Genomic DNA, 56983 nt, shown 5'->3' with positions numbered 1-56983 from the left:
CCTGCGATTGCTATACCTGCACCAACTTCTCCCGCGCTTATCTGCATCACCTGGACAAGTGCGGCGAAATGTTGAGCAGCATGCTGAATACCATCCACAACTTGCGCCATTACCAGCGCTTGATGGCCGGTTTACGCGAGGCTATTCAACAGGGTAAATTGGCCGCCTTTGTCGACGCCTTCTACGCCAAGCGCGGGCTTCCTGTGCCGCCCTTGGACTGACTGTTCGCATCCATTATTAGAAAACATTCATTAGGAGTGCCCAATGAGCTTCTTGATTCCCGCCGCCTACGCGGACGCAGCAGCCCCAGCCGCCGGCCCAGCCGGTACCGGTTTCGAGTGGATCTTCCTGGTCGGTTTCCTGGTCATCTTCTACCTGATGATCTGGCGCCCGCAGGCCAAACGTGCCAAAGAGCAGAAAAACCTGCTGAGCAACCTGCAAAAAGGTGACGAAGTGGTCACCAACGGCGGCATTGCCGGCAAGATCGTCAAGGTCGCCGACGACTTCGTGGTCCTGGAAGTGTCCGACAACGTCGAACTGAAGTTCCAGAAGGGCGCCATTGCCGCGACCCTGCCGAAAGGTACGCTCAAGGCTATCTGAGTTACCGGTTTCATTTTTCCAGTCGGGGCGCGCAAAGCGCCCCGCGTCTTGAACGGGCGGCGTGATGCTGAACAAATACCCTCTGTGGAAATACCTGCTGATCGTGGTGGTACTGGCGGTCGGCTTCATTTATTCCGCACCCAACCTCTACCCGGATGATCCGGCGGTGCAGATCAGCGGCGCCAGTTCCGCCCTGCATGTCAGCCAGGCCGACCTCGATCGCGTGACCAAGGCGCTGACCGATGCCGGCATCGCCGTCAAAGGCAGCAACCTGGGCGAGAAGGGCAGTGCGCTGGTGCGCCTGACCAACCAGGAAGCACAGCTGCCAGCCAAGGATGTGGCGCGCAAGGCCCTCGGCGACGACTATGTCGTGGCCCTGAACCTGGCCCAGACCACCCCGCAGTGGCTGCGCAACCTGGGTGCCAGCCCGATGAAGCTGGGCCTGGACCTGTCCGGTGGTGTGCACTTCCTGCTGGAAGTGGACATGGACAAGGCCATGACCGCTCGCATGAAAGTCTACGAAGGCGAGGTCAAGACCTTGCTGCGCAAAGAGCGCGTCCGCTACCGCAGCCTGCCCCAGCAGGACGGCGGCATCATGCTGGGCTTCGCCGACGATGCTACCCGCGAACAGGCCCGCAGCCTGATCCGCAAGAATTTCAATGACTTCGACCTGACCACCACCGAGCGCAACGAGCTCGCCGTGCTGCGTCTGGCGCTGACCCAGGCGAAAGTCGCCGAGATCCGCGAATACTCGATCAAGCAGAACCTGACCACCGTGCGCAACCGGGTCAACGAGCTGGGTGTGGCCGAGCCGCTGGTCCAGCGCCAGGGCGCCAACCGCATCGTGGTCGAGCTGCCGGGCGTGCAGGACACCGCCGAAGCCAAGCGTATCCTCGGCAAGACCGCCAACCTGGAGTTCCGCTTCGGCGCCGAGCCGGGTGCGTCCAAGGCTACCACCGAGGTGTTCGAGTTCCGCGAAGGCGGCCGCTCCGCCCCGGTCGAGCGCGGCCTGATCATCACCGGTGACCAGGTCACCGACGCCCAGGCCAGCTTCGACGAGCACGGTCGCCCGCAGGTGAACATCCGCCTCGACGGCCACGGTGGCGAGCTGATGAGCCGCGCCACCCGCACCAACGTCGGGCGCAGCATGGCGGTGATCTTCATCGAGCAGAAGCCGGTCACCCGCTACCAGAAGCAGATGGTCGATGGCGTCGAGAAAGAAGTCGCGGTGCAGACCTTCCAGGAAGAGAAGAAGATCATCAGCCTGGCGACCATCCAGTCGCCGCTGGGCAGCCAGTTCCGCATCACCGGCCTGAACGGCCAGGGCGAGTCGTCCGAGCTGGCCCTGCTGCTGCGTGCCGGTGGTCTGGCCGCGCCGATGTACTTCGCCGAAGAACGTACTATCGGCCCAAGCCTGGGTGCCGACAACATCACCAAGGGTATCGACGCGTCCCTGTGGGGCATGCTGTTCGTCTCGCTGTTCATCATCGCCATCTACCGCGCCTTCGGTGTGCTGGCGACCATCGCCCTGGCGGGCAACATGGTGCTGCTGCTGGCGTTGATGTCGCTGCTGGGCGCCACCCTGACCCTGCCAGGTATCGCTGGTATCGTGCTGACCATGGGCATGGCGGTGGACGCCAACGTGCTGATCTTCTCGCGTATCCGCGAAGAGATCGCCGCCGGCATGTCGGTGCAGCGCGCCATCCACGAAGGTTTCAACCGCGCCTACTCGGCGATCGTCGACGCCAACCTGACCACTCTGCTGGTCGGCGGCATCCTGTTCGCCATGGGTACCGGCCCGGTCAAGGGCTTCGCGGTCACCATGTCCCTCGGGATTTTCACCTCGATGTTCACCGCCGTCATGGTGACCCGCGCACTGGTCAACCTGACCTGCGGCGGGCGTGACATCAAGAAGCTGTGGGTTTGAGGGAGCTGCGATGAAAACCATCAACTTCATGGGCGTGCGCAATGTCGCGTTCGCCATCACCGTGCTCCTCACCGTGCTGGCGCTGTTCAGCTGGTGGCACAAGGGTCTGAACTTCGGCCTGGACTTCACCGGTGGCACGCTGATCGAGCTCACCTACGAGCGTCCGGCGGACCTGGAAAAGGTCCGTACCGAACTGGTCGGTTCCGGCTTCCACGACGCCGTGGTGCAGAGCTTCGGCGCCACTACCGACCTGCTGGTGCGCATGCCGGGCGATGACCCGCAGCTGGGCAACCGCGTGGCCGAGGCGCTGCAGAAGATCGGCGGCGACAACCCGGCCACGGTCAAGCGCGTTGAGTTCGTTGGCCCGCAGGTGGGCGAGGAGCTGCGTGACCAGGGCGGCCTCGGCATGCTCCTGGCCCTGGGCGGCATCCTCATCTACCTGGCCTTCCGCTTCCAGTGGAAGTTCGCCGTGGGCGCGATCATCTCGCTGATCCACGACGTGGTGGTCACCCTGGGCATCCTGTCGTTCTTCCAGATCACCTTCGACCTGACGGTGCTGGCGGCGGTGCTGGCGATCATCGGCTACTCGCTCAACGACACCATCGTCGTGTTCGACCGGGTGCGCGAGAACTTCCGCGTGCTGCGCAAGGCCTCGCTGATCGAGAACATCAACATCTCGACCACCCAGACCCTACTGCGGACCGTCGCCACCTCGGTGTCGACCTTGCTGGCCATCGCGGCGCTGCTGTTTTTCGGCGGCGACAACCTGTTCGGCTTCTCCCTGGCGCTGTTCATCGGTGTCATGGCGGGTACCTACTCGTCGATCTACATCGCCAACGTGGTGCTGATCTGGCTGAACCTGAGCAGCGAAGACCTGATCCCGCCGGTCAAGACCGAGGGTGTGGACGAGCGTCCGTAAGGCTTGTTCCGCGCCATTTGGCGTAAAGAGAGGCGCGAGTGTTGAACTCGCGCCTTTTTTTTTGCTCCAAGGCAAGGAGAAGGCGGGCCGGAGCCCGCGGGTACGATCAGGAGGTTCACGTGAACAAATCAATGCTGGTGGGTGCGGTTCTGGGTGCTGTCGGTGTGACTGCCGGAGGTGCTGTGGCGACCTACAGCTTGGTGAACAAAGGGCCTGAGTACGCCCAGGTCACCGACGTGCAGCCGATCAAGCAGCAAGTGAAGACGCCGCGTGAGGTCTGCAAGGATGTCACCGTGACGCGCCAGGCGCCGGTCAAGGACCAGCACCAGATTGCCGGTACGGTGGTCGGTGCCATCGCTGGTGGCCTGCTGGGCAACCAGATTGGCGGCGGTACCGGCAAGAAGATCGCCACCGTGGCCGGTGCGGTCGGTGGCGGCTATGCCGGCAACAAGGTGCAGGAAGGCATGCAGGAGCGTGATACCTACACCACCACGCAAACCCGCTGCAACACGGTCAATGACATCAGCGACAAGGTGGTGGGTTACAACGTGACCTATTCCATCGGTGACCAGGTGGGCAAGGTGAAGATGGATCACGAGCCGGGCTCGACCATCCCGCTGGACAAGAATGGCAAGTTGGTCCTGGGGCAGAACCAGCCGGGGCAGTAAGCGGCAAGTGCCCCCCCCCTGTAGGAGCGGCCTTGTGCCGCGAAAGGGGCGCGAAGCGGCCCCGGGATCTTCGGCATATATCAAGATTGCCGGGGCTGCTTCGCAGCCCTTTCGCGGCACAAGGCCGCTCCTGCAGGTCATCGTGCAGGCACAAAAAAAGCACCTCGAGAGGTGCTTTTTTTTGTGCTCGGCAATCGGCGCTTAGCGCTTCATGTGCTCCGGCAGGTGCGGCTGGATAGCAGTCAGCACAGCCTTGAAGCACTTGATGTTGCCCGCGACGATGTGGCCCTTCTCGAGGAAGTCGTGGCCACCGTTGAAGTCGCTCACCAGGCCACCGGCTTCCTGGATCAGCAGTACGCCTGCGGCCATGTCCCACTCGGACAGGCCCGACTCCCAGAAGGCGTCGAAGCGGCCAGCGGCTACATAAGCGAGGTCCAGGCTGGCGGAGCCGGCACGGCGGATGCCGGCGGTCTGGCCGGTCAGGGCGCGGAACATGCCCAGGTAGTTGTCCAGGTCGGCCATCTGGTTGTCACGGAACGGGAAGCCGGTACCCAGCAGCGCGCCTTCCAGGCTGGTGCGCGAGCTGACGCGCAGGCGGCGGCCGTTGATCTGGGCGCCACGGCCACGGCTGGCGGTGAATTCTTCCTGGCGAACCGGGTCGACGATCACGGCGTGCTCGAGGCGACCGCGGTATTTACAGGCGATGCTGACGGCGAAGTGCGGAATGCCGCGCAGGAAGTTGGTGGTGCCGTCCAGCGGATCGATGATCCACAGGTAATCCTTGCCTTCTTCACCGCTGCCTGCATGCAGGCCGGTCTCTTCGCCCTGGATCGAGTGGTTCGGGTAGGCCTTGCGCAGGGCCTCGACGATGACCTTCTCGGCGGCGCGATCAACCTCGGACACGTAGTCCTTGGACTGCTTTTCGTCGACTTTGATGCTATCCAGGCGTTCGATGGAGCGGAAAATCAGTTCACTGGCGCTGCGAGCGGCGCGCAGGGCGATATTCAGCATAGGCTGCATGGGAAGGTCACCTGGAGATGTTAAAGAGGAAAGCCGATCATTCTAGCAGAAATCTTTGACGACAGAAGTGTCACATTTGCTTTCATGGCGTTACGCTGGTCGGTTCTGTAAGATCGAACCCTCCTGTTTCCGCATCCGAGAGCACGACACCTTGCTGCAAAATATTCGTGTTGTTCTGGTCAATACCAGCCACCCCGGCAACATCGGCGGCGCTGCGCGTGCCATGAAAAACATGGGCCTGTCGCGCCTGGTGCTGGTGCAGCCAAAAGAGTTTCCGGCCGCGGACGCCAGCGCCCGCGCCTCGGGCGCCGACGACGTGCTGGACAACGCCCAGGTGGTCGACAGCCTCGAGCAGGCGCTGGTCGGCTGCAGCCTGGTCATGGGCACCAGCGCCCGTGAGCGCAGCATCCCCTGGCCGTTGATCGACCCGCGCGAGTGCGGGGCGAAGGCCGTGGCCCAGGCCATGGGCGGCGAAGAGATCGCCCTGGTGTTCGGGCGCGAGCACGCCGGCCTGACCAACGAAGAACTGCAGCGATGTCACTTCCACGTGCACATTCCCTCGAACCCCGACTTCAGCTCGCTGAATCTGGCCGCCGCCGTCCAGGTGCTCTCCTATGAGGTGCGCATGGCCTGGCTGGCAGGGCAGGGCGCGGCGGCGAAGGTCGAGAAGGTCGAAGCCAGCGAGCTGGCGACCATGGACGAAATGGAGCTGTTCTACGACCACCTGGAAAAGACCCTGGTGGACATCGGCTTCCTCGATCCCGAGAAACCCAAGCACTTGATGGCGCGCCTGCGCCGGCTGTATGGGCGAAGCTCGGTCGAGCGTCCGGAAATGAGCATTTTGCGCGGCATTCTTACCGAGACCCAGAAGGTCGCACGGGGCGAGCCGCATAAAAGGAAGGACTGACAGATGTTCGAGCGTCTGCGTGAAGATATCCAGAGCGTTTTCCATCGTGACCCGGCGGCGCGCAACGCCTTCGAGGTCCTGACCTGCTACCCGGGGATGCATGCCATCTGGCTGCACCGCCTGGGCAATGCCCTGTGGCGGCGCGATTTCAAATGGCTGGCGCGGCTGGTGTCGAACTTCGGTCGCTGGATGACTGGCATCGAGATCCACCCGGGGGCGACCATCGGCCGGCGTTTCTTTATCGACCACGGCATGGGCATCGTCATCGGCGAGACCGCCGAGATCGGTGACGACGTGACCCTGTACCAGGGCGTCACCCTCGGTGGCACCAGCTGGAACAAGGGCAAGCGTCACCCGACCCTGGAAAACGGCGTGGTGGTCGGTGCCGGGGCCAAGGTGCTGGGCCCGTTCACCGTCGGCGCCGGGGCCAAGATCGGCTCCAATGCCGTGGTCACCAAGGCGGTGCCGGCCGGCGCCACGGCGGTGGGGATTCCGGGACGGATCATCGTCAAGACCGAGGATGACGCCGTCGAGGCCAAGCGCAAGGCCATGGCCGAGAAGATCGGTTTCGACGCCTATGGCGTCAGCGGCGACATGCCCGACCCGGTGGCCCGCGCCATCGGCCAGATGCTCGACCACCTGCAGGCCGTCGACGAGCGCCTGGAGGGGATGTGCGGCGCGCTGACCCGGATGGGCAGTGACTACTGTGCCAAGGAGCTGCCGGCGCTGCCCGACGACGACTTCGCCGCGGCCTGCGCCGAGCTGAAGCAGGGCGACACTCAGTCGCATTGATTGCGCCGGGCCGACACAAGGGGCGTGTGCTTGCGCCCCTTGTCTGCTACACTCGCGCCCGCCTCCCGCATGCATACCCGACTAAAGCACTAGGTCTAATAGTTGACTTAAATGCTCGGGAATCGCATACTCGCACACATCCTGTAACTCCCGTGGTACCCATACGCCATGCGACTGACTACCAAAGGCCGATACGCCGTGACCGCCATGCTTGACCTGGCGTTGCACGCGCAGCATGGGCCGGTGTCTTTGGCCGATATTTCCGAGCGCCAGGGCATCTCCCTCTCTTATCTGGAACAGCTGTTCGCCAAGCTGCGCCGCAGCAGCCTGGTTTCCAGCGTTCGCGGTCCGGGCGGCGGCTACCAGCTGTCGCGGGGCATGGAAACCATCCAGGTGGCCCAGGTCATCGACGCGGTCAACGAATCGGTCGATGCCACCCGTTGCCAGGGCCTGGGGGACTGCCACGCCGGTGATACCTGCCTGACTCACCACCTGTGGTGCGACCTGAGCCAGCAGATCCATGAATTCCTCAGTGGCATCAGCCTGGCCGACCTCGTCATGCGCCGCGAGGTGCAGGAAGTCGCCCAGCGCCAGGACCTGCGCCGTGTCGCAGGCCGAGTTGCCCAGCTGGACAAGATTGAGACGTCCGCCGTCGACTGAAACCGCAGCGACGAGCGACGCCACCGCCTGATAGGAGATACTCAATGAAGTTGCCGATCTACCTCGATTACTCCGCGACCACGCCGGTCGATCCCCGTGTCGCCCAGAAGATGGCCGAGTGCCTGCTGGTCGACGGGAACTTCGGCAACCCGGCCTCGCGCTCCCACGTGTTCGGCTGGAAGGCCGAGGAAGCAGTCGAGAACGGCCGCCGCCAGGTCGCCGAGCTGATCAACGCCGACCCGCGCGAGATCGTCTGGACCAGCGGTGCCACCGAGTCCGACAACCTCGCCCTGAAGGGCGTGGCGCACTTCTATCAGACCAAGGGCAAGCACATCATCACCTCCAAGATCGAGCACAAGGCGGTCCTGGACACCGCTCGCCAGCTCGAGCGTGAAGGTTTCGAAGTCACCTACCTCGAGCCTGGCGAAGACGGCATCGTCACCCCGGCCATGGTCGAGGCTGTCCTGCGCGACGACACCATCCTGGTCTCGCTGATGCACGTGAACAACGAAGTCGGCTCGATCAACGACATCGCCGCCATCGGTGAACTGACCCGTTCGCGTGGCGTGCTGTTCCACGTCGATGCCGCCCAGTCGGCCGGCCGCGTCGAGATCGACCTGCAGAAGCTCAAGGTCGACCTGATGTCGTTCTCCGCGCACAAGGTCTACGGCCCGAAAGGCATCGGCGCGCTGTACGTCAGCCGCAAGCCGCGCGTGCGCCTGGAAGCCATCATTCACGGCGGTGGCCATGAGCGCGGCATGCGTTCGGGCACCCTGCCGACCCACCAGATCGTCGGCATGGGCGAAGCCTTCGCCATCGCCAAGCAGGAAATGGCCACTGAAAACGTGCGCATCAAGGCCCTGAGCGACCGCTTCTTCAAGCAGGTCTCGGACCTCGAGGAGCTGTACGTCAACGGCAGCCAGACCCAGCGCGTGCCGCACAACCTGAACCTGAGCTTCAACTACGTCGAGGGCGAGTCGCTGCTGATGTCGCTGAAGGACATCGCCGTTTCGTCCGGTTCGGCCTGCACCTCCGCTTCGCTCGAGCCGTCCTACGTCCTGCGCGCCCTGGGCCGCAACGACGAACTGGCGCACAGCTCGATCCGCTTCTCCTTCGGCCGCTTCACCACCGAAGAAGAAGTCGACTACGCCGCGCAGGAAGTCTGCAAGGCCGTGAACAAGCTGCGTGAATTGTCGCCGCTGTGGGACATGTACAAAGACGGCGTCGACATCTCCAAGATCGAGTGGGCCGCCCACTAAGCAGTCGCCGGCAAGAGCGGCTCCCTGATGAGGAAGGAATTGCACCATGGCATACAGTGAAAAGGTCATCGACCACTACGAAAACCCACGCAACGTCGGCAAGATGAATGCCGAGGATCCGGATGTCGGTACCGGCATGGTCGGCGCTCCAGCGTGCGGCGACGTGATGCGTCTGCAGATCAAGGTCAACGAGCAAGGCATCATCGAAGACGCCAAGTTCAAGACCTACGGCTGCGGTTCGGCCATCGCCTCCAGCTCCCTCGCCACCGAGTGGATGAAGGGCAAGACCCTGGACGAAGCCGAAACCATCAAGAACACCCAGCTGGCTGAAGAGCTGGCACTGCCGCCGGTCAAGATCCACTGCTCCGTGCTCGCCGAAGATGCCATCAAGGCCGCTGTTCGCGATTACAAGCAGAAGAAAGGCTTGATCTAAGTCGACTGTCGCGAGGTAAGGAGTTCCGATGGCTATCAGCATGACAGAAGCCGCCGCCAACCACATTCGCCGCTCCCTTGACGGGCGCGGCAAGGGTGAGGGCATTCGCCTGGGCGTGCGCACCACCGGCTGCTCGGGCCTGGCCTACGTGCTGGAGTTCGTCGACGAGCTCGCCGCCGAAGACCAGGTGTTCGAGAACCATGGCGTGAAGGTCATCATCGACCCGAAAAGCCTGGTCTACCTCGACGGCACCGAGCTGGACTTCGTCAAGGAAGGGTTGAACGAAGGCTTCAAGTTCAACAACCCCAACGTGCGCGGTGAGTGTGGCTGCGGCGAAAGCTTCAACGTCTGAGGCTGGCCGTGGGTACTCCTTGTCATTTCGCCCTGTTTGAGCTGCAACCCGGTTTTCGCCTGGACCTCGACAAACTGGCTGTTCGCTACCGCGAGCTGGCCCGCGAGGTCCATCCGGACCGTTTCGCCGACGCTTCCGAGCGCGAGCAGCGCGTAGCCCTGGAAAAGTCGGCGGCCCTCAACGACGCCTACCAGACCTTGCGCAGCGCGCCGCGCCGGGCCCGCTACCTGCTGGCCATCGGCGGCCACGAGGTGCCCCAGGAAGTCACCGTGCACGACCCGGACTTCCTGTTGCAGCAGATGCAGTGGCGCGAAGAGCTCGAAGAGCTGCAGGACGAAGCCGACCTCGACGGCGTCGCCGTGTTCAAGAAGCGCCTCAAGGTCGCCCAGGACACGCTGAACGAGGATTTCGCCGCCTGCTGGGATGTTGCTGCAGAGCGTGAGCAGGCCGAGCGCCTGATGCGCCGCATGCAGTTCCTCGACAAGCTCGCCCAAGAAGTGCGCCAACTCGAAGAGCGCCTCGACGATTAACCCCGGCGTTGCCCGTGATGACGCCTAAGGTACTCAGATAAGCATGGCCCTACTGCAGATCGCCGAACCCGGTCAGAGCCCCCAGCCGCACCAGCGCCGCCTGGCGGTGGGCATCGACCTGGGCACCACCAATTCTCTCGTCGCCGCCGTGCGCAGCGGGCGCAGCGAGCCGCTGCCCGATGCCCAGGGTAGTGTCATCCTGCCGTCCGCCGTGCGTTATCTCGACAACGCTGTCGAAGTCGGCCTGGCCGCGCGCGAGGCTGCCCCCAGCGACCCGCTCAACAGCATCCTGTCGGTCAAGCGCCTGATGGGGCGCGGCCTGGCGGACGTCAAGCAGCTGGGCGAGCAACTGCCGTACCGTTTTGTCGGCGGTGAATCGCACATGCCGTTCATCGACACGGTCCAGGGCCCGAAAAGCCCGGTGCAAGTGTCGGCCGATATTCTCAAGGTGCTGCGTCAGCGCGCCGAGCAAACCCTAGGTGGCGAGCTGGTCGGCGCGGTGATCACTGTCCCGGCCTATTTCGACGACGCCCAGCGCCAGGCCACCAAGGATGCGGCCAAGCTGGCCGGCCTCAATGTCCTGCGCTTGCTCAACGAACCGACCGCTGCTGCCGTGGCCTATGGCCTGGACCAGGATGCCGAAGGCGTCGTGGCGATTTTCGACCTGGGCGGCGGCACCTTCGATATCTCCATCCTGCGCCTGACTGCCGGTGTCTTCGAGGTGCTGGCCACCGGTGGTGACACCGCCCTGGGTGGCGATGACTTCGACCATGCGATCGCTGGCTGGATCATCGAGCAGGCCGATTTGTCCGCCGACCTCGATCCGGCCACCCAGCGCCTGCTGCTGCAGACCGCTTGCGCGGCCAAGGAAGCCTTGACCGACAGTGACGCCGTCGGCGTCCAGCATGGTGCCTGGCAGGGCGAGCTGACCCGTGCCGCCTTCGAAGCCATGATCGAACCGATGATCGCCCGCAGCCTCAAGGCCTGCCGCCGCGCCGTGCGCGACAGCGGCATCGAGCTGGAGGAAGTCGGCGCGGTGGTCATGGTCGGTGGTTCGACCCGTGTGCCGCGTGTGCGCGAGGCGGTCGGCGCGCTGTTCGGCCGTACTCCGCTGACCTCGATCGACCCGGACCAGGTGGTGGCCATCGGTGCCGCCATCCAGGCCGACACCCTCGCCGGCAACCGTCGCGAAGGCGGTGAGCTGCTGCTGCTCGACGTCATCCCGCTGTCGCTGGGTCTTGAGACCATGGGCGGGCTGATGGAGAAGGTGATCCCGCGCAACACCACCATTCCGGTGGCCCGCGCCCAGGAGTTCACGACTTACAAAGATGGCCAGTCGGCCATGATGATCCACGTGCTGCAGGGCGAGCGCGAGCTGATCAGCGACTGCCGTTCCCTGGCGCGCTTCGAGCTGCGCGGCATCCCGGCCATGGTCGCGGGCGCGGCGAAGATCCGCGTGACCTTCCAGGTCGACGCCGACGGCCTGCTCAGCGTCGCGGCCCGCGAACTGGGTTCGGGGGTGGAATCGAGCATTCAGGTCAAGCCGTCCTACGGTCTGACCGACGGCGAGATCGCCCGCATGCTCAAGGACTCCTTCGAGCACGCCGGCTCCGACAAGCATGCGCGCCAGTTGCGCGAGCACCAGGTCGACGCCGAGCGCCTGCTCGAGGCGGTGCAGGGCGCCCTGGACGCCGATGGCGAGCGCCTGCTCAGCAGTGACGAGCGCGACGCGATCGAATTCCAGATGCAAGAACTACGTGATTTGCTGACCGGCACCGATGGCGCCGCCATCGAGCAACAGACCAAGCGTCTGTCGCAGGTGACCGATGCATTTGCCGCCCGTCGCCTTGATTCGACGGTCAAAGCCGCACTGGCCGGGCGCAACCTGAATGAGATCGAGGAGTAACCGATGCCGCTGGTGACATTCCTGCCGCATGAGAAGTTCTGCCCCGAGGGCTTGACCGTGGAAGTGCCGACCGGGACCAACATCCTGGAACTGGCCCACGACCATCACATCGAGATGGAAAGCGCCTGCGGCGGCGTCAAGGCCTGCACCACCTGCCATTGCATCATCCGCAAGGGCTTCGACTCCCTTGAAGAAGCGGACGAGCTCGAAGAGGACATGCTGGACAAGGCCTGGGGCCTGGAGGCGCAGTCGCGCCTGGGCTGCCAGGTGGTCGTCGGCGATGAGGACCTCACCATCGAGATCCCCAAATATTCGCTCAACCACGCCGCCGAAGCGCCGCACTGAGGGCCTGTACATGAGTCTGAAATGGGTTGATGTACTTGAGATCGCCATCCAGCTTGCGGAAAGCAAGCCCGAGGTCGATCCTCATTACGTGAATTTCGTCGATCTGCGCGCGTGGGTCATGGCTCTGCCGGACTTCGATGACGATCCGTCGCGTTGCGGCGAGAAGGTTCTCGAGGCCATCCAGGCGGCCTGGATCGAAGAAGCCGACTGAGCGCACGCCGCAGGTTAGGCAATCCCCTGGAACCCGCGTATAATTCGCGGGTTTAATTTTTCGCAACACTCATATTTCTGGAGTTTTCCATGGCTGTTCAACGTACTTTCTCGATCATCAAGCCTGACGCCGTCGCTAAAAACGTCATCGGCAAGATCACCACTCGCTTCGAAGAAGCCGGCCTGAAAATCGTCGCTTCGAAAATCAAGCAACTGTCCAAGGCCGAAGCCGAAGGCTTCTACGCCGAGCACAGCGCTCGTGGCTTCTTCGGTGACCTGGTTGCCTTCATGACTTCGGGCCCTGTCGTTGTTCAGGTTCTGGAAGGCGAAAACGCCATCGCTCTGAACCGTGAGCTGATGGGCGCCACCAACCCTAAAGAAGCTGCTCCAGGCACCATCCGTGCTGACTTCGCCGAGTCGATCGACGCCAACGCCGTTCACGGTTCGGACTCCGAAGCTGCCGCTGCTCGCGAAATCGCTTACTTCTTCGCTGCTACCGAGGTAACCACTCGCTAAGCGAAAGCTTACGGGTGAGGGTGAATCCATGACGACATCGACTGACAAGATCAACCTGCTGGGGCTGACCCTGGCGGAAATGGAACAGTTCTTCGACTCAATCGGGGAGAAGCGCTTCCGTGCCGGTCAGGTGATGAAATGGATTCACCATTTTGGCGTCGATGATTTCGCCGCCATGACCAATGTCGGCAAGGTCTTGCGCGAAAAGCTCGAGGCCGTTGCCGAGATTCGCGGTCCGGAGGTGGTCAGTGAAGACATTTCCGCCGACGGTACCCGCAAGTGGGTGGTCCGCGTTGCCTCCGGCAGCTGCGTCGAGACCGTCTACATCCCCACCGACGATCGCGGCACCCTGTGCGTGTCGTCGCAAGCCGGCTGTGCCCTGGACTGCAGCTTCTGCTCCACCGGCAAGCAAGGCTTCAACAGCAACCTCACCGCCGCCGAAGTGATCGGCCAGGTGTGGCTTGCCAACAAATCCTTCGGGACCGTCCCGGCCAAGATCGACCGCGCCATCACCAACGTGGTCATGATGGGCATGGGCGAACCCCTGCTGAATTTCGACAATGTCATCGCCGCCATGAAGATCATGATGGAAGATCTGGGCTATGGCATTTCCAAGCGTCGCGTCACCCTGTCCACTTCGGGCGTGGTGCCGATGATCGACGAGCTGGCCAAGCACATCGACGTGTCGCTGGCCCTGTCGCTGCACGCGCCGAACGACGAGCTGCGCAACAAGCTGGTGCCGATCAACAAGAAGTACCCGCTGAAGATGCTGCTGGAGTCGTGCATGGGCTACATGTCCACCCTCGGCGGCAAGCGCGTGCTGACCATCGAGTACACCCTGCTCAAGGACGTCAACGACCAGCCCGAGCACGCCGCGCAGATGATCGAACTGCTGCGTGATGTGCCGTGCAAGATCAACCTGATCCCGTTCAACCCGTTCCCGCACTCGGGCTACGAGCGACCGAGCAACAATGCCATCCGTCGCTTCCAGGACCTGCTGCACCACGGCGGCTTCAACGTGACCACGCGCACCACCCGCGGTGACGACATCGACGCCGCCTGCGGTCAGCTGGTAGGTCAGGTCAACGACCGTACCCGCCGCAGCGAGCGCTACATCGCCGTGCGCCAGCTGGCTGCCGACGAGCCGCAAGACAGCGCCGCGCGCCCCTGACGAGCACCTGCCCCATGAGCCTGCGCGCCGCGCTGTCGATCCTGACGCTTTCGCTGCTGGCCGGCTGCGTGTCCGGCGGCGCGGGCGACCCCCTGGCCAGCCGCCAGGGGCGTGAGGCGGCGGGGCAGGCCTACGTGCAGTTGGGGCTGGGGTATTTGCAACAAGGTTTGACCGAGCGCGCCAAGGCACCGCTGGGCAAGGCCCTGGCCCTGGACGCCCGTGACGCCGAGGCTCATGCAGCACTGGCCCTGGTGTTCCAGGCCGAGGATGAGCCCGCATTCGCCGGCGAGCACTTCGCCAAGGCCTTGGCCATCCGCCCGGATGACACACGAATCCGCAACAATTACGGCAGTTTCCTATATGCTCAGGGCCGTTTCGACGAAGCCCGGGCGATGTTCCTCCAGGCTGGGGCCGATACCCTGTATCCTGAGCGTTCCCGCGTGTACGAGAACCTGGGGCTCACCGCCCTGAAGCAGGGGCAGGGTGATCAGGCGCGTGCCTACCTGGAAAAAGCCCTTCGGCTCAATCCGCGGCAACCGAAGGCATTGCTCGAAATGGCTGAGTTGTCCTACGAAAACAGGCATTATGTGCCGGCCCGGGATTACTACGATCGATTCAGCCAGCTGAGTGACCAGGATGCCCGCAGCCTGCTGCTCGGCCATCGCCTGGCACTCGCCCTCGACGAACAGGGCACCGCGACCCGTTTGGGCCAGCAATTACAACGACTTTATCCCGGTACGCCGGAATATCAGCAATACCTGTCGGAGCAACGATGAAAGCCGCGCACACTGAAGTAGCAGCAGCGACTCGCCAGAACCCCGGTGATGTCTTGCGCCAGGCCCGCGAAAAACGCGAATGGAGCCAGGCCGAGGTCGCTCGCAAGCTCAACCTCACGGTATCTTCGCTGAACAACCTGGAAAACGGCGCCTTCGACAAGCTGCCCGGGCACACCTTCGCCCGTGGCTACATCCGCGCCTACGCCAAGCTGATGGACATGGACCAGGCGCCTCTGGTCGAGGCCTTCGACCAGATCACCGGCACCCACGCCCAGGGCAGCGAAGTGCACGCCCTCGGCCGCATCGAAGAGCCGGTGCGCCTGTCGCACAACATCCTGCGGGTGGTCAGCCTGTTGCTGCTGGTCGCGGTGGTCGGCGGTGGTTTCTTCTGGTGGCAGGACCAGAGCAGCCTGCGCGGCAAGGACCTGGCCAAGATCGCCCTGGAGCACGTCGAGGTCGAGAGCGCCGACGGCACCACGCAGATTCATCCGCTGGACGAGCCGGAAGACCAGGCCGTGAGCGAAGGCCAGCAGCCCGAGGGCCAGGCCCTGCCACTGGAGCCGAACGCTACCGAGCAGGCGCCGGTCACCGAGGCCCAGGCGCCAGTTGCGCCTGTGGCACCCGCCGCGCCAGCCACCAGCGCGGCACCGGCACCGACGGCCGCCGCACCTGTGGCACCGGTTGTCGCGCCAGCCGCTCCTGCAGTGGCCGCGCCTGTCGCCGCCGCGCCAGCCGCCCCCGTCGCTTCGAGCGCACCGGCTGCGCCCGCTGAAGTCGCCCCGGCCGGCACCGCCAAGGTCCATATCCAATTCACCGCCGATTGCTGGACCCAGGTCACCGACGGCAACGGCAAGGTGCTGTTCAGCGCCATCAAGCGCAAGGGCGACAACCTGGAACTGACCGGCAAGCCACCGTTCGCGGTGCGCCTGGGCTTCGCCCGCGGCGCCCAGGTGAGCTACAACGGCCAGGCGGTCGATGTCGCCCCGTTCACCAGTGGCGAAACCGCTCGCCTGAAGTTGGGACAGTAAGTCATGCACGGCGAATCTCCGATCAAACGTCGCGAATCCCGCAAAATCTGGGTCGGCAATGTGCCTGTGGGTGGCGATGCGCCCATCGCGGTGCAGAGCATGACCAACACCGACACCAACGATGTCGCCGCCACCGTGGCGCAGATCCAGCGCCTGGTCGATGCCGGCGTGGACATCGTGCGGGTCTCGGTGCCGGACATGGACGCCGCCGAGGCGTTCGGCAAGATCAAGAAGCTGGTCAGCGTGCCGCTGGTCGCCGACATCCACTTCGACTACAAGATCGCCCTGCGCGTGGCCGAACTGGGCGTCGACTGCCTGCGCATCAACCCGGGCAACATCGGCCGTGAAGACCGTGTGCGCGCCGTGGTCGACGCGGCACGCGACCGCGGCATCCCGATCCGCATCGGCGTCAACGCCGGTTCCCTGGAAAAGGACCTGCAGAAGAAGTACGGCGAGCCCACCCCGGCGGCGCTGGTCGAGTCGGCGCTGCGCCATGTCGAGCACCTCGACCGCCTGGACTTCCAGGACTTCAAGGTCAGCGTCAAGGCCTCCGACGTGTTCATGGCCGTCGAGGCCTACCGCCTGCTGGCCAAGCAGATCATCCAGCCGCTGCACCTGGGGATCACCGAAGCCGGCGGCCTGCGCTCGGGGACGGTGAAATCCGCCGTCGGCCTAGGTATGCTGCTGGCCGAAGGCATCGGTGACACCATCCGCATCTCCCTGGCCGCCGATCCGGTCGAGGAAGTGAAGGTCGGCTACGACATCCTCAAGTCGCTGCACCTGCGTTCCCGTGGCATCAACTTCATCGCCTGCCCGAGCTGCTCGCGGCAGAACTTCGATGTGGTCAAGACCATGAACGAACTGGAAGGGCGCCTGGAAGACCTGCTGGTACCGCTGGACGTGGCGGTGATCGGCTGCGTGGTCAACGGCCCGGGCGAGGCCAAGGAATCGCACGTGGGCCTGACCGGCGGCACGCCGAACCTGGTCTACATCGATGGCAAGCCATCGCAGAAGCTGAACAACGACAACCTGGTCGACGAGCTGGAAAAGCTCATCCGCCAGAAAGCGGCCGAGAAGGCCGAGGCCGACGCGGCGCTGATCGCCCGCGGCTGAGACACAGATTCGTAAGGACTACTCGTGAGCAAATCGCTGCAAGCCATTCGTGGCATGAACGACATCCTGCCCGACCAGTCGCCGCTGTGGCGCTATTTCGAGGGCACCGTGGCCGGCTTGCTGGACAGCTACGGCTACAGCCAGATCCGCACGCCGATCGTCGAGTTCACCGAGCTGTTCAAGCGCTCGATCGGTGAAGTCACCGATATCGTCGAGAAGGAGATGTACACCTTCGAGGACCGCAACGGCGACTCGCTCACCCTGCGCCCCGAAGGCACCGCGGCCTGCGTGCGTGCCGTGCTTGAGCACGGCATCACCGGCAACGGCCAGGTGCAGAAACTCTGGTACATCGGCCAGATGTTCCGTCACGAGCGTCCGCAGAAGGGCCGCTACCGCCAGTTCCACCAGATCGGCGTTGAGGTGTTCAACCTCGATGGTCCGGACGTCGATGCCGAGCTGATCATGCTGACCTGGCGCCTGTGGGGCCTGCTGGGCATCCAGGACGCGGTCGAGCTGCAGCTCAACAGCCTGGGCACCAGCGAAGCCCGCGCCCGCTATCGCGACGCGCTGGTCGAGTTCCTCTCGGCTCGCCTCGAGCAACTGGACGAGGACAGCCAGCGCCGCCTGAAAAGCAACCCGCTGCGCATTCTCGACAGCAAGGACCCGAACACCCAGGCGGTGCTGGTCGGCGCGCCGAAGCTGGAAGACTACCTGGACGAAGAATCCCGCGTGCACTTCGAGGGCCTGAAGGCCCGCCTCGACGCCGCCGGCATTCCGTTCGTGATCAATACCAAGCTGGTGCGCGGCCTGGACTACTACAGCAAGACCGTGTTCGAGTGGGTCACCGACAAGCTCGGCGCCCAGGGCACCGTCTGCGCCGGTGGCCGCTATGACGGCCTGGTCGAGCAGATGGGCGGCAAGCCGACCCCGGGCGTTGGTTTCGCCATGGGCATCGAGCGCCTGATCCTGCTGCTGGAGACCCTGGGCAAGGTGCCCGAGTCGATCAGCCGCACCATCGACGTCTACCTGTGCGCCTTCGGCGAGCCGGCAGAACTGGCCGGCCTGCGCCTGAGCGAAAGCCTGCGCGATCGCCTGCCGGGCCTGCGCCTGGCAGTCAATGCCGGTGGCGGCAACTTCAAGAACCAGTTCAAGAAAGCCGACAAGAGCGGCGCGCTGTTCGCGCTGATTCTGGGCGACGACGAGCTCGAGAAACAGCAGATCGGCCTGAAGCCCCTGCGTGGCCAGGGCGAACAACAGAACATTGCCTGGGATGCGCTTGCCGCGCACCTGGAAACCGCGATCGCCCAGGCGTGACGCGGTCTGACAACGAATAGGCGAATAGGAGTATTGGGGTGTCGAGTACCGATGATGAGAGCCTGGCAGCAGCCAAGGACTGGTGGAACCGCAACGGCAAGCCGCTGCTGACCGGCGCCCTGCTGGCCGGCGTGGTGGTGTTGGGCTGGCAGACCTGGCACAAGTACCAGGCCAACCAGTCCCAGGGCGCCTCGGTGCTGTACCAGGCGCTGCTGGAAACCTCGTTGACGCCTGACGGCAAGCCCGACGCGAGCAAGGTCGCCGAGCTGTCCGGCAAGCTCAAGAGCGAGTTCGGCGGTACCGCCTACGCCCAGTACGGCAGCCTGTTCGTGGCCAAGGTCGCGGTCGAGAGCGGCAAGCTTGACGATGCGGCCAGCGAGCTGAAGGGCGTGCTGGACAAGCCGGCCGACGCCACCCTCGGCGAGATCTCGCGCCAGCGCCTGGCCCGCGTGCTCGCGGCCCAGGACAAGGCCGAGGACGCGCTCAAGCTGCTCGACGGCGACACCGACAAGGCCTTCCTGGCCAGCCGCGAAGAACTCAAGGGCGACCTGCTGGTACAGCTGGGCCGCGCCGACGACGCGCACAGCGCCTACGAAAAAGCCAAGGCCGCGCTGTCCGACGACGCCGCGATCGGTGGCCTGCAACTGAAGCTGGATGACCTGGCCAAAGGGGACGCCTGAAGTGAAGGGTTGGAAACAAGCAGCAGTGCTCACCCTCGCCGTGCTGGCGGCGGGTTGCAGCAGCAACAGCAAGAAGGAACTGCCCCCGGCCGAGCTGACCAAGTTCACCGAGGAAGTGGTGCTGAAGAAGCAGTGGAGCCGTTCGATCGGTGACGGCCAGGGTGAGACCTACAACACCCTGGTACCGGCCATCGAGAACGACCGCATCTACGCCTCCGACGTCAACGGCGAGGTCTTTGCGCTGAACCGCATCACCGGCGACGTGGTGTGGAAGAAGGACCTCGAGCTGCCGGTTTCCGGCGCCGTGGGCGTGGGCTACGGCCTGGTCATGCTGGGAACCCTCAAAGGCGAGGTCATCGCCCTGGATTCCAGCACCGGCGAGGAGCGCTGGCGCTCGCGCGTCAGCAGCGAAGTGCTGGCGCCGCCGGCCAACAACGGCGACGTGGTGGTGGTACAGACCCAGGACGACCGCCTGGTCGGCTTCGACGCCGCCACCGGCGACCGTCGCTGGATCTACGAGAACAGCCCGGCCGTGCTGACCCTGCGCGGCACCGGCGCGCCGGTGGTGACCAACCGCCTGGCCGTGGCCGGCCTGTCCACCGGCAAGGTGGTGGCGGTCGACATCAGCAACGGCGTGCCGGTGTGGGAGAGCCGCGTGGCGATTCCGCAGGGCCGTTCCGAGCTGGACCGGGTGGTGGACATCGACGGCGGCCTGCTGCTGTCCGGTGGTACCCTGTACGTCGGCACCTACCAGGGTCGCGTCGCCGGCCTGGAGCTGGAAAGCGGTCGCGTGCTGTGGCAGCGCGATGCCTCCAGCTACGTGGGTGTCGCCCAGGGCTTCGGCAACGTCTACGTAAGCGAAGCGTCGGGTACCGTGCAAAGCGTCGACGAGCGTTCCTCCAGCTCGCTGTGGAGCAACGACTCGATGGCTCGCCGTCAGCTGTCGGCGCCGGAAGTGTTCTCCAGCTATGTGGCGGTGGGCGACTTCGAAGGTTACCTGCACCTGCTCAGCCAGGTCGATGGCCGCTTCGTCGGCCGTGAGCGTATCGACAGCGATGGCCTGCGCGCCCGACCCCTGGTGGTCGGCGACACCATCTACGTCTTCGGCAACAGCGGCAAGCTCGAGGCACTGACCATCCGCTGAAGCTATGCTTGAGCTCGCTCGCGGGCTCAGGCCGCGGCGCATGAAGCGTCGCTCGAACTCCGGCCGCTGCCTTGCAGCGGCCTTTGCATTTTCAAGAATTCAAGAGTGGAGAGCCGCATGGTTCCCGTAATCGCCCTGGTGGGCCGGCCGAACGTCGGTAAATCCACCATGTTCAACCGCCTGACCAAGACCCGCGACGCCATCGTCGGTGACCTGTCGGGCCTGACCCGTGACCGCCAGTACGGCGATGCCAGCTGGCAGGGTCGTTCGTACATCCTCATCGACACCGGCGGTATCACCGGTGACGAAGTGGGCATGGACGAGAAGATGGCCGAGCAGTCGCTGATGGCCATCGAGGAAGCCGACTACGTGCTGTTCCTGGTCGATGCCCGTGCCGGCATGACCGCCGCCGACCAGATGATCGCCGATCACCTGCGCAAGCGGAACAAGGAAGCGATCCTGGTCGCCAACAAGATCGACAACATCGACCCCGATATCGCCCGCGCCGAGTTCTCGCCGCTGGGCATGGGCAACGCCATTCCGGTGGCGGGCTCCCAGGGCCGTGGTATCAACGCCCTGATGGAGTCGCTGCTCGGCCATATTCCCCGTGATCCCGAGGAAGAAGCCCTCGACGAGGATGTCGCCGAAGGCGAGGAAGCCACGCGCATCCCCGGCCCGAGCGAGAAAGACGGTATCAAGATCGCCATCATCGGCCGCCCCAACGTGGGCAAGTCGACCCTGGTCAACCGCATGCTCGGCGAAGAGCGCGTGGTGGTGTACGACCAGCCGGGCACCACCCGCGACAGTATCTACATCCCGTTCGAGCGTGATGGCGAGAAGTACACCTTCATCGACACCGCCGGCGTGCGCAAGCGCGGCAAGATCCACGAGGAAGTCGAGAAGTTCTCGGTGGTGAAGACCCTGCAGGCGATCAAGGACGCCAACGTGGTGATCTTCGTCATGGACGCCCGCGAAGGCGTGGTCGACCACGACCTCAACCTGCTGGGCTTCGCCCTGGACGCCGGCCGCGCCGTGGTCATCGCCCTGAACAAGTGGGACGGCATGGAGTCGGGTGAGCGCGACTACGTGAAGACCGAGCTGGAACGCCGGCTGTTCTTCGTCGACTTCGCCGACATCCACTTCATCTCGGCGCTGCACGGCACCGGCGTGGGCCACCTGTACAAGTCGGTGCAGGCCGCGTTCAAGTCGGCGGTCACCCGCTGGCCGACCAGCCGCCTGACACAGATCCTCGAAGACGCCATCAGCGTGCACCAGCCGCCGCTGGTCAACGGTCGCCGGATCAAGCTGCGCTATGCCCACCTCGGTGGCGCCAACCCGCCGCTGATCGTGATCCACGGCAACCAGACCGACAAGATCCCCAACTCCTACTCGCGTTACCTGGAGAACACCTACCGCCGGGTGCTCAAGCTGGTCGGCACGCCGATCCGCATCGAGTACAAGGGCGGTGACAACCCGTTCGAGGGCAAGAAAAACACCCTCACCGATCGCCAGGTCAACAAGAAGCGTCGCCTGATGTCGCACCACAAGAAGGCCGAGAAGAAGCGCCGCGACAAGCGTTAACAACCGCTTGGCGTGCCTTCCCAGGCCGTGCGCCCCCTGTAGGAGCGGCCTTGTGCCGCGAAAGGGCTGCGTAGCAGCCCCAGGGTTCAGAATGCGCTGCAAGGAAGCCGGGGCTGCTTTGCAGCCCTTTCGCGGCACAAGGCCGCTCCTACAGGGATGTGCGTAAATCCTGATCTCCCCCTACACGTTGACCCACCGCAATCCCCCTATTGTTTCAACCTTTTTCCTGACTGCTCGATCCGCTATGCTCGGACCCAACCCCGTGCCGGACAAACCCCAGGAAAGAGGGCTCCATGATCCGCAGCAAACTGCCGAACGTCGGCACGACCATCTTCACCACCATGTCGCAACTGGCCATGCAGACCGGTGCGCTCAACCTCTCCCAGGGCTTCCCTGACTTCAACGGCCCCCAGGCCTTGCTCGATGCCGTCGGTCGTCATGTGGCCGCCGGGCACAACCAGTACTCGCCCATGACCGGCCTGCCGGCACTGCGCCAGCAGGTGGCGGCGAAGATCGCCCGGCTGTACGGCGCGAATGTCGATGCCGACCAGGAGGTGACCATCACCCCCGGTGCCACCGAGGCGATCTTCTGCGCCATCCAGGCGGTCATCCATGCCGGCGACGAGGTGATCGTCTTCGACCCCAGCTACGACAGCTACGAGCCGTCCGTGGAACTGGCCGGCGGGCGCTGCGTGCATGTGCCGCTGACCGACGGCAGCTTCAGCATCGATTGGCAGAAATTCAGCGATGCCCTGAGCCCGCGCACGCGCATGGTCATCCTCAACTCGCCGCACAATCCCAGCGGCGCGCTGATCAGCCGCGAAGACCTGGACCAACTGGCCAGGCTGATCGGTGACCGCGATATCTACCTGATCAGCGACGAGGTCTACGAGCACCTGATCTATGACGGCGTGCACCATGCCAGCGTGCTGGCCCACCCGCAGCTCTATTCGCGGGCGTTCGTGGTCAGCTCGTTCGGCAAAACCTACCACGTCACCGGCTGGAAGACCGGCTATGTGGTCGCTCCGCCGGCACTGGGCGCGGAACTGCGCAAGGTACACCAGTACGTCAACTTCTGTGGCGTGACCCCCTTGCAGTGCGCCCTGGCCGACTTCATGGCCGAGCACCCCGAGCATATCGACGAGCTGCCGGCCTTCTACCAGGCCAAGCGCGACCTGTTCTGCGACCTGCTGCAGGCCTCGCGTTTCACCTTCACCCGTACGCCGGGCACCTATTTCCAACTGGTGGACTATTCGCAGATCCGGCCCGACCTGAACGATGTCGACATGGCCCTGTGGCTGACCCGTGAGCATGGCGTGGCCAGCATCCCGGTGTCGGTGTTCTACCAGCAACCCATCCCCGAGCAACGCCTGGTGCGCCTGTGCTTTGCCAAACGCGAGGAGACGCTGCGCCAGGCAGCGGAGAAACTATGCGCGATCTGAGCCAACTGCCGAACCTGAAAATCGCCCTGGTGCAGACCACCCTGGCCTGGCACGACCGCGAGGCCAACTACGCGCACTTCGAGGAACTGATCGGGCAGGCCGGCGAGGTGGACCTGGTGGTCCTGCCGGAAATGTTCACCACCGGTTTCTCGATGGAGTCCGAAAGCCTGGCGGAGCCGGAGAACGGCCCGACCTACAAGTGGCTCAAGGCCCAGGCGAAAAAAGCCAACGCGGTGATCACCGGCAGCGTGATCATCCAGGCCGCCGACGGCAGCCACCGTAACCGGCTGCTGTGGGCACGGCCCGACGGTGAGATCCTGCACTACGACAAGCGTCACCTGTTCCGCATGGCCGGCGAGCACAAGCACTACACCCCGGGCGAGCGCCAGGTGCAGTTCGAGCTCAAGGGTTGGCGGATCCGCCCGCTGATCTGCTACGACCTGCGCTTCCCGGTGTGGAGCCGCGACGCCCAGGACACCGACTTGCTGCTGTACACCGCCAACTGGCCGGCGGCGCGGCGCCTGCACTGGAACCGCCTGCTGCCGGCGCGGGGCATCGAGAACCTGTGCTTCGTCGCGGCGGTGAACCGGGTGGGCACCGATGGCAAGGGCTTCGCCTATTCCGGCGACAGCCAGGTGCTGGACTTCCAGGGCGAGAGCCTGCTGAGCGCGGGTGAGGCCGACGGGGTGTTCACCGTGGTGCTGCGGGCTGCGGAGCTGGCAGCGTACCGGGCGCGGTTCCCGGCGAACCTGGATGCCGATACCTTCGAATTGCATTGAAGGTCATGAGGCGCTTTCGCGGCACAAGGCCGCTCCTACAGGAGATCGCAACCCCATGTAGGAGCGGCCTTGTGCCGCGAAAGGGGCGCAACGCGCCCCCAGGGATGTGACTGTTCAATACACGTCTCGCCGATATCGCCCATCCTCGATCAACTGCTGCACGACAGCTTCACCCAGCATCCCCTGCAACGCCGCATCCACCCCGGCAGCCATCCCTTGCAGGCTCCCACAGACATACACGCAAGCGCCGTCATCCACCCAGCGCTTGAACTCGGCGGCCTGCTGCAACAGCACGTCCTGCACATAGATTTTCTCGGCCTGGTCCCGCGAAAACGCCAGGTCCAGTCGTTGCAGATCGCCGCTTTCCACCCAGCCTTGCAGTTCCTCACCGCACAGCAGATCGTGCGCCCGGTTGCGTTCGCCGAACAGTAGCCAGTTGCGTTGTTCGCCCCCGGCAATCCGGGCCTTGAGCAGGCTGCGCAGACCGGCCAGGCCGGTGCCATTGCCGATCATTACCAAGGGCGCCGACTCGGCGGGCAAATGGAAACCGCTATTGCGACGCAGGCGCGCGCTGACGCTGCCTTGCAGCGGCAGGTATTCGGTCAGCCAGCCGGAGCCCAGGCCGAGGTTGCCATCGGCGTGGCGTTCCTGTCGCACGATCAGCTCCAGCACGCCATCGCTGGCGATGGAGGCAATCGAGTATTCACGGGCGGTGAGCGGGATCAGGGCATCGACCAGTGCCTGGGCATGCAGTCCGACCAGATGTTCGCGGCTGACCGGCAACTGGCGGGTGGCCAGGGCCTGCACCAGGGTTTCCTGCAGGTCGTCGAGCTGCACCGGGCTGCCTGGGTCGAGGCCCAGGCCGGCAAGGAAGGCATCGACACGAGGCTGGCCGTTGCGCGGCAGGATCTCGATCAGGTCGCCGGCTTCCCAGGTCGTCGGCGCTACTGCCTGAAGGCCCAACAGGTAGACCGGCGCGCCCTGGCTGCCCGGGTTGATCCGTTCGCGGCGCAACAGTTGCCAGTTGCCGAAGCTCGGCGGCTGCCAGGCGGCGACCGGGCGGGCGCCAGTGAATTGCGTCAGTTCCTGTTGCCACAGCTGCAGCGCGGCGGGGTCGGCGTTGTCCACCTCCACCGGGCTGAAGGCGCAGGTGGCGCCGCGTTCGCCGAGCCAGGCCTGGAGCCGGCGGGCGAAGCCGCAGAAGTGCGGGTACTGGCGGTCGCCCAGGGCCAGCAGGGCGAAGTCCAGGTGATCCAGCGGCCAAGGTTGGCCGAGCACCTTGCGCTCGAATCCACGGGCGCTGTCCGGGGCCTCGCCGTCGCCGAAGGTGCTGACCACGAACAGCGCGCGGTTGGCCTGGCGCAATTCGGCCTCGCCCAGTTCGGCCAGCGGGCGTACCTGCACCGGCAAGCCGGCGGCTTGAAGTTGGCCGGCGCTCTGCCAGGCGAGCTGCTCGGCAAAGCCGCTCTGGCTGGCGAAACCGATCAGCCAGCTGTCGCCGTCGTTCGCCTGAGCGGCCACCGCGCCACGGGCGGCGCGGACCTGGCGCTTCTTGCGCCGGCGGTCGAGGTACAGCAGCCAGCCGGTGACGAAGAACAGCGGCATGGTCAGGCTGGCGAGGGTGACGATGATCCGCCCCGGCAGGCCGAAGTAGCTGCCCACGTGCAGGGCATAGACGCTCTGCAGCAACTGGGCCTTGAACGACTTGTCGGTGTAGCGCTCGTGACGCTTGACCTGGCCGGTGGCCGGGTCGAGGGTGAGGGTGTTGAGGGCGCGCTCGTGGTCGGCGCCCTGCAGCAGGTAGAACAGGGTCGCCGGTTGCCCGCCGGCCGGCGGCAGGCGCAGGTTGTAGGTGGACAGGCCAGGGCCTGCGGCGGCCTTGAGGTTGGTCCAGATGGCCTCGTAATCGACAACAAGAGGCGGAGCGTTCTTGTCGGCCTTGGGCGGCCCATGGCGACCGCCACGGCCTTCGCCACGCTTCTGCTCGCCCGCCGCAGGCTGGTCGGCCAGCAGGCGATTGAGGCCTTCGCGGTACCACTCGTAGGACCAGAACAGCCCGGTCAGGGCGAACAGCAGGTAGAACACCAGGCACCAGGTGCCGAACACCGCGTGCAGGTCCCAGTTGAAGGCACGGCCTTTCTTCGCCCAGTCCAGCGTCAGCCAGGTCCGCCAGTTCAGTGCCTTGCGCGGCCAGCGCAGGTACAGCCCGGAGAGGCAGAAGAAGATCAGCATCAGGGTGCAGGCACCGGTGATCTGCCGGCCTGTGTCGCCCATGGCCAGGAACCGGTGCAGGTTGAGCATGAGGTTGAAGAAGCCCAGGCCGGCGACGTCACCCTTGAGCTCGCCGGTGTACGGATCGGCGTAGCGCAGCGCACCGCGTCGCTCCCCGGGTGCGGGGGTGAAGAAGATCCGTGCGGCGTTGCCTTCGCGGATATCGACCCAGAGCATGGAGACCTTGTCGCCTTGCGCGGCCTCGACCCGGCGCACCAGCTCGGCCGGCGGCAGCACGCCTTCCTGGCGTACCTCGACCTTGAGCACCTCGGCGTTGAACGCGCGCAGCAGTTCTTCCTGGAACGACCAGATCGCGCCGGTCACGCCCATCAGCGCCAGCACCAGGCCGGCGGTGATGCCAAAGAACCAGTGCAATTGGAACAGCGTCTTCTTCACCACATCGATCACCTTGTATTGCCGCCAGGAACTGCGCGGCGTGCATTATGCCTTGGTACGCAAACGCCCCGTTCACGGGAATGAACGGGGCGGGGTGTCCTGTGCCGGCCTCTTCGCGGGCAAGCCCGCCCCCACAGGTACAGCACTGACCTTCGGAGCGGTGGCGAACCTGTGGGGGCGGGTTTACCCGCGAAGAGGCCAGTGCAGACGCCGCTTACATCAGAAGTGCACGCTGGTGGTCAGCAACGCCGTGCGCCCTGCCGCCTGGTTGGCGAAGTGGGTGGAGTAGGCCTTGTCGTAGTAGACCTCGTTGGTGAGGTTCTGCACGTTCAGCTGCAGGTCGATGTTCTTGGTCAGCTTGTAGGCGGCCATGGCGTCGTAGCGTACGTAGCTGTCGACCATGGTGGTGTTGGCCACGCTGCCGTAGACGTCATCCACATAGAAGGCGCCGCCGCCGACAGTCAGCTTCGGCGTCAGCTGGTAGGTGGTCCACAGGCTGGCGCTGTTGTTCGGCGTGTTGGGCAACTGGTTGCCGTCGTTCGCCTTGCCCAGCGGGCCACCGTCGATCTGGCGGGCCTGCATGTAGGTGTAGCCGGCGAACACCTGCCACTTGTCGGTCAGCTTGCCGCTGGCCGACAGCTCGATGCCTTGCACACGGGTTTCACCGACGTTCTCGTAAGTGTTGGTGTTGACCTGGACCCGGGCGTTCTCCTTCTCGGTGCGGAACAGCGCCGCAGCCAGGGACAGGCGCTGGTCGAGCAGGTCCCACTTGGTGCCGAGCTCGTAGTTGGTGGTTTCTTCCGGCTCCATGTCACTGCCCAGCAGGTTGCCGGAACGGTCGGTGGTGTTGCCCAGCGGGTTGCCTTCGGTGCCCTCGCCGAGCATGGCGCCAGGCGGCGTGGCGGAGGTGGCGTAGGACACATAGATGCTGCCGTTGTCCGCCGGTTTCCACACCAGGCCCAGCTGGCCGGTGATGAACTCGCTGGTGTCCGAGCCTTTGGCGGGTACGCCCTTGCTGCTCACCGCGGTGCTGCCGTCGGCATTGTAGCCACGGTAATCGGTGTCGAAGTGGTCATAGCGCAGGCCCATGTTCAGCAGCCACTGCGGGGTCAGCTCCAGGGTGTCGAACACATAGAGTGCGCGAGTCTTGCTGTTGGTCCTGGTGCCGGCGTAGTTGCGCTCGACCGTGCCGACCCAGTTGTCGTCCGGGTTCGGGTTGTCCAGCGAGGTGCAGCTGCCGCCGCTGCCCGGGCCGGTGCAGGTGAGCTTGCTGTTGGGGGTAACGGTGTAGCTCTGGCGGTCGGACTCTTCCTTGGTGAACTCGACGCCGGTGGAGAAGCTGTTCTTCAGGCCGCCCAGGTAGAACTCGCCGAACAGGTCGGTCTGGTTGGTGGTGGTGGCGGTGTTGCCCACACGGCTGTTGGCGCGACGCCAGACACCGTTGTTGTTGACGTTGCCGGCGCTGTCGTCGGGCTGGGTCAGCACGTAGTCCTGCATGCTGTTGCCGTGGCGCAGGGTGTTCTTGATGGTCAGCGTGTCGGTCAGGTCGTGCTCGATGGCGAAGGTCGCGATATCGACACGGGTCTTACGGAAGTCGCGTCCGGTCAGGCCGTAGAAGTTGTCGCTGTCGCCACCGTCGACTGGTTTGTCCGGATGCGCCGAAGTCCGTGCGGTGCTGCCTGCACGGGGCACGCTGTAGGGGATGCCGGAGTCCGGCAGGTCGTCGCTTTCCAGGTGGTAGTAGTCGAGGTTGACGCGGGTCGGCGTGCCCAGGCCGAAGGCCAGCGAGGGGGCGATGCCCCAGCGGTCGTAGTTGACCTTGTCGCGACCGGCGACATTGCTTTCGTGGGTCATCAGGTTCAGGCGCCCGGCAACGCTGTCGCTGAACTGGTAGTTGCCGTCGAAGGTGTAGCGTTGAGTCTGGTCGCTGCCCCAGGTCCAGGCGCCGTCCAGCGAGTTGCCCAGGTGCGCGCGCTTGCTCACCAGGTTGATGGTGCCGCCTGCGGCGCCACGGCCACCGACCGCCGAGTTCGGCCCCTTGGCCACTTCGACAGACTCGATGGCGAAGATTTCGCGGGTCTGGGCACCCGTGTCGCGCACGCCGTCCAGGTAGGTGTCGCCCTGGGCGTCGAAGCCACGGATGAAGGGACGGTCGCCTTGCGGGTTACCGCCTTCACCGGCACCGAAGGTGATACCCGGCACGGTGCGCAGAGCATCCTGCAGGGACATGGCGTTGGTGTCCTTGATCACCTGCTGCGGGATCACGGTGACCGACCGTGGGGTGTCCACCAGCGGCGCGGTGTACTTCTGCGACGAGGCCTTGTCGACCTTGTACTCGGTGCTTGCCTGTTCGGCCTTGCCATTGACGCTGGTGGCGTCCAGGGTGATGGCGGTATTGGCGGCCGGGTCGGCGGCATAGGCCGAGGTGGCGGTGATCGCCATGCCGATGGCGGAGGCGAGCAGACGTGGTGAACTCACAGCAGATGGCACGTGACGCATTGTTGTAGACCTTCCCCAAGGTATGAAGGCCGCGGAGCATAATGTAAGTGATTGTAACGAACAATTGAGAAGCGTTTACATTCACCATAAATTTACATTCTTTACAATTTCGCCTTACGGTTTTTACGGTCTCATCCGTCGTGCCATGGATAAAGGGCTTGTGGTAGGTAAAAGGGAATCAATATCATTGGCGCTCCTTCAGTCATACCTGGTGCCGCCGCCATGCTGCTTCATATTCCCGGGCTGTTCGACGCCGACGAGATCTCGCGCATTCGCGAGGCCCTGGAGCAGGCCGACTGGGCAGACGGCAAGATCACCGCGGGGTACCAGTCGGCCAAGGCCAAGCACAACCTGCAGTTGCCCGAGGGCCATGCGCTGGCCAAGGAGATCGGCAATGCGCTGATCGAGCGGCTGTGGCGCAATCCGTTGTTCATGTCGGCGGCCCTGCCGCACAAGGTGTTCCCGCCGCTGATCAACTGCTACCGCGAAGGGGGCAATTTTGATTTCCACATCGACAACGCCCTGCGCCAGCCCAAGGGCAGCCCGGAGCGGGTGCGCACCGACCTGTCCTCGACGCTGTTCCTCAGCGATCCGGACAGCTACGACGGCGGCGAGCTGGTGATCCAGGACACCTTTGGCGTGCGCGAGGTCAAGCTGGCCGCCGGCGACCTGGTGCTGTACCCCGGCACCAGCCTGCACAAGGTCAACCCGGTCACTCGCGGGGCGCGCTATGCGGCGTTCTTCTGGACCCAGAGCCTGGTGCGCGAGGACAGCCAGCGCACCTTGCTGTTCGAGATGGACAACGCGATCCGCCAGCTCACCGCCGATGTGCCCGAGCATCCGTCGCTGCTGCAACTGACCGGTACCTATCACAATCTGTTGCGCCGCTGGGCCGAGGTCTGAGCCGTGTCCTATCAGTTGCGTCGTGAAGAGGTGGTGGATGTTGCCGGGTTGCAGGCGATGCTCGAACACAGTCCGGGCCAGGCCGCCCAGGCGATCCTGGCGGCGGCGGGGCAGGGGGTGGTCGAGGCGCAATTGTTGCTTGGGCAGATCCTGCTCGATGGGCGCGGTATCGAAGAGGATGCCGGCGTGGCCCGCCGTTGGTTCGCCATCGCCGCCCAGGGTGGCAGCGCCATGGCGCACAACATGCTCGGCCGTTGCCTGGAGCACGGCTGGGGTGGCGAGGTGGAGCTCGCGCAGGCGGCCATTCACTATGCCCGTGCGGCCGACGCCGGCCTGGACTGGGGGATGTACAACCTGGCCAACCTGTTGGCCACCGGGCGCGGGGTGCCGGCCGACCAGGCCCAGGCGTTGATGTGCTACGAGAAGGCCGCGCAGCTGGGGCATGCCAAGTCGATGAACCTGTATGGGCGCTACCTGGAGCAAGGTATTGCCACTGCGCCAAGCCCTGCCCGGGCCGTGCGCTGGTATCGGCGCTCGGCCGAGGCCGGGGATTTTCGCGGGATGTTCAGCCTGGCGCTGGTGCTGGTCGAGCGCGGGGAAATCGGCGAGGCCGGGCCATGGCTGGAGCGGGCCAGGGTCGAGGGCAACCTGAATTTCCTGCGCAGTGCGTTGGTGACGTTGCAGGGGGCGGGGCCGGCGCTGATGGTCCATGCGGCGCGCTATGCCGAGGAGATCGAACGAAGGCCGGCGCCACCCCTGTAGGAGCGGCCTTGTGCCGCGAAAGGGCCGCGCAGCGGCCCCAGGTTTTCAGCGTTGACGCATCAATCGCCGGGGCCGCTGCGCAGCCCTTTCGCGGCACAAGGCCGCTCCTACAGAGCGGGGCAGGGCGGCAAATGAAAACGGGGCCTTGCGGCCCCGTTGTGCATTACAGGTAGTAGGCCTTCAGCGGCGGGAAGCCGTTGAACTCCACCGCGCTGTAGCTGGTGGTGTAGGCGCCGGTGGACAGCCAGTACAGGCGGTCGCCGATGGCCAGGTTCAGCGGCAGGCCGTACTTGTAGTTCTCGTACATGATATCGGCGCTGTCGCAGGTCGGGCCGGCGATCACCACTTCCTCGGTCTCGCCTTTCTTCTCGGTCCAGATCGGGAACTTGATCGCCTCGTCCATGGTTTCGATCAGGCCGGAGAACTTGCCCACGTCGGTGTAGATCCAGCGCTCGACGGCGGTACGCGACTTGCGCGCCACCAGCACCACTTCACTGACCAGGATGCCGGCGTTGGCGATCAGCGAACGGCCTGGCTCGAGGATGATTTCCGGCAGGTCGTCGCCGAAGTCTTCCTTGAGGAAGCGGATGATTTCTTCGGCATAGGTCTCGAGGCTGTTGGTGCGGGTGATGTAGTTGGCCGGGAAGCCGCCGCCCATGTTGATCAGCTTCAGTTCGATGCCGTCTTCTTCCTTCAGGCGCTCGAAGATCACCTTGACCTTGGCGATGGCCGCGTCCCACACGCTGATGTCGCGCTGCTGGGAGCCTACGTGGAAGGAGATGCCGTAGGGCACCAGGCCCAGGTCGCGGGCGAGGATCAGCAGGTCCATGGCCATGTCGGTCTGGCAGCCGAACTTGCGCGACAGCGGCCAGTCGGCGGTGGTGGAGCCTTCGGTGAGGATGCGCACATAGACTTTCGAACCCGGCGCGGCCTTGGCGATGTTGCGCAGGTCCGCTTCGGAGTCGGTGGCGTACAGGCGCACGCCCTTCTCGAAGAAGTAGCGGATGTCCTTGGACTTCTTGATGGTGTTGCCGTAGCTGATGCGATCGGCGCTGACGCCACGGCCCAGCACCTTGTCCAGCTCGTAGATCGAGGCGATGTCGAAGCTCGAGCCTTTTTCCTTGAGCAGGTCGATGATCTCGACCGCCGGGTTGGCCTTGACCGCGTAGTAGACCTTGGCGAACTCGAAACCGGCGCGCAGGTCGTCATAGGCCTGGCTGATCATCTGGGTATCGATGAGTACGAACGGGGTTTCCTGCTTGTCGGCGAACGCCTTCATTTTCTGGAAGGTGTCACGCGCAAAGTAGTCTTCGACCTGGATCGACATGCTCAAGGGCTCCATGGGCAAACTGAAAAGATAAGTGGCAGCAAACTGAACGTCCTCCGTATCCCCACTTTGGTTCGCCTACTTCCCAAGGCATGTCGCCGAAAGCAAAAAGGTCAACCGTGCCAGGGAAGGGCGGCGGGTGACCTTGCTGTCTCGTCGTCAGTACTTGAGCCGGATGGATCGTTTCCAGCATGGACGTTCGGCGCGCACTTTAGGACGTGAAAACCGCAAGATCAACAGGCAGGTCCGGGGTGTTCGTCGTGTATCGATGCCCCACCGCTGCAATAACCGACCGATGCGTGGCGTGGATGTTCCGGAAAAGGCCACAAGCGTTAAAAATTGTGGAATAGGTGGCGATCTGGTCGCGAACGGCTGATAGCTGGGTTCTTTGCATGTTGGCTGGCTTTCGCCGCGAAAGAGCCGAAGAATCGGCAGAAGACCGTTTGTCGGGGTTGTGTGGTGAACGGGGTTTTTCCGGAGAGTGTTCATATTTATGGCCACGGCGCGACGCCCGTCATTTTTTTCGAAATCGCCATAAATTTTTTGTTACCGACACCGGAAACCACCCTTGGTCGGCTCAAGAATGGGCCGATTGCCGTCCTTGATGAGAAACATTACTATTCGCGACCTCATCTGCCTCCCTGACGACCCCGAACGTGTCCGGACACAAAGGCTTCCTCGACCACTACCATGAGCTGATCGGCACCTGGACGCGCAAGTTGCGCAGTCGTCAGCAGGCCGAGGACCTCGCTCACGACGCCTTTGTCCGGGTTCTGGAAAACCCCAACGAGCAGGTCGAGCAGCCGCGTGCCTACCTGCACCAGACCGCCCGCAACATCGCCGTCGATGGCTTTCGCCGCGAGGACCGTCGCCAGGCGCTGGAACTTGAGGCGTTCGCCGACGGCGCCGCCAATGGCAGCGACCCGGAGGCCTACGTGCATGCCCTGGAACTGGCCGACAGCGTCGAGCGGGCGCTGGCCGAACTGCCGCTGAACTGCCGCCGGGTGTTCATCTGGCAGAAGCTCGAGGGCCTGACCCAGGCAGAGATCGCCGAGCGCATGGGTTTGACCAAGAACATGGTCGAAAAGTATATGATCCGCACGCTCCGACATCTGCGTGAGCACTTGGATGTGTCGGCCAGATGAGTCAGGAGAGCCCATTGATCAGACAGCATGCGCCCGATCCCGTGGGCGAGCAGGCGGCCAGCTGGTTTGCCCGGGCCCAGGAAACGCCGCATGACAGCGCCGTGCAGCAGGCCTTGCAGGCATGGCTGGCGCAGCACCCACGCCATCGCGAGGAATACCAGCGCCTGGTGCAGCTGTGGCGCGCCGCCGATTTCATCCCCCGACAACGCCTCGAAGCGCTGTGCCAGCCCGAGCCGGTGCGCCAGCTCCCACGCCGCCGCCTGCTGCGCCAGGCATTGGCGGCCGGCGTGGCGGTGGTCGCGCTGGGGCTGGGCTGGACGGGTTGGCAGTATCAGCAGCTCAACCATCAGGACACCTTGACTACAGCCCTGGGCGAGCGGCGTCAGGTCGAATTGCCGGACGGATCACGGCTGGAACTCAACAGTGCCACCCAGGTGCAGGTGATGTTCTCTTCGGGGCGTCGCCATGTGCGCCTGGCTGCGGGCGAGGCGATGTTCATCGTTGCCCACGACAGTGGCCGACCATTCGTGGTGAGCACCGCACAGGGCGAGGTCACCGTCACCGGCACCCGCTTCGATGTGCGCCAGGAGCCGACCAGCACCCGCGTGGCGGTGGAGCAGGGTTCGGTGAAGGTGCAGGGCGCGGCCGAGTCGCTGGCGCTGCTCGGTGCCGGGCAGGGTTCGCACATCGACGCCCAGGGTAAGGTCGCCGCGCCCTATGTAGTCGACGCCAACGCCGTGACCGCCTGGCGCCAGGGCAAGCTGGTGTTCGACAACGCGCCGCTGAGCGAGGTGGCGGCGGAGGTCTCGCGCTATCGCGCCCAGCCGCTGCATGTGGCACCCGGCAAGGCCGCCGCGCTACGCCTGTCGAGCACCTTCAGCACCGATGACCCGGACGCGCTGCTGCGGGCGTTGCCAAGCATCCTGCCGGTGCAGGTGAACACCCGTCCGGATGGCTCCAGCGAAATTGTTCTGAAATAAATTCAGGTTTTTTTCCGTTCGTTCGTCTTCCCCGCCAGCTGCAACTGCCAAGCATTTACATTTGCATGCGGTTGGCGTTTATCCCGACTCTCAGGACCTCTCGAAGACGTGAACAACAATAAGCCCCTTCTCCAGCTGCGCCGCCTGGCGCTTGCCCTGGCGGTCAGCGCCGCCGCTGGCAACAGCTACGCCGATACCATCCAGATCCAGGCCCAGCCGCTGGCGGGCGCGCTCAAGCAGCTTGGCCAGCAGACCAACCTGCAACTGTTCTTCAGCCCCGAGCTGGTGGACGGCAAGCAGGCCCCGGCGGTGTCCGGCAACCTGGCGCCGGAGCAGGCCCTGCAGCAACTGCTGCAAGGCAGCGGGCTGACTTTCGAGCAGTCCGCGGACACCGTGGTGGTCAAGCCGGTCCAGGCCGCCGGCAGCCTGACCACCGGCAGCCTGGAGCTGGCGCCCACCGATGTGAAAGTGGTCGGTGACTGGCTGGGCGACGCCCAGCAGAGCGTGGTGCAGAACCATCCTGGCGCGCGCACCGTGGTGCGCCGCGAAGCGATGGTGGAGAAGGGCACGATGAACGTGCGCGACGCCCTGCGCGGCATTCCGGGCGTGCAGGTGCAGGACTCCAACGGCACCGGCGGCAGCGACCTGTCGCTGAACGTCGGCGTGCGCGGCCTTACCTCGCGCCTGTCGCCGCGTTCGACCGTGCTGATCGACGGCATCCCGGCGGCCTTCGCCCCTTACGGCCAGCCGCAGCTGTCGATGGCGCCGATCTCCTCGGGCAACCTCGACAGCATCGATGTGGTACGCGGCGCCGGTTCCGTGCGCTACGGACCGCAGAACGTCGGCGGGGTGATCAACTTCGTGACCCGGGCGATTCCCGAGAAGGCGACCGGCGAGTTGTCCACCACCCTGGAGACTTCCCGCCATGGCGGCTGGAAACATACCGAATCGGCCTTCGTCGGTGGCACCGCCGATAACGGCATGGGCGTGGCGCTGCTGTACACCGGCGTAAACGGTGACGGCTACCGCAGCAGCAACAACGACAACGATATCGACGACGTGATGCTCAAGACCCACTGGGCACCGACCGATGTCGACGAGTTCTGGCTCAACTTCCACTACTACGACGGCCGTGCCGACATGCCTGGCGGGCTGACCCAGGCCCAGTACGACCACGACCCCTACCAGTCGGTGCGTGACTACGACTACTTCAGCGGTCGACGCAAGGATGTGTCGTTCAAGTGGCTGCGCCAGATCGACGACGCCACCCAGTTCGAGGTGCTGACCTACTACACCGACAGCTTCCGTGGCAGCGCCATCGCCGCGCGCGACATGAAGACCCTGTCGTCGTACCCGCGCAACTACCACACCTTCGCCATCGAGCCACGCCTGTCGCGGATCTTCTTCGTCGGCCCGACCACCCAGGAAGTCAGCGTCGGCTATCGCTACCTGAAGGAAGCCATGCGCGAGCAATCCACGCGCCTGGCCCTGGTCGACAATGTGCCCACCGTCACCCCGACCTCCGACGGCCATGTGTTCCAGGACCGCAGCGGCGGCACCGAGGCCAGCGCCTACTACATCGACGACAAGATCGACGTCGGCAACTGGACCATCACCCCGGGCATCCGCTTCGAGCACATCAACACCGACTGGCGCGACCGCCCGGTGCCGGACGCCAACTACCGCCCGGTGCCGGAGAAGAATCGCAGCATCACCAGCAACGAACCGCTGCCGGCGCTGAGCGTGATGTACCACATGTCCGACGCCTGGAAGCTGTTCGCCAACTACGAGACCTCGTTCGGCAGCCTGCAGTATTTCCAGCTGGGCCAGGGTGGTACCGGCAACAGCACGGCCAATGGCCTTGAGCCGGAAAAAGCCAAGACCTACGAAGTGGGTACGCGCTACGACAACGGCGGTTTTGCCGGTGAGCTGACCGCGTTCTACATCGACTTCGACGACGAGCTGCAGTACATCAGCAACGATGTCGGCTGGACCAACCTGGGGGCGACCAAGCACCAGGGCATCGAGGCCTCGGTGCGCTACGACCTGGCCGGGCTCGATCCGCGCCTGGAAGGCCTGTCGGTCAATGGTGGCTACACCTACACCCGCGCTACCTATGAAGGGGAGATTCCCGGCTTCAAGGGGCGCGACCTGCCGTTCTACTCGCGCCAGATAGCCACCGCCGGGCTGCGTTACGCCGTCAACCGCTGGACCTGGAACCTGGATGCCTACGCCCAATCCAAGCAGCGCGCGCCGGGGACCGGGATCAATGCCAACGGCAGCTTCAACGGTGACTACATCACCGAGCCGAGTGCCGACGGGCAGTATGGCGATATTCCGGGGTACGTGACCTGGCATGCCCGTGGCGGCTATGACTTCGGGCCGCAGCTGTCGAACCTGAAGCTGGCGGCGGGGGTGAAGAACCTCTTCGACAAGCAGTACTTCACCCGTTCCAGCGATAACAATGCCGGGATCTATGTGGGTGAGCCGCGCACGTTCTATGTGCAGGCCAGTGTAGGGTTCTGAATGGGACCGCTTTGCGGTCCTTTCGCGGCACAAGGCCGCTCCTACAATGGAATGCGGTCCCCTGTAGGAGCGGCCTTGTGCCGCGAAGGGGCGCAAAGCGCCCCCGGCTTTCTATCAGGAGGCCACTGCTTCAGCCGGCGACACGATACTGGTCTTGCCGCCCCGCGAGCGTCCAGAACTCAGGTACGCCGCAATCGACTCCTGCGTCACCTCCCCCAAGAACATCCCTTCGGCATCCAGCACCGGCAACCATGCCCGGTTGAACTCGTACATCCGCGACAGCAGGATGCGCAAGTGCTCGTCATGGGCCGCGGTGGCATTGAACGGCCGCAGGAAATCCCCGCACGTCCCTTGCTGGCGGTGCATGTCGCGCCTGCGCACATAGCCCAGCGCCTTGTTCTGCCCATCGGTGACCACCACGTAGCGGCGGTCATGCTCGTCCAGCAGTTCCAGCGCGTCGCTCACCGCTGTTTCCGGGCTCACCGATGGCGCGTTGTCCGCGGCATCCTCGGCGCGGACCAGCAGCAGGCGCTTGAGCGTGCTGTCCTGGCCGACGAAGTTGCTGACGAAATCGTCCACCGGATGGGCCAGCAAGGTGTCCGGGTGATCCAGCTGAAGCAACTTGCCTGCGCGGAAGATGGCGATCTTGTCGCCCAGCTTGATGGCCTCGTCGATGTCGTGGCTGACCATGATCACCGTCTTGTTCAGTGCCCGCTGCATCTCGAAGAACTCGTTCTGGATCATCTCGCGGTTGATCGGGTCGACCGCGCCGAATGGCTCGTCCATCAACAGCACCGGCGCCTCGGCGGCCAGGGCGCGGATCACGCCGATGCGCTGCTGCTGGCCACCGGAGAGTTCGCGTGGGTAGCGCTGCAGGTACTGCTTGGGCTCGAGCTTGATCATGTGCATCAGCTCGCGGGCGCGGTCGTGGCAGCGCTGCTTGTCCCAGCCGAGCAGGCGCGGGACCACGGTGATGTTCTCTTCGATGGTCATGTTGGGGAACAAGCCGATTTGCTGGATCACGTAGCCGATATGCCGGCGCAGGGTCACTTCGTCCAGCGCGCTGGTGTCCTCGCCATTGATGAACACCTGGCCGGCGGTCGGGGTGATCAGGCGGTTGATCATCTTCAGCGTGGTGCTCTTGCCGCAGCCCGAGGGGCCGAGGAACACGCAGATTTCGCCTTCGTTGACGGTGAGGCTGACCGCGTCGACGGCTTTGACGTCCTTGCCGTTGACGTTGAAGGTCTTGCTGAGGTTCTTCAGTTCGATCATGGGCGCAGTCCTTCCGGAGTCAGGGCACGTTGCAGGGTTTGCAGGAGCAGGTCAGCGATGATCGCCAGCAGGCTGACCAGCACGGCGCCGACCAGCAGCATCGACATGTCGCTGCGGCTGATGGCGGTGAGGATGAGCACGCCCAGGCCGCCGGCGCCGATGGTCGCGGCGATGGTCATCACGCCGATGTTCATCACCACGGCAGTGCGCACGCCGGCGAGGATCACCGGCACGGCGATGGGCAACTCGACCATGCGCAGGCGCTGGCCGAAGGTCATGCCGATGCCGCGGGCGGCCTCGCGGATGCCCGGTTCGACGTTGGTCAGGGCCAGGTAGGTGTTGCGCAGGATCGGCAGCAGTGAATAAAGGAACACGGCGGTGATCGCCGGCAGCGGTCCCAGGCCCTGGCCGAACTTCGAATAGAACGGCAGCAGCAGGCCGAACAGGGCAATCGAGGGGATGGTCAGCAACACCGTGGCGCTGGCCTGCAGGGGGCCGGCGAACACCGGGAAGCGGGTCATCAGGATGCCCAGCGGCACGCCGACGATGATGGCCAGGCTCACCGCGATGCCGACCAGCATGATGTGCTGCCAGGTCAGTTGCAGGACCTGCGCCCAGTCGAGGTGGGCAAAGGTGTCGAGCAGGTTCATGGTTGTACCTCGCCGAGTGAATGCTCACGCAGGAATGCCGCGGCGACCACGGTCGGGCTCTGATGCTCGACATCGACCTGGGCGTTGAGCTTGCGCATGGTCTGGTCGTCGAGCTGATTGGCCAATGGCTCGAGCAGGGTGGCCAGTTGCGGGTGGGCGTCGAGCACCGCCTTGCGCAGCACGGGCGCTGCGGTGTAGTCGGGGAAGTAGTGCTTGTCGTCTTCCAGTAGCTTGAGGTCGAAGGCGTCCAGGCGCCCATCGGTGGTGTAGACCAGGCCGGCGAACACCTGGTTGTTGCGCATTGCGGTGTAGACCAGGCCGCCATCCATCTGGCGGATGTTGCGCCGGTCCAGGGGCAGCCCGTACATCTCGCGCAGGCCGACCAGGCCATCGGGGCGGTTGGCGAACTCGGTGTCCAGCGCCACCAGGTGGTTGCGGCCGGGCTCGTCACGCAGTACCTGGTTGAGATCGCTGATGGTGTTGACCTGCGGGTAGGTCGCAGCGACCTGCCTGGGCAGCCCCAGGGCGTAGGTGTTGCTGAATTTCGACGGAGTCAGCCAGACCAGTCCTTTTTCTGCGTCGAGTTTTTTGACCCGGGCGTAGGTGGCCTCGGCGCTGGGCATGCGTTCGTCGATATGGTTGTAGGACACCAGCGAGACCCCGGTGTATTCCCACATCAGGTCGAGCTGACCGGTTTCCTGGGCCTGGCGGGCGATGTTGCTGCCAAGGCCGGCGGTCACCCGCACGTCGAAGCCGTTCGCGCGCAGGTATTGGGCGGTGATTTCAGCGAGCACGGTCTGTTCGGTGAACACCCGCGCGCCGATGCGGATCAGCGGTTTGTCCGCTGCCTGGGCAAAGCCTGCGCATAGCAGGGCCGCGCCCAGCAACAGGGCGATTGTCTTCTTCATGGTTTCCCTCTCGTTATCGGGCCAGGCCACGTTCCAGCCAGCGCTTGCTGGAGAAACTCACCAGCGCGTCGAGCGCCAGGGCCAGCAGCGCGGTACACGCGGCGCCCAGCAACAGCTGCGGCTGGTTGTTCAGGGCGATGCCGGGGAAGATCAGGCTGCCCAGGCTGTTGGCGCCGATCAAAAACGCCAGCGGCGCGGTACCCACGTTCAGCGCCAGGGCCACGCGCACGCCGCCGACGATGATCGGCACGGCATTGGGCAGTTCCACCTGCCACAGCTGCTGGCGCGGGGTCATGCCGATGCCGGTGGCGGCTTCCTTGAGCGAGGCGGGGACGTTTTTCAGGCCCTCGTAGGTATTGCGCACGATGGGCAGCAGGGAGGCGAGGAACAGCGCGAAGATCGCAGGACCCGCGCCGATGCCCAGGATACTCAGGGCGATGGCCAGGACGGCCAGGGGAGGAATGGTGTTGCCAACGTTGAAAAACTGCATGAAGCGCTCGGCCTTGTCGACCCGGTGCGGTCGACTCAAGGCAATGCCGGCGGGGATGCCCACGGCCAGCGCCGCCGCCATCGAAGCCAGCACCAGGACCAGGTGCGCTTGCAGGTAGAACCCAAGATCGTCGCGGTAGCGATCGATTGTGTCGATGCCGATCCAGTGGACCAGCAGGGCCAGGATGACGAGCACGGCGGCCCATCCCAACAGCCCTTTTCCGTAGCGTGCAGCCACAGGCGGACTCCTTTTTTATAGTCGGCGATCACACCCCCGTGTGGCCGGCCATTCCTGGCGGCGGGCAGCGTGGTCGCGAGCAGCAGCCCGATGCGCGGCATCAGGCCATGAGCCGAACCCCGTCGGGCTCGTGAAGCAGGTGAAACCAGCCCTGAACCGAAGCGGGTTGCAGGGGAGTGGACGTCTCCGTGGAGGGAAAGGTTCCCATCTGGGGCGGCGTTTGGCCAGTGCTAATCACTGGGCTGTAGGAAATTTCACGCGAAAATCAAGCGTAAATATTACGTTGAGACGTTGAAGTACCTGCTATCGAGGCATTTTGCAGATGTTCAGGATTTCTTCTCGAAGAATCTTGATATGCGCTTGAGGGAATATTCCCTTAGAGGTATTTTAATGGGGTGGTCTATTGGAATGTGCCGGGAGTTCAATGCCGAGCTGCAGGTGTTGACCGAGGTGGTACAGGATGAATTGCTGGCGCAGCTCCATCTGCTCAAGCATTTTGGCCCCGCATTGGGGCGTCCACATGTGGACACGCTGAAGGGCTCGCGGCATTCGAATATGAAAGAGTTGAGGTTCAACGCAGATGGTGGTGTATGGCGGGTCGCATTCGCTTTCGATCGTTCGCGCTCTGCGTTGTTGCTCGTTGCGGGGGACAAGGCTGGCATCAATGAGCGTAGATTTTATGGAAGCCTGATTACCCGTGCCGATGAACGGTTTGATCGACATTTGTCCAGAGGTTGAGAAATGTACAAGACGCTTGAAGACGTAATGAACGAGCTGACGCCTGAGCGCAGGGCCAGAATCGAGGAGCGTGGTCGCGAACTGATTCGTGAGGAAATGACGCTTCAGGCCTTGCGTAAACAGCTCGAGATCACCCAGGAAAGCATGGCCGAGCGCCTCGACGTTCGTCAGGGCAATGTTTCCAGGTTCGAGAACCGTAGCGATATGTTGATCTCTACGTTGCGTGACTATCTGGAAGCCATGGGGGGAAGACTGGAGCTGGTCGCTCATCTGCCTGGCCGCGCTCCTATAACCATCGAGGGGCTTGCCGGCGATTCGCTTGTCGATGGTTAACCGATGCGGCAGGGGCGAATTGGGTCGAACCGTTGGGGCTTGTTTTGGCCTGACGCCCGACTTCAGGTATGATATCGCCCCTTTTTGAATCCCCAGTCAGGCGATTTCCCATGACCAACCAGGCCGCCGAAGTCGCGAAGCGCCGCACTTTCGCAATCATTTCCCACCCCGACGCCGGTAAGACCACCATCACCGAGAAGCTCCTGCTGATGGGCAAGGCGATCGCCGTCGCGGGCACCGTGAAGTCGCGCAAGTCCGACCGCCACGCCACCTCCGACTGGATGGAAATGGAGAAGCAGCGCGGTATCTCCATCACCACCTCGGTGATGCAGTTCCCCTACCGCGAGCACATGATCAACCTGCTCGACACCCCCGGCCACGAGGACTTCTCGGAAGATACCTACCGCACCCTGACCGCGGTGGACTCGGCGCTGATGGTGCTCGACGGCGGTAAGGGTGTAGAGCCGCGTACCATCGCCCTGATGGACGTCTGCCGCCTGCGCGACACGCCCATCGTCAGCTTCATCAACAAACTCGACCGTGACATCCGCGACCCGATCGAACTGCTCGACGAGATCGAAGCGGTCCTGAAGATCAAGGCCGCGCCGATCACCTGGCCGATCGGTTGCTACCGCGACTTCAAGGGCGTGTACCACCTGGCCGGCGACTACATCATTGTCTACACCCCGGGCCACGGCCATGAGCGTACCGAGGCGAAGATCATCGAGAAGCTCGACTCCGATGAAGCCCGTGCGCACCTGGGTGACGAGTACGATCGCTTCCTCGAGCAGCTGGAGCTGGTACAGGGTGCCTGCCATGAGTTCGATCAGGACGAGTTCATCAATGGCCAACTGACGCCGGTGTTCTTTGGTACCGCACTGGGCAACTTCGGAGTCGACCATGTGCTCGACGCCGTTGTCGACTGGGCGCCGCGCCCACTGGCCCGTGTCGCCCACGAGCGTACCGTGGAGCCGGTGGAAGAGAAGTTCTCAGGCTTCGTGTTCAAGATCCAGGCGAACATGGACCCGAAACACCGCGACCGTATCGCCTTCATGCGCATCTGCTCGGGCAAGTACGAGAAGGGCATGAAAATGCGTCACGTGCGGACCGGCAAGGACGTGCGCATCGGTGACGCGCTGACCTTCTTCTCCTCCGAGCGCGAGCAACTGGAAGAAGCCTATGCCGGCGATATCATCGGCCTGCACAACCACGGCACCATCCAGATTGGCGACACCTTCACCGAAGGCGAGGCGCTGGGCTTCACCGGTATCCCGCACTTCGCCCCGGAGCTGTTCCGCCGCGTGCGCCTGAAGGATCCGCTGAAATCCAAGCAACTGCGCCAGGGCCTGCAGCAGCTGGCCGAAGAGGGCGCGACCCAGGTGTTCTTCCCCGAGCGCAGCAACGACATCATCCTTGGCGCGGTCGGCGTGCTGCAGTTCGACGTGGTCGCCAGCCGCCTGAAGGAAGAATACAAGGTCGAGTGCGCCTACGAGCCGATCACCGTCTGGTCGGCGCGCTGGATCAGCTGCGACGACAAGAAGAAGCTCGAGGAATTCCAGAACAAGGCCGTGGAGAACCTGGCCATCGACGGTGGCGGTCACCTGACCTACCTGGCCCCGACCCGGGTCAACCTGGCGCTGATGGAAGAGCGCTGGCCGGACATCAAGTTCCGCGCGACCCGCGAGCATCATTGATTCCGCAGGCCTGCACTTGACCCTGTAGGAGCGGCCTTGTGCCGCGAAAGGGCCGCAAAGCGGCCCCAGAGATCTTTGCCTAACACTGAACCCTGGGGCCGCTACGCGGCCCTTTCGCGGCACAAGGCCGCTCCTACAGGGGGCGCGTAATGCCTGCAATCAATTCCCGGCCTTGATACTGGTCCAGATGCGTGTGCGAATGCGGTCGATCTTCGCCGGCATCGCCTCCAGCGCATACAGCTTGCCCATCACATCCGCGCTCGGGTAGATCATCGTGTTGCCCTTCATCGCCGGGTCCACCAGCGTGTCAGCCTGCTGGTTGCCATTGGCGTACTGTACGAAGTTGCTGATGTTCGCCATCACCTGCGGCTGCAACAGGTAGTTCATGTAGGCGTAGCCAGCCTTCTCGTTGGGCGCATCGGCCGGCATGGCGACCATGTCGAACCACATCGGCGCGCCTTCCTTCGGGATCGAGTAGCCCACCTTCACCCCGTTCTTCGCCTCCTCGGCGCGGTTCTTCGCCTGCAGCACGTCGCCCGAGAAGCCCACCACCAGGCACACGTCGCCATTGGCCAGGTCGCCGGTGTACTTCGAGGAGTGGAAGTAGCTGATGTACGGGCGCACTTTCATCAGCAGTGCCTTGGCCTTGTCGTAGTCGGCCGGGTTCTGGCTGTGGTGCGGCAAACCCAGGTAGTGCAGGGCGATCGGCAGCAGCTCGGGGCCATTGTCCAGCACCGCCACGCCGCAGCTCTTGAGCTTGGAAAGATATTCGGGCTTGAAGAAAAGGTCCCACGAATCGAGGGGCGCGTTGTCGCCGAGCACCGCCTTGACCTTGTCGATGTTGTAGCCGATCCCGGTGCTGCCCCACAGGTACGGGAAGCCGTACTGGTTGCCCGGGTCGTTCACCTCCAGGGCCTTGAGCAGCACCGGGTTGAGGTTCTTCCAATTCGGCAGCTGCGACTTGTCCAGTTTCTTCAGGGCCTTGCCCTGGATCTGCCGGGCCATGAAGTGGTTGGAAGGGAACACCACGTCGTAGCCGGAGTTGCCGGTCATCAGCTTGCCGTCGAGGGTCTCGTTGCTGTCGAACACATCGTAGGTGGGCACGATGCCGGTGGCTTGCTGGAAGCTCTTCAGGGTGTCCGGGGCGATGTAGCTCGACCAGTTGTAGATCTTCACCGAGTCGGCGGCGCCGGCGACGCTTGCGGCCAGCATCAGGGGGGCGAGAAGGAGCGTGCGCATGTCGGGGTTACCTTGCTTTGTCTGTTGTTATCGAAGGCAGGCGATCAGCGGATCAGAAAATCAGTACGTAGGTCTTGCGCACGGTCTCCTGGATATCCCAGGTGCCGAGGCTGTTGGCCGGTAGCATCAGGGCGTCTCCGGCTTCTATGAGTAGCGGCTCGCCACCGTCCGGGGTGAAGGTGCAGCGGCCCTTGATGAAGTGGCAGAACTCCTGTTGCACTATCTGCCGCCGCCAGCGCCCCGGGGTGCACTCCCAGATTCCGGTCTCGACGCCGTCACTGCGTTCGACGCAAGTGACCGAGGTGACCGCGACCGGCTCGCCGAGGGGCACGGCGACCGGGGTGGAGCTGTCCAGGATGGCGCTGTCGGTGTGCTTGAACTGGGTGATGCTCATGACCGGTGGATCCTGTGTGGTGATGAAGGGAAGTCAGTGCATGAAACCTTCCATGAAGTCGGCCAAACCGCTGGCCAGGCGCCGCCGCCAGGGGGCGCTGGCCGGGTTGGCGAGGGTCCGGTCCTCGTGGACGAAACTCTGGATGATTGCGTTGTAGCCCAGCCAGCGGCAGGGCTCCGGTGGCCAGCTGGCCAGGCTCGACAACGGGCGGTTGTCGTGCACCCAGGGCTGGGCGGTGAGTTCGTTGTGTTGGCCGAGGATCAGCGCGGCCAGGGTGCGCCCGCCCAGGTTGGTGGCGCCGACGCCTTCGCCGCCGTAGCCACCGGACAAGGCGATGCCGCGCTGGCGGTCACACAGCATGTGTGGGCGAAAGCGCCGGGCCATGCCCAGGTTGCCGCCCCAGGAGTGGGTGATGCGCACATGCTTGAGCTGCGGGAACAGTTCGCCGAACAGGTAGCGGCGCAGTTCGACCTCGTTGTCGGTGAGGGTGAAGTCTTCGCGCAGGCGACCGCCGAAGCGGTAGCCGCCGCGGGCGCCGAACACCAGGCGGTTGTCGGCGCTGCGCTGGCCATAGGTGACCTGGCGGCTGTTTTCGCTGAAGGCCTGGCCCTGGCTCAGGCCGATCTGTTCCCAGGTCGACTCGGGCAGCGGCTCGGTGGCCACCAGCAGGCTCTGCACCGGCAACTGGTGCCGCCCGAGCGGTGGCAGACTGGCGGCGTAGCCTTCGACGGCCGGCACCACCCAGTGGCTGCGGATTCGCGCCAGCGGCGTGCGCACCTCGCCAGTCTGCCAGTCGATGGCCGGGGTGTTCTCGTAGATCGGCACGCCCATGGCCTCGACCGTCCGCGCCAGGCCGCGCACCAATCTGGCCGGTTGGATCGTGGCGACATGTGGGCTGTAGAGCGCGCCGTAGGGGTTGCTCACCTTCAACTGGGCATCCAGCTGTTCGGGGCGCAGCCAGCGGTAGTCGTCTTCGTTCATGCCCTGGCGGTAGAGGTCATCGAGCCAGGCGCGCAGGCTGCGCTCCTGTTCCGGGTAGCGGGCGGCGCAGTACAGCACGCCGCCCTTGCGGTAGTCGCAGGCGATACCTTCGCGCAGCAGCACGTCGTGGACTTCGTCGGGGATGCCGTGCAACAGGTCGATGCTTTCACGCCGCTGTTGCGGCGAGAGCGTGGCAAGCAGGCGGTCCTCGCCCAGCAGGTTGCCCATCAGCCAGCCGCCGTTGCGCCCGGAGGCGCCGAAGCCGGCGATATTGGCTTCGATCACGGCGATGTTCAGCTGAGGTGCCTGGCGCTTGAGGTAGTAGGCGGTCCACAGGCCGGTGTAGCCGGCGCCGATGATGCACACATCGAGGTCCAGGTCCTGGCGCAGTGCGGGGCGTGCGCACAGGGGCTCGTCGAGCTGGTCCATCCACAGGCTGATCGTGCGCAGGGGTTGCATCGGGTCGGGCTCCACATCCGCTGGGGTCTGTGGGCGATCCTAGTGAAGCGCGGGCGGGGCTGTCTTACGTGCGTGCACGCAGGGAAATTTGCTTCAGATACGCCTTGGGCGACAGCCCGGTATGCTCGCGAAAGCACTTGTAAAAGGCCGACAGCGAGTTGAAGCCGGCATTGAACGCCAGTTCGTCGATGGGCGTGCGTGCACTGGCGTCGGCGAGGCTGGCCATCAGGTGTTGCAGGCGCGCCTGGTTGACGTAGCGGTAGAAGCTCTGGCCGAGCACCTGGTTGAGCAGGTAGGAGATCTGGTTGCGGCTGTAGCCGCTTGCGTCGGCGACCTGCTGCAGGTCGAGTTCCGGGTCGAGATAGGGGCGTTGGGCCTGGAAGTAGTGCTCCAGGTCCTGGGCCATGGTCGACAGCTGGCGCGGTGACAGGCCCAGGCGGCTGGTGGCCGGACGCGGGCCGCCCGGCAGGCTGGCGTTGCCGCCCTGGCGTACCAGGGTGGCGTATTCGTTGACCCGCCAGATCAACCCGTCCCTGACCGTGATCGCCTCGCTGGACTGGAACGCCACCAATCCCTCGCCACCCTGGACCGTGACCTGGTACTGGATGAACGCGGTGCAGCCGTCGACGCGGATACGGTCGCTGTGGACGATGTCCTCGCCGGCTTCATGGGGCAGGCAGGCGCGCACGTAGTCGCGCAGCTCGTCGAAGCCGAGCACGCGGTTCTGGAAGAAGTCGTGGTACTGGACATGTGGGTGGTAGAGCGCCATCACCCCGTCCAGGTCGCGATGCTTCCAGCACAGGTGGTAGCGCATGACGGTGTCGGCGGTGAGCGGGGTCTGCCCGGGGCCGTCGGGGAGGGGAGTGGCGGTCATGGGCTTGATAGTGCATTGCAGAAAACCCAGGCGCAAGGGCATGGATCCGGCATTTTGCACGGTTTTCCCAGGCGGTTATCGGCTAAGGGCTTGATTCGTATGCATGTAACTTTTTGATACAGCTGGCATGGGGGCTGCACCTCCTTTGATTAACACCGAACGAGGAGAACGGCCATGCGCTCGATACTGCTGTGGATGATTGGGGTGCCGATTCCGGTGATCATCCTGATCTGGTTCTTTATGCATTGAGAGCCCAGGGGCCGCCTTGCGGCCCTTTCGCGGCACAAGGCCGCTCCTACAGGGGGTTGCGTTCACCTGTAGGAGCGGCCTTGTGCCGCGAAAGGGCTGCGAAGCAGCCCCAGCTATCTACAGGAACTGCTCGGCATAGTGGCAAGCCACCTGCCGCGTACTCACCTGTCGCAACGCCGGCACTTCCTTGGCACAACGCTCGGTGGCATACGGGCAACGTTTGTGGAACGCGCAGCCATCCGGCGGATTCAACGGGTTGGGCAGTTCGCCGGCAATGCGGATCTTCGGCTTCAGAGGATCCGGATGGATCGCCGGGGTCGCCGACAACAGCGCCTGGGTGTACGGGTGCAGCGGCTTCTCGTAGATATCCTCCTTCGGCCCCATCTCCGCCGGCCGCCCGAGGTACATCACCAGCACCTGGTCCGCCACATGGCGCACCACCGCCAGGTTGTGGGAGATGAACACGTAGGCGGTGTTGAACTCCTTCTGCAGGTCCATGAACAGGTTCAGCACCTGGGCCTGGATAGACACGTCCAGCGCCGAGGTGGGTTCGTCGGCCACCAGCACCTTGGGTTGCAGCATCATCGCCCGGGCCAGGGCGATACGCTGGCGCTGGCCGCCGGAGAACATGTGCGGATAGCGCTGGTAGTGCTCGGGGCGCAGGCCCACCTGCTCCATCATCTTCTGCACTTTCTCGCGGCGCTCGGTCTTGCTCAGCGAGGTGTTGATCAGCAGCGGCTCGGCGAGCTGGTCGCCGATCTTCTGCCGTGGGTTGAGCGAGGCGTAGGGGCTCTGGAACACCATCTGCACGTCGCGGCGCAGTTGCTTGCGCTGGTCCTTGCTGGCGCCCTTGACCTCGTGGCCGGCGATCTGCAGCGAGCCGGAGGAGGGTTCCTCGATCAGGGTCAGGGCCCGGGCCAGGGTCGATTTGCCGCAGCCGGACTCGCCGACCACGGCCAGGGTCTTGCCGGCCTCCAATTCGAACGACACACCATTGAGCGCGCGGACCAGCGCATGGCCCTTGAACATGCCGCGGGAGACTTCGTAGTGGCGGGTCAGCTCACGAGCGGAAAGAACGACGGCCATCACGCCACCTCCTGGTTCAGCGGATAGAAGCAACGCACCAGGCTGTGAGCCTGGGGATCGAGGGCCGGGCGCTGCCGGCGGCAGTTTTCCTGCACATAAGGGCAGCGCGGCGACAGCAGGCAGCCCTGCGGCCGGTCATAGCGACCGGGGACGATGCCGGGCAGGGTGGCCAGGCGCTCGGCGCCGATGCTGTGCTCGGGGATGGCCGCCAGCAGCGCTTCGCTGTACGGGTGGGCGGGGATGTCGAACAGCTCCGGCACCTGGCCGACCTCGACGGCCTGGCCTGCGTACATCACGCACACGCGCTTGGCGGTCTCGGCGACCACGGCCAGGTCGTGGGTGATGAGAATGAGCGCCATGTTGCGCTCTTTCTGCAGGTTGACCAGCAGCTCCATGATCTGCGCCTGGATGGTCACGTCCAGAGCGGTGGTCGGTTCGTCGGCGATCAGCAGTTTCGGTTCGCCGGCGATGGCCATGGCGATCGCCACGCGCTGGCTCATGCCGCCGGACAGCTGGTGGGGGTAGGCGTCCAGACGGCTTTCGGCGGCCGGGATTTCGACCTTTTTCAGCAGCTCCAGGGCACGCTGGCGCGCGGCCTTGCCCTTCAGGCCGAGGTGCTGGCGCAGCACTTCCTCGATCTGGTAGCCCACGGTGTAGCTGGGGTTGAGCGCGGTCATCGGGTCCTGGAAGACCATGGCGATGTCCTTGCCCACTACCTTGCGGCGCTGGCGGCCGCTGAGCTTGAGCATGTCGATGCCGTCGAACGTCAGGGTGTCGGCGGTGATGCGCCCGGGGGCGTCGATCAGGCCCATCAGGGCCATCATGGTGACGGACTTGCCGGAGCCGGACTCGCCGACGATGGCGAGGATCTCGCCGGCGTCCACGCTCAGCTCGAGGCCGTCCACCACGGGCACGGCATTGGCGTCGCCGAAGCGCACGTTCAGGTTGTTGATCTGCAACAGTGACATGGCGTTCTCCTCAGGCGGCGTTCTTGAGTTTCGGGTCCAGCGCGTCGCGCAGGCCGTCGCCCATCAGGTTGATTGCCAGCACACTGAGCAGGATCGTCAGGCCGGGCAGGCTCACCACCCACCAGGCGCGCTCGATGTAGTCGCGGGCCGAGGCCAGCATGGTGCCCCACTCGGGGGTCGGCGGCTGGACGCCGAGGCCAAGGAAGCCCAGGGCGGCGGCGTCGAGGATCGCCGAGGAGAAGCTCAGGGTGGCCTGGACGATCAGCGGCGCCATGCAGTTGGGCAGCACGGTGACGAACATCAGGCGTGGCAGGCCGGCGCCGGCCAGGCGCGCGGCGGTGACATAGTCGCGGTTCAGCTCGCCCATCACCGCGGCGCGGGTCAGGCGCACGTAGGAGGGCAGCGAGACGATGGCGATGGCGATCACCGTGTTGATCAGGCCTGGGCCGAGGATGGCGACGATGGCCACGGCCAGCAGCAGCGACGGCAGGGCCAGCATCACGTCCATCAGGCGCATGATCGAGGGGCCGAGGATCTGCGGGAAGAAGCCGGCCAGCAGGCCCAGCAGGATACCCGGGATCAGCGACATCACCACCGACGACAGGCCGATCAGCAGCGACAGGCGGGCGCCCTGGATCAGCCGCGAGAGCAGGTCGCGGCCCAGTTCGTCGGTGCCGAGGATGAACTGCCAGGTGCCGCCTTCGAGCCACACCGGCGGGGTGAGCAGGAAGTCGCGGTACTGCTCGCTGGGGTTGTGCGGCGCGACCCAGGGGGCGAACAGCGCGCAGAACACCACCAGGGTCATGAAGGCCAGGCCGGCCACCGCGCCCTTGTTGCGCGAGAAGGCCTGCCAGAACTCTTTGTACGGCGAGGGGTAGAGCAAACTTTGGTCAACCGCGCTGGGCGGGGTGACGGATTTCGGAATCGGGCTGGTCATGGCGGAGTCCTCAGCGCTGATGACGGATGCGTGGGTTGGCCAGGCCGTAGAGGATGTCCACGACGAAGTTGACCAGGATCACCAGGCAGGCGATCAACAGGATGCCGTTCTGGACCACGGGGTAGTCACGGGCACCGATGGCTTCGATCAGCCATTTGCCGATGCCCGGCCAGGAAAAGATGGTTTCGGTGAGCACGGCGCCCGCGAGCAGCGTGCCGACCTGCAGGCCGAACACGGTCAGCACCGGGATCAGTGCGTTGCGCAGGCCGTGGATGAACACCACGCGGGACGGCGACAGACCCTTGGCGCGGGCGGTACGGATGTAGTCCTCGCGCAGCACCTCGAGCATCGACGAACGGGTCATGCGGGCGATCACCGCCAGCGGAATGGTGCCCAGCACGATGGCCGGCAGGATCAGGTGCATCACTGCGTCCTTGAATGCGCCTTCCTCGTCGCTGAGCAGGGTGTCGATGAGCATGAAGCCGGTTTTCGGCTCGATGTCGTAGAGCAGGTCGATGCGCCCGGAGACCGGGGTCCAGCCCAGGCTTACCGAGAAGAACATGATCAGGATCAGGCCCCACCAGAAGATCGGCATCGAGTAGCCGGCCAGCGAGATACCCATCACCCCGTGGTCGAACAGCGAGCCACGCTTGAGCGCGGCGATCACCCCGGCCAGCAGGCCGATGACCCCGGCGAACAGCAGGGCGGCCATGGCCAGCTCCAGCGTTGCCGGGAACAGGGTGAGGAATTCGTTCCATACGCTTTCACGGGTGCGCAGGGATTCGCCCAGGTCGCCCTGGGCGAGCTTGCCGACATAGTCCAGGTACTGGGCCGGCAGCGGTTTGTTCAGGCCCAGGCGCTCCATGGCCTGGGCGTGCATTTCGGGGTCGACACGGCGCTCGCCCATCATCACCTCGACCGGGTCGCCGGGGATCAGGCGTATGAGCGCGAAGGTCAGCAGGGTGATACCGAAGAAGGTCGGGATCAGCAGGCCCAGGCGTCGGGCAATAAAACTCAACATTGTCAGGGGTACCTCATCAGCCGGTAACGGCGGCGCCGCCGGGGCCTCTTGCACAAGGTCCGGCGGCTGTTGTTGTTCTACTTCACCCGGGTGGTGGCGAAGTTGTTGTTGGTCAGTGGGTTGATCACATAGCCTTCGACGTTCTCGCGCATGGCGGTGAACATCTTCGGGTGGGCCATGCTGATCCACGGCTGGTCTTCATCGTACACCGCCAAAGCCTCGTTATAGAGCCTGGCGCGTTCGTCGTTGTCGATCACTTCGCGGGCACGGGTGATCAGGTCCTGGAATTTCTGGTTGCACCAACGCGCGTAGTTTTCGCCGCTCTTGACCGCATCGCAGCTGAGCATCGGCGTGAGGAAGTTGTCCGGGTCGCCGTTGTCGCCGGCCCAGCCCGCTGACACCAGGTCGGCCTCGCCCTTCTTGGCGCGACGCAGCATCTCGGCCCATTCCATCACGCGGATGTCGAGCTTGATGCCGATCTTGGCCAGGTCGGACTGGAGCATTTCGGCCGACAGGCGCGGGTTGGGGTTGGTCGGGCCGCCGCCGTTGCGGGTGAACAGGGTGATCACCGTGCCTTCCGGCACGCCGGCTTCCTTGAGCAGAGCGCGGGCCTTGTCGAGGTCGTGGGGCGGGTTCTTGTTGTCGGTGTTGTAGCCGATCATGGTCGGTGGATATGGGTTGACGCCGACCAGCGCGTTGCCCTTGCCGAACAGCTGGTCGACGTGGGTCTGGCGGTCGAAGGCCATGTCGATCGCCTTGCGCACGCGCACGTCGCTCAGGTACTTGTGCTGGGTGTTCATCGAGATATAGCCGGTGACCAGCGCCTCGATCTCGGCAACCTTGAGTTTCGGATCGGTCTTGATCCCCGGCACGTCATCAGGCTTGGGATACAGGGCGATCTGGCACTCGTTGGCGCGCAGTTTCTGCAGGCGCACGTTGCTGTCGGTGGCGATGGCGAAGATCAGCCCGTCGGCCGGCGGCTTGCCGCGGAAGTAGTCCGGGTTGGCCTTGTAGCGAACCTGGGCATCCTTGCTGTAGCGCTGGAACACGAACGGGCCGGTGCCGACCGGCTTGCTGTTGAGGTCGCCGGTCTTGCCGGCCTTGAGCAGCTGGTCGCCGTACTCGGCGGAGTAGATCGAGGTGAAGGCCATGGCCAGGTCGCGCAGGAAGGGCGCTTCCGGGCGGGTCAGGGTGATCACCACGGTGTGATCGTCGGTCTTTTCCACCGACTTGAGCAGGTCCTTGAAGGCCATGCTCTCGAAATAGGGGTAGCCGACGCTGGTCTTGTCGTGCCACGGGTGGTCTTTCTTCAACTGGCGGTTCAGGCTCCACAGCACGTCATCGGCGTTGAAGTCGCGGGTGGGCTTGAAGTAGTCGGTGGTGTGGAACTTGACGCCTTCGCGCAGGTGGAAGGTGTACACCAGCCCGTCGGGGCTGACCTCCCAGCGGGTGGCCAGGGCCGGCTGGATCTCGGTGGTGCCGGGCTTGAAGTCAACCAGGCGGTTGAAGATGGCCTCGGCCGTGGCGTCGGCGGTGACGGCGGTGGTGTACTGGACGATGTCGAAGCCTTCCGGGCTGGCTTCGGTGCACACCACCAGCGGCTTGGCCGCCAGATTCGATGCGGCGCCCAGGATGACGGCTGCCAAGGCAGCACGTAGCGGTAGCATTTTCATGGAACCTCCCTGCAGTGCTAGTTCCAGCGTAGCCGCCACGGCCCGTGGGGAGTCGGGCCGTGGCGCCAACGGTCAGAGGATGTTGAACGGAATGGTGGTCACGACGCGGAACTCGTCGAGGCTGCCGTCGCTCTGTGCCTTGCTGGCACGGTGGGCGGTATAGGTGGCGCGGATGGTGGTGTCCTTCAGCATGCCGCTCTGTACCGCGTAGCTGGTGCCGATGCCCCACTCGTAGTGGTTTTCGCCGTCCTGGCCACGGACGTCATAGGCGGTGCCCTTGTAATGGGTACCGTCGATGTCCCAGCCGCGGGCGTTGTAGACGTTGAACTTCAGGCCCGGCACGCCATACGGCGCCATGTTCAGCACATAGCTGATCTGCAGGGATTTTTCGTTCGGGCCGTTGAAGTCCGACAGCAGGGAGTTGGCCAGGTAGATGCCGTTGGTTTCGTGCAGGTAGTCGAAGTACTCGTTGCCGTTGACCTGCTGCCAGGAGGCGGTGAGGGTATGGGCCTGGTGGGTCAGGCCGAACGACAGGCTGTAGGTGTCGTTGTCGATCTCGCCCATCCTCTTGCTGCCTTCGTCCACGGTCTTGTAGTAGTTCAGACCGGTGGTCAGGCTCAGCACCGCGCTGTCGCCCAGTACGTGGTTGGCACCGAAGTAGTACTGGTTCCAGAAGTCCTCGACCTTGGTGGCGTAGAGGCTGGTGGTCAGGCTCTTGAGCGGCTGGTAGTTGATGCCGACGGTGCTGGCGCGGTCGGTTTCCACACCGTTGCCGTATTCGCTGCGGAACTTGCTCAGGCTCTGCTCGGTACGCGGCGAGACGCGGTCGAAGGTACCCACATCGAACGACAGGTTCTCGAATTCGGCGCTGTGCAGGAACGCACCCTGGAAGCTCGAAGGCAGCGCACGGTTGCCGATATAGGCGATCATCGGCGTGTCCACCGACTGGCGGCCCACGGTCAGCGTGGTGTTGGAGATGCGCGCCTTGACGTTGCCCAGGCCCATCTTGCTCCACTGGCCGATCGGATCACCGTCGCTGTGGGTCAGCGTGCGGTTGTTCGGGCCGGCCACGGCGGCGCGGCCCTGCTCGAGGGCGATGGCGTTGTAGGCTGCGGCCTCGACGGCGAAGCCCACGGTACCTTCGGTGAAGCCCGAGCTGTAGTTGAGGATGGTGCCCTGGACCCAGTTGTCGCGGCTGTGGGTGTCGTGGCGGGTGCCGTCGCTCTTGGTGTACTTCCACAGCGGCGCGCGGGTGGCGCGTTCGCGGGCGTACCAGTTGCGGGTGCTGCCGGACAGGCTCTGGCCATCGATGAAGCCCTTGGCTTCGGCCTGCTCGCTGCTGGACTTGAGCGCGATCGGCACGAAGTCCTGGCTCATCGGTTCGGCCTGGGCGAGGGCGCAGAAGGCGCCCACGGACAAGGCCAGTGCGGTGGTGGTGGTACGAATCAACATGAAAGCTCCCTGATATTTTTTTAGTTATCACCCGACCTCGTGGGCCGGGCTTGTCACGGTGACGCGGTACTGCAGTGTCTGCCTTGGGGTTGCCAGGCAAATCCGGGCTGCACGCGGGCGCGGGAGTGGGTCGCACTCCCGGCCGGGCAATGCAGGGTCAATCGATGCTGACGCCGGAAAAAACGTTGCGTCCGAAGGGGCTGACCTTGAAGTCTTTCACGCTGATGCTCAGCGGCTGGTTGACCGTGGAGTGCGCGACCGGGGTGATCGGCACCTGTTGCTTGAGACGTTGCTGGGCTTGTTCGTAGAGGCTGGTGCGCTGGTCGCGGTCGGTGACCTGCTTGGCTTTCTTGACCAGGGCGTCGTACTGCGCGTCGCACCACAGCGAGTAGTTGTTGCTGCCGATGGCGTCGCAGCTGAACAGCGTGCCCAGCCAGTTGTCCGGGTCGCCGTTGTCGCCGGTCCAGCCGATCAGGGCGATGTCGTGCTCGCCGTTCTTCATGCGCTTGAGGTACTCGCCCCACTCGTAGCTGACGATGCGCACCTTGAAGCCGAGCTTGCTCCAGTCGGACTGGAGCATTTCGGCCATCAGCTTGGCGTTGGGGTTGTAGGGGCGCTGCACCGGCATGGCCCACAGGGTGATCTCGGTACCTTCCTTGACCCCGGCCTGCTTGAGCAGCTGCTTGGCTTTTTCCGGGTCGAAGGGCGCGTCCTTGATCGACTTGTCGTAGGACCACTGGGTCGGCGGCATGGCGTTCGATGCGGCTTGGCCGGCGCTCTGATAAACCGCGCCGATGATGGCTTCCTTGTTCACCGCCATGTCCATGGCCTGGCGCACCTCCAGCCGGTCGAATGGCGGGTGCTGGGTGTTGTAGGCGATGTAGCCGAGGTTGAAGCCGGGCTGGGTCATCACCTGCAGCTGCTTGTCGGTCGAAAGCGCTGGCAGATCGGCGGGGCGTGGGTGCAGGGTTACCTGGCATTCGTTCTTGCGCAGCTTCTGGATACGTACCGAGGGGTCGACGTTGATGGAGAAGATCAGGTTGTCGATCTTCACCCGGTCCGGCGCCCAGTAGTCCTTGTTGCCCTTGAAGCGGATCTGCGAATCCTTCTGGTAGCGCTGGAACACGAACGGGCCGGTGCCGATCGGCTTCTGGTTGATGTCGCTGGCCTTGCCGCCGGCCAGCAGATGATCGGCGTACTCGGCGGAGAGGATCGCGGCGAAGGCCATGGCGATGTTCTGCAGGAACGCGGCGTCGACCTTGTTGAGGGTGAAGACCACGGTCAGCGGGTCGGTCTTCTCGACGCTGGCGATGTTCTTGTCCAGGCCCATGCTGATGAAGTACGGGAACTCGGTGGGGTAGGCCTGGCGGAAGGGGTGGTTCTTGTCGAGCATGCGGTTGAAGGTGAACAGCACGTCGTCGGCGTTGAAGTCGCGGGTGGGCTTGAAGTCCTTGTTGGCGTGGAACTTCACCCCGGGTCGCAGGTGGAAGGGCCGTCCTCGGACACCTGCCAGTCGGTGGCCAGGCCCGGCTGCACGGCGGTGCCGCCACGCTCGAACTCGACCAGGCGGTTGTAGATCGGCTCGGCGGCGTCGTTGTCGGTGGCCGCGGTGTACTGGGCGGTGTCGAAGCCCGCCGGGCTGCCCTCGGAGCAGAACACCAGGTTGTTGGCGAGGCTCGCCGGGGCCTGGCTCAGCAGGCCGAGGGCAAGCAGGGTGGAACACAGTGTGGTCAGGCGCATGGCAGATCCTTTGTCCGTCTTTTTCGTGCCGCGACAGGCAAAACGCGGCTGCAACATCCCGGTCCTGACGATAGGTGCGCCAGAATGTGGGAGCCAGGGTTCGCTACTGATTTGGGTGCGGGAGCGTTCCGGCGAGCGTGAGGGAATTGCCCTACGTATCGCCCGTTCGTGTCATCGTCCCGCCGGCAAGCCCGGCGGGACGATCACGGCCGTTACTTGCTCACGCTGACCCCGTAGAAGGAGTTCAGGCCGAAGGGGCTGATCTTGAAGTCCTTCACGGACGTGCTCATTGGCTGATACACGGTGGAGTGGGCGATCGGGGTGATCGGCACCTGCTCCTTGAGGATGTGTTGCGCCTGCTTGTACAGCTCGGTGCGCTTGGCCTGGTCGGGGGTGGCCTTGGCCTGCTTGATCAGGTCGTCGTAGGGCTTGAAGCACCACTTGGAGAAGTTGTTGCCGCTCATGGCGTCGCAGCTGTACAGGGTGCCGAGCCAGTTGTCCGGGTCACCGTTGTCGCCGCTCCAGCCGATCAGCATGGCGCCTTGCTCGCCGCCCTTGGAACGCTTGATGTACTCGCCCCATTCGTAGCTGACGATCTTGGCCTTGATGCCGACCTTGGCCCAGTCGGACTGGAGCATTTCGGCCATCAGCTTGGCGTTGGGGTTGTAGGGGCGCTGCACCGGCATGGCCCACAGGGTGATCTCGGT

The 56983-nt window shown here is 64.4% G+C and carries 53 protein-coding genes and 1 pseudogene (1 of these 54 cut by a window edge); 34 read left to right on the top strand and 20 right to left on the bottom strand.

The window, feature by feature from the left end:
• The 5 genes from tgt to LU671_RS10900 all read left to right on the top strand — a co-directional run.
• On the top strand, positions 1-221 hold the final stretch of the coding sequence (tgt, locus tag LU671_RS10920; protein WP_023629281.1) for a tRNA guanosine(34) transglycosylase Tgt. It extends 895 nt beyond the left edge of the window; the window shows 221 of its 1116 coding nt (coding positions 896-1116); its start codon lies off the left edge, out of view; its stop codon occupies positions 219-221.
• A 43-nt stretch (positions 222-264) separates the two neighbouring features.
• On the top strand, positions 265-600 hold the full coding sequence (yajC, locus tag LU671_RS10915) for a preprotein translocase subunit YajC (protein WP_110735801.1): 336 nt from the start codon (positions 265-267) through the stop codon (positions 598-600).
• A gap of 64 nt (positions 601-664) precedes the next feature.
• On the top strand, positions 665-2527 hold the full coding sequence (gene secD, locus LU671_RS10910; RefSeq protein WP_203650709.1) for a protein translocase subunit SecD: 1863 nt from the start codon (positions 665-667) through the stop codon (positions 2525-2527).
• A 10-nt stretch (positions 2528-2537) separates the two neighbouring features.
• A complete protein-coding gene (secF, locus tag LU671_RS10905; protein WP_110735797.1) occupies positions 2538-3446 on the top strand; it encodes a protein translocase subunit SecF in 909 nt (302 codons plus the stop codon).
• Between the two features lie 119 nt (positions 3447-3565).
• Positions 3566-4114 carry a glycine zipper 2TM domain-containing protein gene (locus tag LU671_RS10900; protein WP_050704355.1) on the top strand — a complete coding sequence of 183 codons (549 nt, stop codon included), beginning with the start codon at positions 3566-3568 and terminating at the stop codon, positions 4112-4114.
• Positions 4115-4315: 201 nt separating this feature from the next.
• Here LU671_RS10900 and suhB read toward each other — a convergent pair whose 3' ends face one another.
• Positions 4316-5134 carry a type III secretion system regulator SuhB gene (suhB, locus tag LU671_RS10895; protein WP_110735793.1) on the bottom strand — a complete coding sequence of 273 codons (819 nt, stop codon included), beginning with the start codon at positions 5132-5134 and terminating at the stop codon, positions 4316-4318.
• Between the two features lie 151 nt (positions 5135-5285).
• Between suhB and trmJ the strand changes: the two genes are divergently transcribed.
• From trmJ to LU671_RS10790, 21 genes are all read left to right on the top strand, one after another.
• Positions 5286-6041 carry a tRNA (cytosine(32)/uridine(32)-2'-O)-methyltransferase TrmJ gene (trmJ, locus tag LU671_RS10890; protein WP_203650711.1) on the top strand — a complete coding sequence of 252 codons (756 nt, stop codon included), beginning with the start codon at positions 5286-5288 and terminating at the stop codon, positions 6039-6041.
• A 3-nt stretch (positions 6042-6044) separates the two neighbouring features.
• Complete coding sequence (gene cysE / locus LU671_RS10885; protein ID WP_028689587.1) at positions 6045-6833, top strand: serine O-acetyltransferase; 789 nt, start codon at positions 6045-6047, stop codon at positions 6831-6833.
• Between the two features lie 168 nt (positions 6834-7001).
• Positions 7002-7493, top strand: a complete 492-nt coding sequence (iscR, locus tag LU671_RS10880; protein ID WP_050704358.1) for a Fe-S cluster assembly transcriptional regulator IscR — start codon at positions 7002-7004, stop codon at positions 7491-7493.
• 44 nt (positions 7494-7537) lie between these two features.
• Positions 7538-8752, top strand: coding sequence for an IscS subfamily cysteine desulfurase (locus LU671_RS10875; protein ID WP_232855676.1), 1215 nt, complete (start codon positions 7538-7540; stop codon positions 8750-8752).
• Positions 8753-8798: 46 nt separating this feature from the next.
• A complete protein-coding gene (iscU, locus tag LU671_RS10870; RefSeq protein ID WP_007929523.1) occupies positions 8799-9185 on the top strand; it encodes a Fe-S cluster assembly scaffold IscU in 387 nt (128 codons plus the stop codon).
• Positions 9186-9213: 28 nt separating this feature from the next.
• On the top strand, positions 9214-9537 hold the full coding sequence (gene iscA, locus LU671_RS10865; RefSeq protein WP_023630636.1) for an iron-sulfur cluster assembly protein IscA: 324 nt from the start codon (positions 9214-9216) through the stop codon (positions 9535-9537).
• An 8-nt stretch (positions 9538-9545) separates the two neighbouring features.
• Positions 9546-10067, top strand: coding sequence for a co-chaperone HscB (hscB, locus tag LU671_RS10860; RefSeq protein WP_110735787.1), 522 nt, complete (start codon positions 9546-9548; stop codon positions 10065-10067).
• 43 nt (positions 10068-10110) lie between these two features.
• Entirely contained in the window at positions 10111-11973 is a 1863-nt protein-coding gene (hscA, locus tag LU671_RS10855) for a Fe-S protein assembly chaperone HscA (RefSeq protein WP_203650716.1), read from the top strand.
• A 3-nt stretch (positions 11974-11976) separates the two neighbouring features.
• Complete coding sequence (fdx, locus tag LU671_RS10850; RefSeq protein ID WP_028689592.1) at positions 11977-12318, top strand: ISC system 2Fe-2S type ferredoxin; 342 nt, start codon at positions 11977-11979, stop codon at positions 12316-12318.
• A gap of 10 nt (positions 12319-12328) precedes the next feature.
• The gene (gene iscX, locus LU671_RS10845) at positions 12329-12529 is read left to right on the top strand and encodes a Fe-S cluster assembly protein IscX (protein ID WP_028689593.1); all 201 of its coding nucleotides are present in this window, start codon (positions 12329-12331) and stop codon (positions 12527-12529) included.
• 89 nt (positions 12530-12618) lie between these two features.
• Positions 12619-13044 carry a nucleoside-diphosphate kinase gene (gene ndk / locus LU671_RS10840; RefSeq protein WP_011532343.1) on the top strand — a complete coding sequence of 142 codons (426 nt, stop codon included), beginning with the start codon at positions 12619-12621 and terminating at the stop codon, positions 13042-13044.
• 28 nt (positions 13045-13072) lie between these two features.
• Entirely contained in the window at positions 13073-14215 is a 1143-nt protein-coding gene (rlmN, locus tag LU671_RS10835) for a 23S rRNA (adenine(2503)-C(2))-methyltransferase RlmN (protein WP_028689594.1), read from the top strand.
• Positions 14216-14229: 14 nt separating this feature from the next.
• Complete coding sequence (pilW, locus tag LU671_RS10830) at positions 14230-14991, top strand: type IV pilus biogenesis/stability protein PilW (RefSeq protein WP_232855675.1); 762 nt, start codon at positions 14230-14232, stop codon at positions 14989-14991.
• Positions 14988-16019: a RodZ domain-containing protein gene (locus LU671_RS10825; protein WP_232855674.1), complete on the top strand. Its 1032-nt coding sequence runs from the start codon at positions 14988-14990 to the stop codon at positions 16017-16019. The genes pilW and LU671_RS10825 overlap by 4 nt, the downstream gene beginning before the upstream one ends.
• Before the next feature lie 3 nt (positions 16020-16022).
• On the top strand, positions 16023-17132 hold the full coding sequence (ispG, locus tag LU671_RS10820; RefSeq protein ID WP_011532347.1) for a flavodoxin-dependent (E)-4-hydroxy-3-methylbut-2-enyl-diphosphate synthase: 1110 nt from the start codon (positions 16023-16025) through the stop codon (positions 17130-17132).
• A 24-nt stretch (positions 17133-17156) separates the two neighbouring features.
• On the top strand, positions 17157-18446 hold the full coding sequence (gene hisS, locus LU671_RS10815; protein ID WP_232855673.1) for a histidine--tRNA ligase: 1290 nt from the start codon (positions 17157-17159) through the stop codon (positions 18444-18446).
• A gap of 38 nt (positions 18447-18484) precedes the next feature.
• Positions 18485-19126: a tetratricopeptide repeat protein gene (locus LU671_RS10810; RefSeq protein WP_203650721.1), complete on the top strand. Its 642-nt coding sequence runs from the start codon at positions 18485-18487 to the stop codon at positions 19124-19126.
• Entirely contained in the window at positions 19101-20270 is a 1170-nt protein-coding gene (gene bamB / locus LU671_RS10805; RefSeq protein WP_189656930.1) for an outer membrane protein assembly factor BamB, read from the top strand. The genes LU671_RS10810 and bamB overlap by 26 nt, the downstream gene beginning before the upstream one ends.
• A gap of 117 nt (positions 20271-20387) precedes the next feature.
• Positions 20388-21851, top strand: coding sequence for a ribosome biogenesis GTPase Der (gene der, locus LU671_RS10800; RefSeq protein WP_203650724.1), 1464 nt, complete (start codon positions 20388-20390; stop codon positions 21849-21851).
• A 293-nt stretch (positions 21852-22144) separates the two neighbouring features.
• Positions 22145-23293 (top strand): pyridoxal phosphate-dependent aminotransferase, encoded by a 1149-nt coding sequence (locus LU671_RS10795; RefSeq protein ID WP_232855672.1) that lies wholly within the window; start codon positions 22145-22147, stop codon positions 23291-23293.
• Positions 23281-24072, top strand: a complete 792-nt coding sequence (locus LU671_RS10790; RefSeq protein WP_203650728.1) for an amidohydrolase — start codon at positions 23281-23283, stop codon at positions 24070-24072. The genes LU671_RS10795 and LU671_RS10790 overlap by 13 nt, the downstream gene beginning before the upstream one ends.
• Before the next feature lie 114 nt (positions 24073-24186).
• Here LU671_RS10790 and LU671_RS10785 read toward each other — a convergent pair whose 3' ends face one another.
• Both LU671_RS10785 and LU671_RS10780 read right to left on the bottom strand, forming a co-directional pair.
• Positions 24187-26742 carry a PepSY domain-containing protein gene (locus tag LU671_RS10785; RefSeq protein ID WP_232855671.1) on the bottom strand — a complete coding sequence of 852 codons (2556 nt, stop codon included), beginning with the start codon at positions 26740-26742 and terminating at the stop codon, positions 24187-24189.
• Between the two features lie 216 nt (positions 26743-26958).
• Positions 26959-29238, bottom strand: a complete 2280-nt coding sequence (locus LU671_RS10780) for a TonB-dependent receptor (RefSeq protein WP_232855670.1) — start codon at positions 29236-29238, stop codon at positions 26959-26961.
• A gap of 222 nt (positions 29239-29460) precedes the next feature.
• On the opposite strand from LU671_RS10780, the gene LU671_RS10775 reads away from it, so the two are divergent.
• Positions 29461-30141 carry a Fe2+-dependent dioxygenase gene (locus LU671_RS10775; RefSeq protein WP_232855669.1) on the top strand — a complete coding sequence of 227 codons (681 nt, stop codon included), beginning with the start codon at positions 29461-29463 and terminating at the stop codon, positions 30139-30141.
• A gap of 3 nt (positions 30142-30144) precedes the next feature.
• Positions 30145-30903 (top strand): tetratricopeptide repeat protein, encoded by a 759-nt coding sequence (locus LU671_RS10770; protein ID WP_232855668.1) that lies wholly within the window; start codon positions 30145-30147, stop codon positions 30901-30903.
• Between the two features lie 163 nt (positions 30904-31066).
• Here the strand turns inward: LU671_RS10770 and LU671_RS10765 are convergent, their stop codons facing one another.
• The gene (locus LU671_RS10765; protein ID WP_110735754.1) at positions 31067-32230 is read right to left on the bottom strand and encodes a type III PLP-dependent enzyme; all 1164 of its coding nucleotides are present in this window, start codon (positions 32228-32230) and stop codon (positions 31067-31069) included.
• A 656-nt stretch (positions 32231-32886) separates the two neighbouring features.
• Between LU671_RS10765 and LU671_RS10760 the strand changes: the two genes are divergently transcribed.
• The 3 genes from LU671_RS10760 to LU671_RS10750 all read left to right on the top strand — a co-directional run bounded on the left by LU671_RS10760 (position 32887) and on the right by LU671_RS10750 (position 36881).
• Positions 32887-33375 carry a sigma-70 family RNA polymerase sigma factor gene (locus tag LU671_RS10760; RefSeq protein ID WP_203650742.1) on the top strand — a complete coding sequence of 163 codons (489 nt, stop codon included), beginning with the start codon at positions 32887-32889 and terminating at the stop codon, positions 33373-33375.
• A 17-nt stretch (positions 33376-33392) separates the two neighbouring features.
• On the top strand, positions 33393-34355 hold the full coding sequence (locus LU671_RS10755) for a FecR family protein (RefSeq protein ID WP_232855758.1): 963 nt from the start codon (positions 33393-33395) through the stop codon (positions 34353-34355).
• Positions 34356-34463: 108 nt separating this feature from the next.
• A complete protein-coding gene (locus LU671_RS10750) occupies positions 34464-36881 on the top strand; it encodes a TonB-dependent siderophore receptor (RefSeq protein ID WP_203650744.1) in 2418 nt (805 codons plus the stop codon).
• A 114-nt stretch (positions 36882-36995) separates the two neighbouring features.
• On the opposite strand, the gene LU671_RS10745 is transcribed toward LU671_RS10750, so the two are convergent.
• The 4 genes from LU671_RS10745 to LU671_RS10730 are packed head-to-tail and all read right to left on the bottom strand — an operon-like array spanning position 36996 to position 40438.
• Positions 36996-38153 (bottom strand): osmoprotectant ABC transporter ATP-binding protein OsmV, encoded by a 1158-nt coding sequence (locus LU671_RS10745; protein ID WP_232855667.1) that lies wholly within the window; start codon positions 38151-38153, stop codon positions 36996-36998.
• The gene (locus tag LU671_RS10740) at positions 38150-38803 is read right to left on the bottom strand and encodes an ABC transporter permease (RefSeq protein ID WP_203650748.1); all 654 of its coding nucleotides are present in this window, start codon (positions 38801-38803) and stop codon (positions 38150-38152) included. The genes LU671_RS10745 and LU671_RS10740 overlap by 4 nt, the downstream gene beginning before the upstream one ends.
• Positions 38800-39711: a glycine betaine ABC transporter substrate-binding protein gene (locus LU671_RS10735; protein ID WP_232855666.1), complete on the bottom strand. Its 912-nt coding sequence runs from the start codon at positions 39709-39711 to the stop codon at positions 38800-38802. Before LU671_RS10735 ends, LU671_RS10740 begins: the two co-directional genes overlap by 4 nt.
• A 13-nt stretch (positions 39712-39724) precedes the next feature.
• Positions 39725-40438: an ABC transporter permease gene (locus LU671_RS10730; protein ID WP_046854270.1), complete on the bottom strand. Its 714-nt coding sequence runs from the start codon at positions 40436-40438 to the stop codon at positions 39725-39727.
• Positions 40439-40729: 291 nt separating this feature from the next.
• Between LU671_RS10730 and LU671_RS10725 the strand changes: the two genes are divergently transcribed.
• From LU671_RS10725 to LU671_RS10715, 3 genes are all read left to right on the top strand, one after another.
• Complete coding sequence (locus LU671_RS10725) at positions 40730-41176, top strand: type II toxin-antitoxin system RelE/ParE family toxin (protein WP_232855665.1); 447 nt, start codon at positions 40730-40732, stop codon at positions 41174-41176.
• A 3-nt stretch (positions 41177-41179) separates the two neighbouring features.
• Positions 41180-41509, top strand: coding sequence for a helix-turn-helix domain-containing protein (locus LU671_RS10720; RefSeq protein ID WP_203650753.1), 330 nt, complete (start codon positions 41180-41182; stop codon positions 41507-41509).
• 110 nt (positions 41510-41619) lie between these two features.
• Positions 41620-43203, top strand: a complete 1584-nt coding sequence (locus LU671_RS10715; protein WP_203650755.1) for a peptide chain release factor 3 — start codon at positions 41620-41622, stop codon at positions 43201-43203.
• 159 nt (positions 43204-43362) lie between these two features.
• Here the strand turns inward: LU671_RS10715 and LU671_RS10710 are convergent, their stop codons facing one another.
• The 12 genes and pseudogenes from LU671_RS10710 to LU671_RS10655 all read right to left on the bottom strand — a co-directional run.
• Positions 43363-44442: a polyamine ABC transporter substrate-binding protein gene (locus LU671_RS10710; protein ID WP_232855664.1), complete on the bottom strand. Its 1080-nt coding sequence runs from the start codon at positions 44440-44442 to the stop codon at positions 43363-43365.
• 52 nt (positions 44443-44494) lie between these two features.
• Positions 44495-44836 carry a cupin domain-containing protein gene (locus LU671_RS10705; protein ID WP_232855663.1) on the bottom strand — a complete coding sequence of 114 codons (342 nt, stop codon included), beginning with the start codon at positions 44834-44836 and terminating at the stop codon, positions 44495-44497.
• Positions 44837-44869: 33 nt separating this feature from the next.
• Entirely contained in the window at positions 44870-46276 is a 1407-nt protein-coding gene (locus LU671_RS10700) for an NAD(P)/FAD-dependent oxidoreductase (protein WP_232855662.1), read from the bottom strand.
• 64 nt (positions 46277-46340) lie between these two features.
• On the bottom strand, positions 46341-47150 hold the full coding sequence (locus LU671_RS10695) for an AraC family transcriptional regulator (protein WP_232855661.1): 810 nt from the start codon (positions 47148-47150) through the stop codon (positions 46341-46343).
• A 366-nt stretch (positions 47151-47516) separates the two neighbouring features.
• Positions 47517-48485: a peptide ABC transporter ATP-binding protein gene (locus LU671_RS10690; RefSeq protein ID WP_110735730.1), complete on the bottom strand. Its 969-nt coding sequence runs from the start codon at positions 48483-48485 to the stop codon at positions 47517-47519.
• Positions 48485-49453: an ABC transporter ATP-binding protein gene (locus tag LU671_RS10685; RefSeq protein WP_062572886.1), complete on the bottom strand. Its 969-nt coding sequence runs from the start codon at positions 49451-49453 to the stop codon at positions 48485-48487. Before LU671_RS10685 ends, LU671_RS10690 begins: the two co-directional genes overlap by 1 nt.
• 10 nt (positions 49454-49463) lie before the next feature.
• The gene (locus LU671_RS10680; RefSeq protein WP_096048649.1) at positions 49464-50390 is read right to left on the bottom strand and encodes an ABC transporter permease subunit; all 927 of its coding nucleotides are present in this window, start codon (positions 50388-50390) and stop codon (positions 49464-49466) included.
• 10 nt (positions 50391-50400) lie between these two features.
• Entirely contained in the window at positions 50401-51411 is a 1011-nt protein-coding gene (locus LU671_RS10675) for an ABC transporter permease subunit (RefSeq protein ID WP_028689623.1), read from the bottom strand.
• A 77-nt stretch (positions 51412-51488) separates the two neighbouring features.
• The gene (locus LU671_RS10670) at positions 51489-53084 is read right to left on the bottom strand and encodes an ABC transporter substrate-binding protein (protein WP_232855660.1); all 1596 of its coding nucleotides are present in this window, start codon (positions 53082-53084) and stop codon (positions 51489-51491) included.
• 72 nt (positions 53085-53156) lie between these two features.
• A complete protein-coding gene (locus LU671_RS10665) occupies positions 53157-54536 on the bottom strand; it encodes an OprD family porin (RefSeq protein WP_232855659.1) in 1380 nt (459 codons plus the stop codon).
• A gap of 157 nt (positions 54537-54693) precedes the next feature.
• Positions 54694-56276 (bottom strand): annotated as a pseudogene (locus tag LU671_RS10660) (ABC transporter substrate-binding protein).
• A gap of 212 nt (positions 56277-56488) precedes the next feature.
• A partial coding sequence (locus LU671_RS10655) for an ABC transporter substrate-binding protein (protein ID WP_232855658.1) occupies positions 56489-56983 on the bottom strand: 495 nt, incomplete at its 5' end.

Source organism: Pseudomonas sp. NMI760_13 (assembly GCF_021283245.1).
Lineage (GTDB): Bacteria > Pseudomonadota > Gammaproteobacteria > Pseudomonadales > Pseudomonadaceae > Aquipseudomonas > Aquipseudomonas peradeniyensis.
This window is presented reverse-complemented; position numbering and strand designations above follow the sequence as displayed.

Excerpts from the sequence above, each read along its gene's own strand:
- yajC (WP_110735801.1), top strand. The coding sequence starts at position 265 with ATGAGCTTCTTGATTCCCGCCGCCTACGCGGACGCAGCAGCCCCAGCC.
- secD (WP_203650709.1), top strand. The coding sequence starts at position 665 with ATGCTGAACAAATACCCTCTGTGGAAATACCTGCTGATCGTGGTGGTA.
- secF (WP_110735797.1), top strand. The coding sequence starts at position 2,538 with ATGAAAACCATCAACTTCATGGGCGTGCGCAATGTCGCGTTCGCCATC.
- suhB (WP_110735793.1), bottom strand. The coding sequence starts at position 5,134 with ATGCAGCCTATGCTGAATATCGCCCTGCGCGCCGCTCGCAGCGCCAGT.
- cysE (WP_028689587.1), top strand. The coding sequence starts at position 6,045 with ATGTTCGAGCGTCTGCGTGAAGATATCCAGAGCGTTTTCCATCGTGAC.
- iscR (WP_050704358.1), top strand. The coding sequence starts at position 7,002 with ATGCGACTGACTACCAAAGGCCGATACGCCGTGACCGCCATGCTTGAC.
- LU671_RS10875 (WP_232855676.1), top strand. The coding sequence starts at position 7,538 with ATGAAGTTGCCGATCTACCTCGATTACTCCGCGACCACGCCGGTCGAT.
- iscU (WP_007929523.1), top strand. The coding sequence starts at position 8,799 with ATGGCATACAGTGAAAAGGTCATCGACCACTACGAAAACCCACGCAAC.
- iscA (WP_023630636.1), top strand. The coding sequence starts at position 9,214 with ATGGCTATCAGCATGACAGAAGCCGCCGCCAACCACATTCGCCGCTCC.
- hscA (WP_203650716.1), top strand. The coding sequence starts at position 10,111 with ATGGCCCTACTGCAGATCGCCGAACCCGGTCAGAGCCCCCAGCCGCAC.
- fdx (WP_028689592.1), top strand. The coding sequence starts at position 11,977 with ATGCCGCTGGTGACATTCCTGCCGCATGAGAAGTTCTGCCCCGAGGGC.
- iscX (WP_028689593.1), top strand. The coding sequence starts at position 12,329 with ATGAGTCTGAAATGGGTTGATGTACTTGAGATCGCCATCCAGCTTGCG.
- ndk (WP_011532343.1), top strand. The coding sequence starts at position 12,619 with ATGGCTGTTCAACGTACTTTCTCGATCATCAAGCCTGACGCCGTCGCT.
- rlmN (WP_028689594.1), top strand. The coding sequence starts at position 13,073 with ATGACGACATCGACTGACAAGATCAACCTGCTGGGGCTGACCCTGGCG.
- pilW (WP_232855675.1), top strand. The coding sequence starts at position 14,230 with ATGAGCCTGCGCGCCGCGCTGTCGATCCTGACGCTTTCGCTGCTGGCC.
- LU671_RS10825 (WP_232855674.1), top strand. The coding sequence starts at position 14,988 with ATGAAAGCCGCGCACACTGAAGTAGCAGCAGCGACTCGCCAGAACCCC.
- ispG (WP_011532347.1), top strand. The coding sequence starts at position 16,023 with ATGCACGGCGAATCTCCGATCAAACGTCGCGAATCCCGCAAAATCTGG.
- bamB (WP_189656930.1), top strand. The coding sequence starts at position 19,101 with ATGACCTGGCCAAAGGGGACGCCTGAAGTGAAGGGTTGGAAACAAGCA.
- der (WP_203650724.1), top strand. The coding sequence starts at position 20,388 with ATGGTTCCCGTAATCGCCCTGGTGGGCCGGCCGAACGTCGGTAAATCC.
- LU671_RS10795 (WP_232855672.1), top strand. The coding sequence starts at position 22,145 with ATGATCCGCAGCAAACTGCCGAACGTCGGCACGACCATCTTCACCACC.
- LU671_RS10790 (WP_203650728.1), top strand. The coding sequence starts at position 23,281 with ATGCGCGATCTGAGCCAACTGCCGAACCTGAAAATCGCCCTGGTGCAG.
- LU671_RS10780 (WP_232855670.1), bottom strand. The coding sequence starts at position 29,238 with ATGCGTCACGTGCCATCTGCTGTGAGTTCACCACGTCTGCTCGCCTCC.
- LU671_RS10775 (WP_232855669.1), top strand. The coding sequence starts at position 29,461 with ATGCTGCTTCATATTCCCGGGCTGTTCGACGCCGACGAGATCTCGCGC.
- LU671_RS10765 (WP_110735754.1), bottom strand. The coding sequence starts at position 32,230 with ATGTCGATCCAGGTCGAAGACTACTTTGCGCGTGACACCTTCCAGAAA.
- LU671_RS10745 (WP_232855667.1), bottom strand. The coding sequence starts at position 38,153 with ATGATCGAACTGAAGAACCTCAGCAAGACCTTCAACGTCAACGGCAAG.
- LU671_RS10740 (WP_203650748.1), bottom strand. The coding sequence starts at position 38,803 with ATGAACCTGCTCGACACCTTTGCCCACCTCGACTGGGCGCAGGTCCTG.
- LU671_RS10735 (WP_232855666.1), bottom strand. The coding sequence starts at position 39,711 with ATGAAGAAGACAATCGCCCTGTTGCTGGGCGCGGCCCTGCTATGCGCA.
- LU671_RS10720 (WP_203650753.1), top strand. The coding sequence starts at position 41,180 with ATGTACAAGACGCTTGAAGACGTAATGAACGAGCTGACGCCTGAGCGC.
- LU671_RS10715 (WP_203650755.1), top strand. The coding sequence starts at position 41,620 with ATGACCAACCAGGCCGCCGAAGTCGCGAAGCGCCGCACTTTCGCAATC.
- LU671_RS10710 (WP_232855664.1), bottom strand. The coding sequence starts at position 44,442 with ATGCGCACGCTCCTTCTCGCCCCCCTGATGCTGGCCGCAAGCGTCGCC.
- LU671_RS10705 (WP_232855663.1), bottom strand. The coding sequence starts at position 44,836 with ATGAGCATCACCCAGTTCAAGCACACCGACAGCGCCATCCTGGACAGC.
- LU671_RS10700 (WP_232855662.1), bottom strand. The coding sequence starts at position 46,276 with ATGCAACCCCTGCGCACGATCAGCCTGTGGATGGACCAGCTCGACGAG.
- LU671_RS10695 (WP_232855661.1), bottom strand. The coding sequence starts at position 47,150 with ATGACCGCCACTCCCCTCCCCGACGGCCCCGGGCAGACCCCGCTCACC.
- LU671_RS10690 (WP_110735730.1), bottom strand. The coding sequence starts at position 48,485 with ATGGCCGTCGTTCTTTCCGCTCGTGAGCTGACCCGCCACTACGAAGTC.
- LU671_RS10685 (WP_062572886.1), bottom strand. The coding sequence starts at position 49,453 with ATGTCACTGTTGCAGATCAACAACCTGAACGTGCGCTTCGGCGACGCC.
- LU671_RS10680 (WP_096048649.1), bottom strand. The coding sequence starts at position 50,390 with ATGACCAGCCCGATTCCGAAATCCGTCACCCCGCCCAGCGCGGTTGAC.
- LU671_RS10675 (WP_028689623.1), bottom strand. The coding sequence starts at position 51,411 with ATGTTGAGTTTTATTGCCCGACGCCTGGGCCTGCTGATCCCGACCTTC.
- LU671_RS10670 (WP_232855660.1), bottom strand. The coding sequence starts at position 53,084 with ATGAAAATGCTACCGCTACGTGCTGCCTTGGCAGCCGTCATCCTGGGC.
- LU671_RS10665 (WP_232855659.1), bottom strand. The coding sequence starts at position 54,536 with ATGTTGATTCGTACCACCACCACCGCACTGGCCTTGTCCGTGGGCGCC.